General features: G+C 70.7%; 48 protein-coding genes, 1 tRNA gene and 1 pseudogene. 31 read left to right on the forward strand and 19 right to left on the reverse strand.

Going from position 1 to position 52,828, the window contains the following annotated elements:
- Positions 1-30: 30 nt before the first annotated feature.
- Entirely contained in the window at positions 31-564 is a 534-nt protein-coding gene (locus tag ACWGDX_RS17885) for a MarR family winged helix-turn-helix transcriptional regulator (protein ID WP_453626673.1), read from the reverse strand.
- A gap of 171 nt (positions 565-735) precedes the next feature.
- Here ACWGDX_RS17885 and ACWGDX_RS17890 point away from each other — a divergent pair, with 171 nt between their 5' ends.
- Entirely contained in the window at positions 736-1,518 is a 783-nt protein-coding gene (locus ACWGDX_RS17890) for a dioxygenase family protein (protein ID WP_453626585.1), read from the forward strand.
- 504 nt (positions 1,519-2,022) lie between these two features.
- Entirely contained in the window at positions 2,023-3,021 is a 999-nt protein-coding gene (locus ACWGDX_RS17895) for a sigma-70 family RNA polymerase sigma factor (RefSeq protein WP_453626587.1), read from the forward strand.
- 142 nt (positions 3,022-3,163) lie between these two features.
- Here the strand turns inward: ACWGDX_RS17895 and ACWGDX_RS17900 are convergent, their stop codons facing one another.
- The gene (locus tag ACWGDX_RS17900) at positions 3,164-4,234 is read right to left on the reverse strand and encodes a helix-turn-helix transcriptional regulator (protein ID WP_453626589.1); all 1,071 of its coding nucleotides are present in this window, start codon (positions 4,232-4,234) and stop codon (positions 3,164-3,166) included.
- 63 nt (positions 4,235-4,297) lie between these two features.
- Here ACWGDX_RS17900 and ACWGDX_RS17905 point away from each other — a divergent pair, with 63 nt between their 5' ends.
- From ACWGDX_RS17905 to ACWGDX_RS17920, 4 genes and pseudogenes are all read left to right on the forward strand, one after another.
- Positions 4,298-5,923, forward strand: coding sequence for an MFS transporter (locus tag ACWGDX_RS17905; RefSeq protein WP_453626591.1), 1,626 nt, complete (start codon positions 4,298-4,300; stop codon positions 5,921-5,923).
- Positions 5,924-6,138: 215 nt separating this feature from the next.
- Positions 6,139-6,903 (forward strand): DeoR/GlpR family DNA-binding transcription regulator, encoded by a 765-nt coding sequence (locus ACWGDX_RS17910; RefSeq protein WP_453626593.1) that lies wholly within the window; start codon positions 6,139-6,141, stop codon positions 6,901-6,903.
- An 88-nt stretch (positions 6,904-6,991) separates the two neighbouring features.
- Positions 6,992-7,132, forward strand: a pseudogene (locus ACWGDX_RS17915) (PTS sugar transporter subunit IIA); the annotation flags it as partial.
- The gene (locus ACWGDX_RS17920; RefSeq protein ID WP_453626595.1) at positions 7,104-7,403 is read left to right on the forward strand and encodes a hypothetical protein; all 300 of its coding nucleotides are present in this window, start codon (positions 7,104-7,106) and stop codon (positions 7,401-7,403) included. The pseudogene ACWGDX_RS17915 and the gene ACWGDX_RS17920, both read left to right, overlap by 29 nt.
- A gap of 98 nt (positions 7,404-7,501) precedes the next feature.
- On the opposite strand, the gene ACWGDX_RS17925 is transcribed toward ACWGDX_RS17920, so the two are convergent.
- The gene (locus tag ACWGDX_RS17925) at positions 7,502-8,356 is read right to left on the reverse strand and encodes a DUF6227 family protein (RefSeq protein ID WP_453626597.1); all 855 of its coding nucleotides are present in this window, start codon (positions 8,354-8,356) and stop codon (positions 7,502-7,504) included.
- Positions 8,357-8,501: 145 nt separating this feature from the next.
- Positions 8,502-9,533 (reverse strand): P1 family peptidase, encoded by a 1,032-nt coding sequence (locus tag ACWGDX_RS17930; protein WP_453626599.1) that lies wholly within the window; start codon positions 9,531-9,533, stop codon positions 8,502-8,504.
- A 396-nt stretch (positions 9,534-9,929) separates the two neighbouring features.
- Here ACWGDX_RS17930 and ACWGDX_RS17935 point away from each other — a divergent pair, with 396 nt between their 5' ends.
- Positions 9,930-10,154, forward strand: coding sequence for a hypothetical protein (locus ACWGDX_RS17935; RefSeq protein ID WP_453626601.1), 225 nt, complete (start codon positions 9,930-9,932; stop codon positions 10,152-10,154).
- Positions 10,155-10,221: 67 nt separating this feature from the next.
- Here ACWGDX_RS17935 and mscL read toward each other — a convergent pair whose 3' ends face one another.
- The 6 genes from mscL to ACWGDX_RS17965 all read right to left on the reverse strand — a co-directional run bounded on the left by mscL (position 10,222) and on the right by ACWGDX_RS17965 (position 16,485).
- Positions 10,222-10,698 (reverse strand): large conductance mechanosensitive channel protein MscL, encoded by a 477-nt coding sequence (mscL, locus tag ACWGDX_RS17940; RefSeq protein ID WP_363081029.1) that lies wholly within the window; start codon positions 10,696-10,698, stop codon positions 10,222-10,224.
- A gap of 168 nt (positions 10,699-10,866) precedes the next feature.
- Entirely contained in the window at positions 10,867-11,157 is a 291-nt protein-coding gene (locus ACWGDX_RS17945; RefSeq protein ID WP_453626603.1) for a hypothetical protein, read from the reverse strand.
- Positions 11,158-11,817: 660 nt separating this feature from the next.
- The gene (locus tag ACWGDX_RS17950; RefSeq protein WP_453626605.1) at positions 11,818-12,651 is read right to left on the reverse strand and encodes an S-methyl-5'-thioadenosine phosphorylase; all 834 of its coding nucleotides are present in this window, start codon (positions 12,649-12,651) and stop codon (positions 11,818-11,820) included.
- Between the two features lie 109 nt (positions 12,652-12,760).
- Positions 12,761-13,150 carry an FmdB family zinc ribbon protein gene (locus ACWGDX_RS17955; RefSeq protein ID WP_453626606.1) on the reverse strand — a complete coding sequence of 130 codons (390 nt, stop codon included), beginning with the start codon at positions 13,148-13,150 and terminating at the stop codon, positions 12,761-12,763.
- A gap of 66 nt (positions 13,151-13,216) precedes the next feature.
- Entirely contained in the window at positions 13,217-14,599 is a 1,383-nt protein-coding gene (locus ACWGDX_RS17960; protein WP_453626608.1) for an MFS transporter, read from the reverse strand.
- Positions 14,600-14,934: 335 nt separating this feature from the next.
- Positions 14,935-16,485 carry a potassium/proton antiporter gene (locus ACWGDX_RS17965; RefSeq protein ID WP_453626675.1) on the reverse strand — a complete coding sequence of 517 codons (1,551 nt, stop codon included), beginning with the start codon at positions 16,483-16,485 and terminating at the stop codon, positions 14,935-14,937.
- Between the two features lie 360 nt (positions 16,486-16,845).
- On the opposite strand from ACWGDX_RS17965, the gene ACWGDX_RS17970 reads away from it, so the two are divergent.
- Positions 16,846-19,713, forward strand: a complete 2,868-nt coding sequence (locus tag ACWGDX_RS17970) for a penicillin acylase family protein (protein WP_453626610.1) — start codon at positions 16,846-16,848, stop codon at positions 19,711-19,713.
- A gap of 118 nt (positions 19,714-19,831) precedes the next feature.
- On the opposite strand, the gene ACWGDX_RS17975 is transcribed toward ACWGDX_RS17970, so the two are convergent.
- Complete coding sequence (locus tag ACWGDX_RS17975; RefSeq protein WP_453626612.1) at positions 19,832-20,476, reverse strand: 5-formyltetrahydrofolate cyclo-ligase; 645 nt, start codon at positions 20,474-20,476, stop codon at positions 19,832-19,834.
- A gap of 93 nt (positions 20,477-20,569) precedes the next feature.
- Between ACWGDX_RS17975 and galU the strand changes: the two genes are divergently transcribed.
- The 7 genes from galU to ACWGDX_RS18010 all read left to right on the forward strand — a co-directional run bounded on the left by galU (position 20,570) and on the right by ACWGDX_RS18010 (position 26,204).
- Positions 20,570-21,487 (forward strand): UTP--glucose-1-phosphate uridylyltransferase GalU, encoded by a 918-nt coding sequence (galU, locus tag ACWGDX_RS17980; protein WP_365901391.1) that lies wholly within the window; start codon positions 20,570-20,572, stop codon positions 21,485-21,487.
- A gap of 41 nt (positions 21,488-21,528) precedes the next feature.
- Positions 21,529-22,869 carry a molybdotransferase-like divisome protein Glp gene (gene glp / locus ACWGDX_RS17985; protein WP_453626614.1) on the forward strand — a complete coding sequence of 447 codons (1,341 nt, stop codon included), beginning with the start codon at positions 21,529-21,531 and terminating at the stop codon, positions 22,867-22,869.
- A gap of 68 nt (positions 22,870-22,937) precedes the next feature.
- Positions 22,938-23,501 (forward strand): cyclic pyranopterin monophosphate synthase MoaC, encoded by a 564-nt coding sequence (moaC, locus tag ACWGDX_RS17990; protein WP_453626615.1) that lies wholly within the window; start codon positions 22,938-22,940, stop codon positions 23,499-23,501.
- Entirely contained in the window at positions 23,498-24,163 is a 666-nt protein-coding gene (locus tag ACWGDX_RS17995) for a MogA/MoaB family molybdenum cofactor biosynthesis protein (protein ID WP_453626617.1), read from the forward strand. Before moaC ends, ACWGDX_RS17995 begins: the two co-directional genes overlap by 4 nt.
- On the forward strand, positions 24,160-24,783 hold the full coding sequence (locus tag ACWGDX_RS18000; protein ID WP_453626619.1) for a GNAT family N-acetyltransferase: 624 nt from the start codon (positions 24,160-24,162) through the stop codon (positions 24,781-24,783). Before ACWGDX_RS17995 ends, ACWGDX_RS18000 begins: the two co-directional genes overlap by 4 nt.
- Before the next feature lie 142 nt (positions 24,784-24,925).
- Positions 24,926-26,047, forward strand: a complete 1,122-nt coding sequence (gene sepX / locus ACWGDX_RS18005) for a divisome protein SepX/GlpR (protein ID WP_453626621.1) — start codon at positions 24,926-24,928, stop codon at positions 26,045-26,047.
- A gap of 83 nt (positions 26,048-26,130) precedes the next feature.
- Positions 26,131-26,204: transfer RNA gene (locus ACWGDX_RS18010), tRNA-Ala, on the forward strand.
- Here ACWGDX_RS18010 and ACWGDX_RS18015 read toward each other — a convergent pair.
- Complete coding sequence (locus ACWGDX_RS18015; RefSeq protein WP_453626623.1) at positions 26,186-27,076, reverse strand: Fic family protein; 891 nt, start codon at positions 27,074-27,076, stop codon at positions 26,186-26,188. The genes ACWGDX_RS18010 and ACWGDX_RS18015 overlap by 19 nt on opposite strands.
- The gene (locus ACWGDX_RS18020; RefSeq protein ID WP_453626625.1) at positions 27,073-27,744 is read right to left on the reverse strand and encodes a hypothetical protein; all 672 of its coding nucleotides are present in this window, start codon (positions 27,742-27,744) and stop codon (positions 27,073-27,075) included. The genes ACWGDX_RS18015 and ACWGDX_RS18020 overlap by 4 nt, the downstream gene beginning before the upstream one ends.
- 226 nt (positions 27,745-27,970) lie before the next feature.
- On the opposite strand from ACWGDX_RS18020, the gene ACWGDX_RS18025 reads away from it, so the two are divergent.
- The gene (locus ACWGDX_RS18025; protein WP_453626627.1) at positions 27,971-29,260 is read left to right on the forward strand and encodes a HEAT repeat domain-containing protein; all 1,290 of its coding nucleotides are present in this window, start codon (positions 27,971-27,973) and stop codon (positions 29,258-29,260) included.
- Between the two features lie 271 nt (positions 29,261-29,531).
- On the opposite strand, the gene ACWGDX_RS18030 is transcribed toward ACWGDX_RS18025, so the two are convergent.
- Complete coding sequence (locus ACWGDX_RS18030) at positions 29,532-30,137, reverse strand: DUF6461 domain-containing protein (RefSeq protein WP_453626628.1); 606 nt, start codon at positions 30,135-30,137, stop codon at positions 29,532-29,534.
- A gap of 195 nt (positions 30,138-30,332) precedes the next feature.
- On the opposite strand from ACWGDX_RS18030, the gene ACWGDX_RS18035 reads away from it, so the two are divergent.
- The 4 genes from ACWGDX_RS18035 to ACWGDX_RS18050 all read left to right on the forward strand — a co-directional run bounded on the left by ACWGDX_RS18035 (position 30,333) and on the right by ACWGDX_RS18050 (position 34,011).
- Positions 30,333-32,123 (forward strand): hypothetical protein, encoded by a 1,791-nt coding sequence (locus tag ACWGDX_RS18035; protein WP_453626630.1) that lies wholly within the window; start codon positions 30,333-30,335, stop codon positions 32,121-32,123.
- Positions 32,124-32,199: 76 nt separating this feature from the next.
- Positions 32,200-32,643, forward strand: a complete 444-nt coding sequence (locus tag ACWGDX_RS18040; protein ID WP_453626632.1) for a hypothetical protein — start codon at positions 32,200-32,202, stop codon at positions 32,641-32,643.
- A 204-nt stretch (positions 32,644-32,847) separates the two neighbouring features.
- Entirely contained in the window at positions 32,848-33,354 is a 507-nt protein-coding gene (locus ACWGDX_RS18045) for a DUF5949 family protein (RefSeq protein ID WP_453626634.1), read from the forward strand.
- A gap of 15 nt (positions 33,355-33,369) precedes the next feature.
- Positions 33,370-34,011, forward strand: a complete 642-nt coding sequence (locus ACWGDX_RS18050; protein WP_453626636.1) for a vitamin K epoxide reductase family protein — start codon at positions 33,370-33,372, stop codon at positions 34,009-34,011.
- A gap of 163 nt (positions 34,012-34,174) precedes the next feature.
- On the opposite strand, the gene ACWGDX_RS18055 is transcribed toward ACWGDX_RS18050, so the two are convergent.
- Both ACWGDX_RS18055 and ACWGDX_RS18060 read right to left on the reverse strand, forming a co-directional pair.
- The gene (locus ACWGDX_RS18055) at positions 34,175-34,522 is read right to left on the reverse strand and encodes a hypothetical protein (protein WP_453626638.1); all 348 of its coding nucleotides are present in this window, start codon (positions 34,520-34,522) and stop codon (positions 34,175-34,177) included.
- Between the two features lie 331 nt (positions 34,523-34,853).
- The gene (locus tag ACWGDX_RS18060) at positions 34,854-35,093 is read right to left on the reverse strand and encodes a chaplin (RefSeq protein ID WP_453626639.1); all 240 of its coding nucleotides are present in this window, start codon (positions 35,091-35,093) and stop codon (positions 34,854-34,856) included.
- Positions 35,094-35,663: 570 nt separating this feature from the next.
- Here ACWGDX_RS18060 and ACWGDX_RS18065 point away from each other — a divergent pair.
- The 9 genes from ACWGDX_RS18065 to ACWGDX_RS18105 all read left to right on the forward strand — a co-directional run bounded on the left by ACWGDX_RS18065 (position 35,664) and on the right by ACWGDX_RS18105 (position 46,769).
- Entirely contained in the window at positions 35,664-36,488 is an 825-nt protein-coding gene (locus tag ACWGDX_RS18065; RefSeq protein WP_453626641.1) for a DUF3344 domain-containing protein, read from the forward strand.
- A 65-nt stretch (positions 36,489-36,553) separates the two neighbouring features.
- The gene (locus ACWGDX_RS18070) at positions 36,554-37,834 is read left to right on the forward strand and encodes a glycosyltransferase (protein ID WP_453626643.1); all 1,281 of its coding nucleotides are present in this window, start codon (positions 36,554-36,556) and stop codon (positions 37,832-37,834) included.
- A complete protein-coding gene (locus ACWGDX_RS18075; protein WP_453626645.1) occupies positions 37,831-39,483 on the forward strand; it encodes a sugar transferase in 1,653 nt (550 codons plus the stop codon). Before ACWGDX_RS18070 ends, ACWGDX_RS18075 begins: the two co-directional genes overlap by 4 nt.
- A complete protein-coding gene (locus ACWGDX_RS18080) occupies positions 39,483-41,042 on the forward strand; it encodes an O-antigen ligase family protein (RefSeq protein ID WP_453626647.1) in 1,560 nt (519 codons plus the stop codon). The genes ACWGDX_RS18075 and ACWGDX_RS18080 overlap by 1 nt, the downstream gene beginning before the upstream one ends.
- Positions 41,039-42,808: a lipid II flippase MurJ gene (locus ACWGDX_RS18085; RefSeq protein ID WP_453626649.1), complete on the forward strand. Its 1,770-nt coding sequence runs from the start codon at positions 41,039-41,041 to the stop codon at positions 42,806-42,808. Before ACWGDX_RS18080 ends, ACWGDX_RS18085 begins: the two co-directional genes overlap by 4 nt.
- Entirely contained in the window at positions 42,798-43,583 is a 786-nt protein-coding gene (locus ACWGDX_RS18090) for a polysaccharide deacetylase family protein (RefSeq protein WP_453626651.1), read from the forward strand. Before ACWGDX_RS18085 ends, ACWGDX_RS18090 begins: the two co-directional genes overlap by 11 nt.
- Positions 43,580-44,848, forward strand: a complete 1,269-nt coding sequence (locus tag ACWGDX_RS18095; protein ID WP_453626653.1) for a glycosyltransferase — start codon at positions 43,580-43,582, stop codon at positions 44,846-44,848. Before ACWGDX_RS18090 ends, ACWGDX_RS18095 begins: the two co-directional genes overlap by 4 nt.
- 2 nt (positions 44,849-44,850) lie before the next feature.
- Positions 44,851-45,513, forward strand: coding sequence for a lipopolysaccharide biosynthesis protein (locus ACWGDX_RS18100; RefSeq protein ID WP_453626655.1), 663 nt, complete (start codon positions 44,851-44,853; stop codon positions 45,511-45,513).
- 176 nt (positions 45,514-45,689) lie between these two features.
- Positions 45,690-46,769, forward strand: a complete 1,080-nt coding sequence (locus ACWGDX_RS18105) for a GNAT family N-acetyltransferase (RefSeq protein WP_453626657.1) — start codon at positions 45,690-45,692, stop codon at positions 46,767-46,769.
- A 3-nt stretch (positions 46,770-46,772) separates the two neighbouring features.
- Here the strand turns inward: ACWGDX_RS18105 and ACWGDX_RS18110 are convergent, their stop codons facing one another.
- Positions 46,773-48,101, reverse strand: a complete 1,329-nt coding sequence (locus ACWGDX_RS18110; protein WP_453626659.1) for a glycoside hydrolase family 26 protein — start codon at positions 48,099-48,101, stop codon at positions 46,773-46,775.
- A 164-nt stretch (positions 48,102-48,265) separates the two neighbouring features.
- On the opposite strand from ACWGDX_RS18110, the gene ACWGDX_RS18115 reads away from it, so the two are divergent.
- Together ACWGDX_RS18115 and ACWGDX_RS18120 are read left to right on the forward strand one after the other, a co-directional pair.
- On the forward strand, positions 48,266-49,672 hold the full coding sequence (locus ACWGDX_RS18115; protein WP_453626661.1) for a carboxylate--amine ligase: 1,407 nt from the start codon (positions 48,266-48,268) through the stop codon (positions 49,670-49,672).
- Between the two features lie 144 nt (positions 49,673-49,816).
- Complete coding sequence (locus tag ACWGDX_RS18120; RefSeq protein ID WP_453626663.1) at positions 49,817-51,106, forward strand: NAD(P)-binding domain-containing protein; 1,290 nt, start codon at positions 49,817-49,819, stop codon at positions 51,104-51,106.
- Positions 51,107-51,222: 116 nt separating this feature from the next.
- Here the strand turns inward: ACWGDX_RS18120 and ACWGDX_RS18125 are convergent, their stop codons facing one another.
- A complete protein-coding gene (locus ACWGDX_RS18125) occupies positions 51,223-52,257 on the reverse strand; it encodes a chaplin family protein (RefSeq protein WP_453626665.1) in 1,035 nt (344 codons plus the stop codon).
- 91 nt (positions 52,258-52,348) lie between these two features.
- The gene (locus tag ACWGDX_RS18130) at positions 52,349-52,582 is read right to left on the reverse strand and encodes a chaplin (protein ID WP_453626667.1); all 234 of its coding nucleotides are present in this window, start codon (positions 52,580-52,582) and stop codon (positions 52,349-52,351) included.
- Positions 52,583-52,828 lie beyond the last annotated feature (246 nt).

Here is a 52,828-nt window from a genome sequence, read left to right on the forward strand (position 1 = left end):
AAGAACGGATCTGCCCTGGTGTCCCGCGCTTCAGCGGCGCCAGGGCAGATCCGCGCCCGTACCCTCCGGCTGAAGACCCGCGGCCATCACCCGCATGATCTCGCCGAGCTGCTTCACCTGCTCGGGGCTGAGCCGGTCGAAGATCGCCTGGCGTACGGCGGCGACATGACCCGGCGCGGACCGCTTCAGCACGTCGTTGCCCTGGTCCGTGAGAAAGGCGTTCTGGCCGCGCTTGTCGGAGGGGCAGTCCTCGCGCTGGACCCAGCCGTGCTGCTCCAGCCTCGACACCGCGTGGGAGAGCCGTGATCTGGTGATCTTGGCGTCCTTGGCGAGCTGGGTCATCCGCATACGGCGCCGCGGGGCCCGCGCGAGATGGACGAGCAGCGCGTAGTAGATGTGCGGCATCCCGGCGTCGCGCTGCAACTGACGGTCGAGATGGTCCTCCAGCAATGTCGTGGCCTGGAGGTATGCCTGCCAGACGCGCTGTTCCTCATCGCTGAGCCAGCGCGGCTCCTCGCCCGTACCGGCGTCTTTGCCGGTGGATGCCGTGGTCATGTAATCCACTCTACTCATTCTTGAAAGTTAAACTAGACGCGGATAGGCTTGTATGAGTTGAATGCTTGAGGTTTCAAGCGGATTGCCCCAGGTGAATCGCCCTGAACCCAGGCGAATCGCCCCTGAACGGGACGACCGAGCCCCAGCCGACACAGTCGCCGACAGAGTCCTGGAGTCGCCATGAACGCCGTCGCGGAGCGTATGCCCGCCCTCTACCTTTCCCATGGGGCCCCGCCGCTCGCCGACGATCCCGTCTGGCCGGCCGAGCTGGCCGCCTGGTCCGCCGCACTGCCGCGTCCCACGGCGGTCCTGGTGGTCTCCGCGCACTGGGAAGAGGCGCCGCTCGCGCTGGGCGCGACCGAGACCGTACCCCTCGTCTACGATTTCTGGGGCTTCCCCGAGCACTACTACGCGGTACGGTACGCGGCCCCGGGCGCCCCTGGACTCGCCGACTCCGTGAGGAAGTTGCTGCGCGGCGCGGGCAGGCCCGTGGTGGACGTGCCGGACCGCGGGCTCGACCACGGGGCGTATGTGCCGCTGGTGGAGATGTTCCCCGCGGCCGACATCCCCGTACTCCAGATCTCCATGCCCACGCTCGACCCGCGCGAGCTGCTGGAGATCGGACGCAGGCTGGCGCCGCTGCGCGACGAGGGCGTGCTGATCGTCGGCAGCGGTTTCTTCACCCACAATCTGGCGGCGCTGCGGCACCTGGGCGAAGGGGTGCCGGGCTGGTCGGCGGAGTTCGACGACTGGGGGACGCGGGCGCTGCTGGCGCAGGACGTCGACGCCCTGCTCGACTTCGAGAACAAGGCGCCGGCGGGCCGGCTGGCCCATCCCCGTACGGAGCACTTCGCGCCGTTGTTCGTGACGCTGGGTGCGGCGGAGGGTGAGCTGGACAGCGGCAGGAGCGTCATCGACGGCTTCTGGATGGGTCTTGCGAAGAGGTCGGTGCAATTCGGCTGAGGCCGTGCGTTGTCACTACTGCGGTGCGTTGTCACTGCCGAGGGGCGACTGAACTGCCGAGGGGCGACTGAGGGGGTACCTCGGCGAGGCGCTCCCGAGCAACCTGTGGAGGGCTCCGGCCGTCTTCTGGGTAGGAGCGCGGTAGAGGCGGCCCGCTCGTGGGCGGTCGCTCCTCGGGGGAGGGGGAAGCGCGATGAGGATGACGGCGGGGGTGCTGGAGGCGGCGCCTGTGAAGGTGTCACCGAAATGTGACAGCCGTCTCATGGAGGCGCTGGGCGCGGAAGCCGGCGGGAGTGCCGGGGATGTCCGCCGGCCGGGCCCTGACCTGGGTTTCTGTCCCTCTCTGGGGCATCTGTCCACCCCGGTCTGCGGCACAGGGTACTGCATGATCAGAAAATGTATGTACGCCATGGGAATTCTGTCCGGATTCCAGTCGTTGTTTCCTTCGGATGCAGGGCACCCGGAAGGGTGTCGCGACCTACTCAGTCCAGTAAGGGAGCTCGCATGGCAACCCGTGCCGTCGCCCGTCGTACCGCCGCCTCCGGTGGGACGAAAGCGGCAAGCAGTGTTCGCGCCGTAGGCGGGGAGATCGCCGACCGCGACCTGGTCGGCATGTACCTCGACGAGATCGCGCGTACGCCGCTGCTCGACGCCGCAAAGGAAGTCGAGCTGTCCCAGACCATCGAGGCCGGGGTCTACGCCCGGCAGATCCTCGACGGAGAGGTGCAGAGCGAGGCCGGTGGCGCTTCGCGTGAGGAGCTGGAGGCGCTGGTCGCCGCCGGCGAGCGCGCGAAGGACGTCTTCATACGCTCGAATCTCCGTCTGGTGGTGGCCGTGGCGCGCCGCTATCCGCGCAGCGGTCTGCCGCTGCTGGATCTGATCCAGGAGGGCAATGCCGGTCTGGTACGCGCGGTGGAGAAGTTCGACTACGCCAAGGGCTTCAAGTTCTCGACGTACGCGACATGGTGGATCCGCCAGGCCATCACCCGCTCCATAGCGGACCAGTCCCGTACGATCCGGCTGCCGGTCCATCTGGTGGAGGAGTTGGGCAGGATCCGCCGTGTGCAGCGGGAGTTCAACCGCGAGAACGGACGGGATCCCGAGCCCGAGGAGGTCGCCGCCGAGCTGGGCACGAACCCGGCGCGGATCAACGATGTGCTGGACTGGGCGCGTGACCCGGTCAGTCTGAACATGTCGGTGGACGACGACGGCGACACACAGTTCGGTGATCTGCTGGAGGACACCTCCGCGGTCTCGCCCGAGCAGTCCGTGCTGACGCTGCTGCGCAGCGAGGAGCTGGAGGACCTGATAGGCAAGCTCGACCAGCGGACGGCCTCGATCATCAAGATGCGGTACGGCATCGAGGACGGCCGTGAGCGGACGCTGACCGAGGTCGGCAAGCAGCATGGGCTGACCCGTGAGCGGATCCGTCAGATAGAGAAGCACGCTCTGCTGGAGCTGAAGAAGATGGCACGGGATACAGGGTTCGACGCGGCGGCGTGAGGACTTTTCGACGCGGCGGCGTGACGTCGCCGTCCAGTAGCCGTAGTGTCCCCCTTACTCGTACTGTCTCTTCGTACGCACCGGTCGATTCGTCGGCCCCCATAGACGAGCCCCGGCACCAACCCCCCCCAGGTGCCGGGGCTCACCCTTCTCCTCCGTCAGGTCCGTCCGCGGGTCTGTCCGCGGGTCTGTCCGCGGGTCTGTCCGCGGGTCCGTCCGTGACTCCCTTTCCGTCGGCGGTCGCGGTCCCGGTCGCGGTCGCCGCGCGGATCAGTCTGGCTCCCAGCGCACGCAGGCACTCCGTCAGCTCGGCCGGCTGACGCACCGTGAATTCGCAGTTGACCAGTGCCAGCCGCAGCGCCAGCCACTCCAGGGAGTCGGTCGTCGTGGTGCGCAGCCGGCAGGAGCCGGGGCCGGTTGCTTCGGGTGCGCCGAGATAGCCGGGGAGCCGCGCCCTCACGAATTCCACGGGCGCCGCGAAGCTCACCTCCACCTCGGTCCGCGGCTGCCTGCGTGACATCGACCGCCGCAGGAACTGCGCCGCGTCCCCGGTCGGCAGCTCGCGCGGGGTGAACCGGGCGCCGGTGGCGAAGGGCTCGCTGATCCGGTCGACCCGGAACGTACGCCAGTCCTCGCGTGCGAGGTCGTAGGCCACCAGATACCAGCGCCAGCCGGTGGAGACCAGACGGTACGGCTCGACCTGCCGCTTCGTCTCCGTACCGTCCCCCGAGCGATAGCCGAAGCGCAGCCGTTCGCCGCCCGTGACGGCGCCCGCCATCACCGTCAGGGTGCGGGGGTCGATGGTCGCGCCGTCGCCCCGGGTGACCGGGATCGTGGCGGCCTGGAGGGTGGAGACACGGTGCCGCAGGCGGGACGGAAGCACCTGCTCCAGCTTGGCGAGGGCGCGTACGGAGGCCTCGTCGACGCCTTCGATCGCATGGCCCGCCCCGGCCCGTAGCCCGACCGCGATGGCGACGGCCTCCTCGTCGTCGAGGAGCAGCGGAGGCATGGCCGTACCGGCGACGAGCCGGTAGCCGCCGATGGCGCCCTTGGTGGCCTCCACGGGGTAGCCGAGGTCGCGCAGCCGGTCGATGTCGCGGCGGATGGTGCGGGGGCTGACGCGGAGACGCTCCGCCAGCTCACTGCCCGGCCATTCGCGCGGGGTCTGGAGGAGGGAGAGCAGACTGAGGAGCCGCGCCGGGGTATCGGTCATACGAACCATGGTGCGCTTCATCTAGGACAAGGACTGGCCTAGATGGTCCCTAACGTGCGGCGCATGAGTTCTTCGCACGCCGTACTGGATACGGCTTCCGAGTCCGCCCCCGGCGCGTCCGCCGTATCCGCCGTAACCGGTGCTTCCACTGCTCCCGGAGCAGATTCCGGAGCAGGGTCCGCCGACCGCCGCCGCTGGCTGGCCCTGGCCGTCGTCATGACCGCCGCCTTCATGGACCTGGTCGATGTCACCATCGTCAATATCGCCATTCCGAGCATCGAGCGGGACCTCGGGGCCTCGTTCGGGGCGATCCAGTGGGTCACCGCCGGATACGCGCTGGCATTCGCCGCCGGACTGATCACGGGTGGCCGGCTCGGTGACATCTACGGTCGCAAGCGGCTCTTCCTGATCGGTATCACCGGCTTCACGGTCGCCTCCGCGCTCTGCGGCTTCGCCGCGAACCCGGAGATGCTGGTCGGATCCCGGCTGCTTCAAGGCGCGATGGCCGCGCTGATGGTGCCACAGGTGCTGGCGATCATCCATGTCACCTTCCCGGCGCATGAACGCGGCAAGGTCTTCGGGATGTTCGGCGCGATCGTCGGTCTCGGCGCGGTCTCGGGACCGCTGCTCGGCGCGCTGCTCACCCAGTGGAATCTCCTCGGCCTCGAATGGCGCCCGATCTTTCTGATCAATCTCCCGGTCGGCATAGCGGGTGTGGTGCTGGGCCGGAAGTTCATCACCGAGTCCAGGGCCCCCAAGGCGCTCAGGCTCGATCTGGTCGGGGTGGTGCTGGTGACCGCGGCCCTGCTGATGCTGATCTATCCGCTCACGCGCGGGCGTGAGCTGGGGTGGCCGCTGTGGGGGCACCTCTGCATGGCCGGCAGTCTGGTCGTCCTCGCCGGGTTCGTGGTGTACGAGAGGCGCAAGACGCGCAAGGACGGGTCGCCGCTGGTCGAGCTGTCGCTGTTCCGGGTGAAGAGCTTCGCCGCAGGTATCGCCGTACAGCTCACCTTCGGTGTCGCGCTGGGCATCTTCTTCCTGGTCTGGACGCTCTATATGCAGATCGGCCTCGGCTGGAGCCCGCTGCGCGCCGGGCTGACCGGTGTCCCGTTCTCGATCGCGGTGTCGGTGGCGGCCGGACTCTCCGTACAGAAACTGGTCCCGCGCTTCGGGCGCAAGGTCCTTCAGACCGGGGCGCTCACGATGGTGGCGGGGCTTCTGCTCTACATCTGGGAGGCCGGACGGTACGGACTGGAGATCCACTCCTGGCAGATGGCCCTGCCGCTGGTCGTGATGGGCCTCGGTATGGGGCTGATCGTGGCGCCGCTGACGGACGCGGTGCTGTCGGGGGTGCCGCGCGAGCACTCGGGCTCGGCGTCCGGTCTGATCAACACCACTCAGCAGATGGGCAACGCGCTGGGGCTGGGACTGGTGTCGGTGGTCTTCTTCGGGGTGGTCGACGACCGGCTCGCGACCGGGGGAGCGGAAGCGGCGGGGGCCGTGGGCGCGGCGGCGGGCGCGGCATCCGCGACGGGCGCGGCCTTCGCGGACGGGTTCCAGCACGCGCTGTGGTGGGTGGTGGCGGTGCTCGCGCTCATCTTCGCGGTGATGTTCGCCCTGCCGGCCCGGCCGGGGCAGCACTCGGAGGAGGAGACAGAGATGGACGAGGCCGTCGTCGCGGACCGCTAGCGGCGGCCTGGCGCTCTCGTACCGCCGCCGCTGCCCGATCCCGCACCCGTTCGCCCGTTCGCCTGTCCGTCTGATCGTCTGACCGTCTGTTCATGTCCGCTCCTGCTCTGTCCGTTCCTGTCTGTACCGTGCCCGAATCTGTTTACTCTCTTAAAACCTCGGCGTAGCGTGTTGCCGAAACCGCAGGTTCGGGCACGGAACGGACGTAAACCCACATGTACGCACCGGAGCGTCAGCAGGAGATCCTGCGTCTGGCCCGCGAGGGCGGTCGCGTCGATGTCCTCTCGCTCGCCAAGGAGTTCCAGGTCACCGCCGAGACCGTACGGCGTGATCTCAAGGCCCTCGACCGCGCCGGGCTCGTACGGCGTGTGCACGGCGGTGCCATCCCCGCCGGACGGCTCGACTTCGAGCCCGATCTCGCGGAGGGCGAATCCACGGCGGCCGACGAGAAGGACCGCATCGCGCACGCGGCGCTCGCCGAGCTGCCGGCGGACGGCAGCGTGATCCTCGACGCGGGCTCGATCGCGGCCCGGCTCGCGGCGGCCCTTCCGCTGGACTGCGCCCTTACCGTTGTCACCCACGCGCTCCCCGTCGCCGCCCGTCTCGCCGACCATCCCGGGATCGATCTGCATCTCGTCGGCGGCCGGGTACGGCACCGTACGCGCGCGGCCGTCGACGCCTGGGCGCTACGGGCCTACGGGGAGATCCGCGCCGATGTCGTCTTCCTCGGCACCAACGGCTTCTCGCCCGACGGCGGTCTCACCACCCCCGATCTCGCGGAGGCGGCTGTCAAGCGCGCGCTCGTCGGCGCCGCCCGGCGGGTGGTGCTGCTCGCCGATTCGGCCAAACACGGCCAGGAGCACTTCGCGCGCTTCGGCACCCTCGCCGATGTCGATCTGCTCATCACCGACAGCGGGCTGAGCGCCTCGGACACCGCGGCGGTCGAGGCCGCGGGCACCGAAGTGCTGAGCGTCCGGTGAGTGCTGAGCGTCCTGTGCCGGGAGAGGCACCAGGATCAGGACCAGGACCCGGGCGCATGATCCTCACCGTCACCCCGAACCCGAGCCCGCGCGCGAGGCGCGGATGCCCACCGGTCCGGACGGCGGGATCGGCATCGCGCACTGCCGGAGCGCCCAAGTGACCGAAGCCACCCTGGCCTTCGGCCGCTCGGCGCGAGGCGTTGACTTCGGCGCCCCGGAGGGTCCGGCGCACGGCTGCGGACGCGACCGCCGTAGCGGCCCTGATCCAGGGCCCCGCCGAGCCCGGTGACGCCGGTCCGAACGCACCGGCCGACGAACGGGGCACCCAGGCCGACGAGCCGGGTACGACCGCCACGGAACCGGACACCCCCGCCGCCGACCGCGTCTTCAAGGCGGCCCGGAAGACGGGCCGTCCGGACCAGGGCGAGGACGTCACCCGGACCGAGGACGGGGCGGCCGGTGGAGCCGGGGCGGCGGCCAAGGTCCCGGAGGCTGTCTGAGCCCGCTCCGCGCCCCGTACGCCCCGCCCTCAGCTCACCCGGCGGCTACCACGGCTCCCACCGCACCGCACTCCGCCCCGCGCTCGATCCACGCCGTCTCACAGCACCCGCGCGCGGAGCTCCATGGCCTCGCGCGCGGCGCTTTCCGTCCCGTACACCTCGCACATGTGCCGGCCGTCCGGCGTCGCGGTGTGCTCCACCTCCCAGAGACTCATCTCGCTGCCGTCGATCAGCAGGAAGGCGTGCTCGTAGAGCATGAATCCCGCGTCCTTGCCCTCGACCTGGCACTGCCGGCCGAAGACCTGTGTGATGTGGTGCGCCAAGGCCGTCCGAAGCAGTCGCGCGGTCTCCTCGCCGGGCCGGTCGGTGTTCTCCGCCCGGCGCAGCACCCGGCGGGCGTGGTCGGGGGAGTTGTCCGGGAAATATCTCCGGGGCCGAGGCACCGGGGGCAGCGCGCGCAGCCCCCGGAGCAGGGCGAGATGGGCGTCGATCTCGGCCGTACGCTCGGACTCCAGCTCCGCGAGCAGACCGGCCGCGACATCGTCCATGGACGTCCTGTCGCCGGGCGGCACCGCCTCCGGTCCCGCCGGTAAGGCGTCGGATCCGTCGACGGCGAGCCGCTCCGCCTCCGGACTGCTGGGACGGCAGAGCCGGGCAGCGGCGAGCCGCACCTCGGACTCCTCCCCGTACAGCTCGTGCAGCCGCGCGCCGTCCCGGCCGGTGTTGTGCACCAGCTCCCACAGGGTGAGCGAACCGCCGTCGCTGAGCAGATAGGCGTGCCGGTAGGTCTCACGGTGCAGCCCCGCACTGTGGTGCGCGGAACACAGCGAGCTGGCGTGCGCCAGCGCACTGTCGAGCTTTTCGACCAGTGCGTCGGGCAGGTCGAAGGAGTTGAGTGCCCGACCCAGGAGTCGCTCGAGGTGCGTCTCGGTTGTCTCGTAGGGATCGTTCAAGATGGGTCTCCAGGCCGTCGCCACATGTCACTTGGTGATTGCATAACGTAGCGCCTAGGGCTGACATTGCGTCCCAGGTTTGGGAAAACGAAGGGGGCGTACAGGAAGTTCCTTTGCGCCCCCATCAACTCCGCCTCCGCTCCCGTCAGTCGAGCCCGTACAACTCGTCGTACGAGGGGAACGTCCCGCCGGGTCCCCGGACGCCCTTGGCGGCCTGTACGGCCCGCACGATTGCCCTGGTCACCACGTCGGCACCCGCCGCCAGCACCTCGTTGAGGGCGAGCGGATCCCCCTGGGCGAGAGCCCGCCGGCCCGTCGAGAGGGCGAAGACGGTGTCCCCGTCGTTGAGGAGGTGCACAGGACGAACGGCGCGCGCGATACCGTCGTGCGCCGTCCCCGCGAGCTTCTGCGCCTGGGCACGGGAGAGTTCGGCGTCGGTGGCGACGACGGCGAGCGTGGTGTTGAGCGGCGCCGGGCCGTTCTGCTCGCGCAACTCGGCCAGTCGCAGCTGGGCCGCCACATGGACCTCGGGTCTCGGATACTCCGCACGACCGCTGAAGTAGCGTCCGTACAGCACGCCCGTCAGCGGATCCACCGCCGAGCCCGCCGCGTTGGCCACCACCAGCGCCGCGACGGTCACGCCGGAATCCAGGACTGTGCTCGCCGTACCGATCCCGCCCTTGAGCGGGCCGACGACGGCGCCCGTCCCCGCGCCCACGCTGCCCTCCGTGACCGGTGCCCCGCTCGCCGTGAAGGCCGCCGCCTCCACCGCCGCACGGCCCGTCGCCGCGTCCGGGCGTATCCGCCAGTCACCCCCGCGCCCCAGGTCGAAGACCCCGGCGGCCGGGACGACTGGCACCACCTGCGCGGGATCGGGACCGACCCGCACGCCGCGCTTGCGCTCCTCCAGCCAGGCCACCACTCCGGACGCCGCGTCGAGTCCGTACGCGCTGCCGCCCGTCAGCACGACGGCATCGACGCGCTCGACGATATTGCGCGGGTCGAGAGCATCCGTCTCCCGCGTGGCCGGGCCCCCGCCCCGCACATCCACGGCGGCCACCACCCCGCCCTGCGGGGCGAGGACGACCGTGGTGCCGGTGAGCGCACGGCCCCCCGCGACACGGGCGTGTCCGACCCGCAGGCCCGCCACATCGGTCAGTGCGTCATTGATTGCCATGAACCCCATCCGTACCACGCGTCCCTCGGGAGGCCGCGAGTGTCACCCCGACCGCCACCATCACCGTCGCCACCAGCCCCGGGACGAAAAATCGTCCAGGACCCGACGAACGTACATGCGATGGACGCCACCACCGATACCGGCCGCGCCAGTTGCCGTCGCTTTCCGGTCCCGAGGTGGCTCACGGGCGGCAACCGGACCGGGCGGGCAGCCGGAGCGGGAGCGGGGGGCGCCCTGCCCCGGCGGCCGACATCGCAGACCGGCATCAGGGACCCGGCGGACCGGAGGGGCGGGCGCGGCGGGCCGGAGAGGCGTACGCCCCACCTCCGGGGACCGCCTGCCCGGCCCGCCCCCGCAGGCCCCTCGGTGCGGACCGCGCCCCCGTACTCTGGGGGTATGAGCGTCGTCCCCACCCCCGAGTCGCAGGCCGCGGAGCAGTCCTCGCCACCCCGTCCGCCCGCCCCGCCCCGGCCCCGTCCGGCATTGATCTTCGACGATCCGCTGGACCAGCAGTCCTCGGACGACACGGACGGCGGCTGGGGAGAGCGGCCCGCCGGGAGCGGTGACAGCGCCGCCGATCTGGCCCGTTTCCTGGACGAGAAGCCGCCCCACCACCTCTGAGCGCCGCCCGCGGCCCCGGCCGCTGGATCCTGGGCCGCCAGGCCTTCTCCGGTCGCTCCACGCGGTCCTATGAAGTGCTCTGCCCCGACCCGCTCCGCTGGGCCACCAGGGCGTCCCTGATCTCCTTCAGCACCTCCAGCTCGCTGACCTCCATGACCTCCTGGACATCTTCCTTGGCGGCCTGCTGCCTGGCCCGCCTGGCGAGGTACTTGGCCATCGGCAGGACCATCAGGAAGTACACGACGGCCGCCGTGATCACAAAGGTGAGGACCGCGCTCAGCACCGTTCCCCACATGATCGGGATGCCGGAGACCACCTCGCCCGCGGCGTTCGTCTCGCAGGGCGACTTGAGGCACGAGCTGTACTTGTTCAGATCCTTGGTGCCGAACGCGCCGACCACCGGGTTGATGAGGCCTTTGACGACCGAGTTCACGACATTGGTGAACGCGGCGCCGATGACAACGGCGACCGCGAGGTCGATCACGTTGCCGCGCATCAGGAAGGCCTTGAAGCCCTCCAGCACGCTCTCCTTCTCCTTGCTCACGAGTGAGCCTTTCTTCACATGTGCGGGTCGAGTGACAATCTGCTCCGCCACCTAAGGGGGCGCGTGCCCGCGCTGTCCAATCCGCACACGCGATCAGGCGACGCCACAGCTCGCCAGTGCGACTCGACAGGCTCCGGCCCGGCGCCGGACGGCTCCGCACACTCCAGCTCAGCACACCGCCACCGCCAGCCGTGAGGTGGCGCTCGCCGCCGCCAGCACCGCGGCGGTGGCACGCGGCACGGACAGCACGACCAGTGCTCCACCGTCCGGAGAGAAGTCCCGTGTCTTCGGGATCGCGGCCACCCGTACCCCCGCCGCCACCACCCGTGCCTCGGGCTCCGCGTCCACCACTCCCGCCGGCGGTGGCGCGATCGCGGCGGCCGCGATCACATCGACCCGGTCGCCCCGCCGCAGCAGCCTGACCGTCTCCGCATCGGCGATGCGTACCGCCGCGGACACCAACTCCCCTGATCGCCCGGCGAATGGTCGCCCGGCAGACGAAGGCGGCGACGAAGACCACGAAGACGACGAAGAAGGCGGCGGAGGTGACAGCGGTGGCGGCGAAGCGGTCACGGTGTCGCCCCCGGGCCGCGCCCGCCCGTCCGTACCCGCCGAGGCACCCACCGCGCCGCTCGCTCCGGCGGCCGCCAGCGCGGCGGCCGTCATCGCCAGACCGGCCGCGGTCGTGCGCCGCCGCCTCAGCAGCGCCCGGCGCAGCCGCTGTTGGGAGCCGCGCACCCGCAGCGGACCGAACGGCGGCACTCCTCGCGGCTCCGGCGTGGAGGACGGAGGAAGGGGAAGCGGCCGGGAAAGGGCGGGGCGGGAGTGCGGGGCGGCCGCGGGGACGGGAGTGGGGACGGCCGGGACAGCGGGTGGAAGGGACGGATCACACGAGTCGTGCGAGTCGGGGGAGAAGGAACGGGACATGGGACCACCGCCTGACGTGAGGAGTTTCGCGATCGCTCCTCACGATCCACGGCCCGCCACGATCCCGCCGGGCCCTGTGGATGGCCTGCCGGTTGTGGACAACTCCGCCACCCGCCAGGGTGGTTACCGCCTTCGCCCACCCGAATCCGGTTCCTCCGCGCATGGTGCGCGGAGGAACGGGGCAACTCGTGATCAGGGCAGCTTGAGCCCGGTGTCGATCCCGTCCAGCGCATGCGAGCAGAGGCAGTCCCGTGTCTCACTCGGCTGAAGTCCGCCCACCGCGTCGAAGAGCACGGTGCGCAGTCGGTCGACATTCGCGGCGAAGACCTGGAGGACCTCCTCGTGGGAGACCCCCTCGCCGGTCTCCGCCCCCGCGTCCAGATCCGTCACGAGCGTCACGGAGGTGTAGCACAGGCCCAGTTCACGAGCGAGCACGGCCTCGGGATGTCCGGTCATCCCGACGACCGACCAGCCCATCGCCGCATGCCACCGGGACTCCGCCCGAGTCGAGAACCGCGGCCCCTCGATGACCACGAGGGTCCCGCCGTCCACCGGTTCCCAGTCGTGCGCCCGCGCCGCCGCGAGCGCCGCCCGGCGGCCCTCGGGACAGTAGGGGTCGGCGAGCGAGATATGGACGACCTTGGACGCGCTGCCGTCCGGCAGCGGCACCCCGTCGTAGTAGGTCTGTGTCCGTGCCTTCGTACGGTCCACGAGCTGATCGGGTACGAGCAGTGTGCCCGGCCCGTACTCCGTGCGCAGCCCGCCCACCGCGCACGGTCCCAGTACCTGCTTCACACCGACGGAGCGCAGCGCCCAGAGGTTGGCGCGGTAGTTGATGCGGTGCGGGGCGAGGCCGTGCGAGCGGCCATGACGGGGCAGGAACGCCACCTGCCGTCCGGCGATCTCGCCGAGGAAGAGGGAGTCACTGGGCGGTCCGTACGGAGTGTCCACCGGGATCTCGGTCACATTCTCCAGAAAGGAGTAGAAACCTGAGCCACCGATCACGCCGATCTCTGCGTTCGCCATCCGATCACAGTAGCGGCCCCGTCACAGGCATACGCGAAGGACCCCGGCCGTAGGAAACGGCGGGGTCCCGGCGAAGAGAACGCGCGATGAAGCGGGCGCGCGACGCGGATCAGGCGGCGGAGGAGCCGCTGGAGCTGCCGCTGCTCGATGTCGAGGAGCTGGAGCCCGAACTCGATCCGGAGCCGGAGCTCGAACCGGACGCGGACGAACCGGAGGCCGAGGAGGAGGCAGGCGCCGCGGCCTTGGACTCCGACTTCGTACCCGAGGAGGCCGAGCCCGACGAGTTCGAGTTCGCCGAAGCGGGCGCGCTGCTCGACGACGAACCACGGCTGTCGTTGCGGTAGAACCCGGAGCCCTTGAAGACAATGCCGACCGCGGAGAACACCTTCTTCAGGCGTCCCTCGCAATTCGGGCATACGGTCAGGGCGTCATCGGTGAACTTCTGCACCGCTTCAAGGCCCTGGCCGCACGCGGTGCACTGGTACTGATAGGTCGGCACTTGCTCCTCCTGGCACTCTCACTCAATGAGTGCTAACGACGCTCCATAGTGACGTATTCCGCGCGATCAGTCCACTGCCACCGGCACGCGGTGACTCATCCCACCCGCGGCGACCGGCCCCGAGGCCTTCGGGGTCAGCCGGGAGCGCAGTGCCACCAGGGTGGTGAGCGCCAGCACCGTACCAACGAGCGGGACCACGAATCCGGCGCTCGCGCCACGCGCGTCCGCGAGCTGTCCCGCGACGGTCACGGCCGCGGCCTGGCCCAGCGCGACCGCGCCGGTCAGCCAGGTGAACGCCTCCGTACGGGCGGAGGCGGCCACCAGTGGCTCGACCAGTGTGTAGCCCGTGATCAGAGCGGGTGCGATACAGAGCCCGACCAGCAGTCCGAGCCCGGCGAGCAGCGGCGCCGAGTTCACGGCCCACAGAGTGGAGGCGACCAGGGTCAGCCCCATGTATCCGAACAGCAGCCTGCGTCGCGGCCCGGTCTTCCAGGCCCTGGCGCCGTAGACGATCCCGGCGAGCATATTGCCGGCGGCGAAGATCCCGTACAGGACACCGTTCACCCCGGGGGCGCCGATCTCCTCGGCGAAGGCCGTGAGGGAGACCTGCATTCCGCCGAAGACCGAACCGATACCCAGGAAGGCCACGGCCAGGACCCGTACGCCGGGCACGGACAGCGCGGATGTACGTGGCTCCCCCGGGCCACCGGTGCCCCGGGGGCCGGTGCGGGGCTGCGTGCCGCGCTGAGCGGCGAAGAGCAGCCCGCCGACCAGGGTGAGCGCGGCCTCGGCGATCAGTCCGGCCGCCGGGTGCACGCCGGTGCACAGTGCGGTCGCGAGTACGGGCCCGATGACAAAGGTGAACTCGTCCGTCACGGATTCGAAGGCGGCGGCGGTCGGCAGCAGGGAGGAGGTCCTCGCCGAGGTCGTCGAAGAGACGGTCGGGGAACCCGTCCCCGGTCCGGCTTCCGAGCCGTTCTGCCCGGATGTGCCGCTCAGCAGGGCGGCCCAGCGCGAGCGCACCATGGGGCCGATCTGCGGGACGGAAGCGCCGGTGGGGACGGCCGCGACGAACAGCGCCCACAGGGGAGCGTCCGCCAGCGCGAGCACGGTCAGTACGGCGGCGGAGGCGGTGTGCGTCAGCACGCCAGGTATCAGCACCGCGCGCTGTCCGAACCGGTCCGCGAGCCTGCCGCTCCGCGGGGCGAAGACGGCCATGGAGACACCGGTGACAGCGGCTACGGCCCCAGCGCTGCCGTACGAACCGGTGGTGTGCTGGACGAGCAGGACGATGCCGATCGTCAGCATCGCGAAGGGCTGCCGAGCGGCGAAGCCGGGCAGCAGGAATGTCCAGGCACCGGGTGTACGCAGGAGCTGCCCGTAGCCGGGGCGGCGCGGAGCGTTCCGCGTGGTGGGGGGCGCGTCGGTGCCGACCGTGTTGCGGGACACGGTCCTTGCCTTTCTGCCGCCTGGTAGCGCGCCCCCGCGGTCACGGGGGCAGCCGAGAGCTGTCCTCTTGCGCGGATCTGCGGTAGATACCAGGGCCCACTACGGGAAGCGCCACGGCCGCCATACGGTCGCGCCAGCACTGCGTCAGGCAGAGGTGGTCGATCAGTCAGGTGCGCCTTTATCGTACAGGTACGTACATCACGTTTCCTAGGAATCCCCGAGCACCGCTGACCCCCGCCTGCGATTGCACGAGCTCCGACTCCCGCGCCCGCAGACGCCACGCCCGCCACGCCGTCGCCGGTCGCCCCCGTGGCACCCCGCCACGCCCCCGCCGGTCACCCCGACCTTCCGCCGACCCCCGCGCCGGTGCCCGCGCCCGTGCCCGTACCGGAGCCACTCCCGGCGCCTGTGCCCGTGCCGGAGCCGGTACCCGAGCCGGAGGCCGTCCCCGTCCCCAGCCAGCCGGCCAGCTTGCCGCCCTGGGCCACCGCGCGCAGCCGCCGTTCCGCCGCGTCCCGTACCGGATCCGTCGCCACCACCAGCAGTTCGTCGCCCCGGCGCAGCACGGTCGCGGGCGAGGGCACGAAGCTCTTGTTCTCCCGTACGACCAGCGTCACCGCCGACCCCGAGGGCAGCCGCAGCTCGCCGACCTCCACACCGTGCATCTTCGACCGCTCCGGGATCGCCACGGAGAGTAGATGGCCGCGCAGCCGCTCCAGCGGCGCCGACTCGATGCCCAGATCGGAGGCCGTGGCGGTGCTGCCGAGCCGTAGCGCCTTCGCCAGCCAGGGCAGCGTAGGACCCTGCACCAGCGTGTAGACCACGACCAGGATGAAGACGATATTGAAGATCCGCAGGCTGCCCTCGATCTCCGACACCATGGGGATCGTCGCGAGAATGATGGGAACCGCGCCGCGCAGTCCCGCCCAGGACATGAGCGCCTGTTCCTGCCAGGGGATACGGAACGGCAGCAGGCTGACCAGCACGGACAGCGGCCGTGCCACCACGGTCAGCACCAGTCCGACGATCACCGCGGGCAGGAAGTCGTCGCCCAGTTCGTGCGGGGTCACCAGCAGCCCGAGCAGGACGAACATACCGATCTGAGCGATCCAGCCGAGCCCCTCCGCGAAGCCGCGGTTGGCCGGGGCGTGCGGCAGTTTGGAGTTCCCGAGGATCATCGAGGCGACATAGACGGCGAGGAATCCGCTGCCGTGCGCCGTGGCGCCGAGCGCGTACGCCGAGACGGCGATGGCCATCACCGCGATCGGATAGAGCCCGGAGGCCGGCAGGGCCACGTGCCGCAGCCCGAAGGCGCCCGCGAAGCCCACGGCCAGCCCGATGCACGCGCCGATGGCTAGTTCGAGCGCGATCACGCCGACGAGTACGTACCAGTGCTCGACCGGACCGGACGCGGAGAGCGCGACCACGATGATCACCACAGGAGCGTCGTTGAAGCCCGACTCCGCCTCCAGCGCGCCGGTCACCCGGGACGGCAGGGGCACCTTGCGCAGTACGGAGAAGACCGCGGCGGCGTCGGTCGAGGAGACGACCGCGCCGACGATCAGGGCCTGCCGCCAGTCCAGACCGACCAGATAGTGCGCGGCGGTGGCCGTCACCCCGACGCTCACGCCGACGCCCACGGTCGACAGCGCGGCGGCGGCGGGCAGCGCCGGCCGCACTTCTTTCCACTTGGTGCCGAGACCGCCCTCGGCGAGGATCACCACGAGCGCGGCGTAGCCGATGACCTGGGTCAGTCCCGCGTTGTCGAATTTGACATGGAAGATGCCGTCCTGCCCTATGACGACCCCGATGCCGAGGTACAGGAGCAGGCTGGGGAGGCCGCTCCGGGACGAGATCCGTACGGCCGCGACCGCGATCAGCAGCACGAGTGAGCTGACGAGCAGGAGTTCATTGAGCTGGTGGACAGTCAGCGGCCGATCCTTCCCCTCGCGCACGCCGGATCGTTCCTCCGGCGGCCAGTACTTCGTTACCTTACCTAATCTTTAACGTTTTCTTGACGCGTTCGATCGCTTGTACGACCACGAATGTGATCTGCGTCGCCATAGCGCGCGAATTCCGGCAAGATCCCGGCAAGATCCCGGCCGGAAACCCCCAGGAATCCCGCTTGTATCCCTGTGTGGTCGTCCGATGAGTCGCACTACATGACACCGCGTCGGGGGCGGGGAACGGCTGCGCCTATGGTTGCTCCAGCATTCCAGGACCACCCTGCCCCTCGAAGGACAGCGATGCCCGCCAACACAGCCCCCCCTTCCGTCAAAAAGAAGGGGCGACGCGCCCGTCTGATCTTGATCGTCCTGGTGCTGGCGCTTGTCGCGGGTGTCGGCTACGGGGCGTACTGGGGGGTCGGCACGGTCCGCGCCTCCTTCCCCCAGACCACGGGGTCGATCCAGCTCAAGGGCCTCTCCGGACCCGTGGACGTACGGCGGGACAGCTACGGCGTCCCGCAGATCTACGCGAACTCCGACGAGGACCTGTTCCGCGCCCAGGGCTTCGTCCAGGCGCAGGACCGCTTCTGGGAGATGGACGTCCGCCGCCATATGACCGCGGGCCGGCTCTCCGAGATGTTCGGCGCGGGGCAGGTCAAGACCGATGCCTTCCTGCGCACCCTCGACTGGCGCGGGGTGGCACAGCGCGAGTACGACACCCAGCTCTCGGACGAGACCAAGAAGAACCTCCAGTCGTACGCGGACGGCGTCAACGCCTATCTCGAAGGCCGCGACGGCAGGGACATCTCGGTCGAGTACGCCGCGCTGAGCTTCACCAACGACTACAAGCCCGCGAAGTGGACCCCCGTCGACTCGGTGGCCTGGCTCAAGGCGATGGCCTGGGACCTGCGCGGCAACATGCAGGACGAGATAGACCGCTCGCTGCTGACCAGCCGGCTGAGTGAGAAGCAGATCGACGAGCTGTACCCGTCGTACCCGTACGACCGGAACGCGCCCATCGTCAGCGAGGGCGGGATCGATCCGATCACCGGAAAGTACGACCCGGAGGCGGAGCCCAGCGCCACGCCGCCGGGCGACACGACCGACGGCACAGGCACGGGCACGGGCACGGGCTTCGAAACCGGCACAGGCACGGAAACCGGCACCGGCACCGGCACCGGCACAGGGACCGGCACGGACGCCGGCACCGTCCTGAACAGCGCCGACGGCACCGGCACGACCGGCACCAGCGCCGCGGACGCCACCGAGAACTTCAACACCCAGCTCGCGGCCCTCTCCGGCACCCTCGACGAGATCCCCGCCCTGCTCGGCCCGAACGGCGACGGCATCGGCTCCAACTCCTGGGTCGTCTCCGGTCAGTACACGACCACCGGGAAGCCGCTGCTCGCCAACGACCCGCACCTGGCCCCGCAGCTGCCCTCCCTCTGGTACCAGATGGGCCTGCACTGCCGCAGCGTCTCGGAGACCTGCCAGTACGACGTCGCGGGCTACACCTTCTCCGGAATGCCCGGCGTCATAATCGGCCACAACCAGGACATCGCCTGGGGCTTCACCAACCTCGGCGCCGATGTGACCGACCTCTATCTGGAGAAGGTCGACGGGGACTCGTACCAGTCCGGCGACAGCGAGAAGCCGTTCAAGCTCCGCGAGGAGACCATCAAGGTCGCGGGCGGCAAGAGCAAGAAGATCACCGTCCGCTCCACCGACCGCGGTCCCGTGGTCTCCGACCGCGACACCGAGCTGACGAAGGTCGGCGAGAGGGCCCCGGTCGGCGATGTCGCCCCCGACCGCGGCGCCGGATACGCCGTCTCGCTCCAGTGGACCGCCCTCCAGCCGGGCAAGTCCATGGACGCGGTCTTCGAACTGAACAAGGCCAAGGACTTCACCCAGTTCCGCAAGGCGGCCGAGCACTTCGAGGTCCCCTCGCAGAACCTGATCTACGCGGACACCAAGGGCAACATCGGTTACCAGGCGCCCGGACGCATCCCGGTCCGCGCCGAGGGCGACGGCCGGATGCCCGCCCCCGGCTGGGACCCGAAGTACCGGTGGGAGGGGTACATCCCCTTCGACGAGCTGCCGTACGAGTACAACCCGAAGCGCGGCTACATCGTCACCGCCAACCAGGCCGTCGTCGACGCGAAGAAGTACCCCTACCCGCTGACCGAGGACTGGGGCTACGGCGCCCGCAGCCAGCGGATCAACGACCTGATCGAGTCGAAGATCAAGGACGGCGGGAAGATCTCGACCGACGACATGCAGACCATGCAGATGGACAACAGCAGCCAGATCGCCAAGCTGCTGGCCCCGATACTGGTCAAGCTCGACGTCAAGGACCCGGCCGTACGCGAGGCGCAGAAGCTCCTCGAAGGCTGGGACTACACCCAGGAACCCGACTCGGGGGCCGCCGCCTACTTCAACGCCGTCTGGCGCAATGTCCTCAAGCTCGCCTTCGGCAACAAGCTGCCCAAGGAGCTGCGGGTCAAGGGCCAGTGCCTCACCGTCCGGCCCGCCGACAGCACGGGTCCGCTGGACGACCTCGACCAGCGGGTACGGGAGTGCGGCCAGCGCGATCCGGACGCGGCGCAGCCGGACGGCGGGGACCGCTGGTACGAGGTGGTGCGGCGGATCATCGACGACGAGGACAACCCCTGGTGGAGCATCCCCCTCAGCCGCAAGGACTCGGCCGGCAAGACCCGTGACGAACTGCTCCAGCGCGCGATGGCGGATGCCCGCTGGGAGCTGACCGCCAAGCTCGGCAAGGACGTGTCGAGCTGGACCTGGGGCCGGCTGCACCAGCTCACGCTGGACAACCAGACCCTCGGCACCAGCGGCCCCGGCTTCCTCAAGCTGATGCTCAACCGGGGTCCGTGGAATCTCGGCGGCGGCGAGGCGGCGGTCAACGCCACGGGGTGGAACGCGGCCGGCGGCTACGAGGTCATATGGGTTCCGTCGATGCGGATGGTCGTCAATGTCGGTGACTGGGACAAGTCCCGCTGGATCAATCTGACGGGCGCCTCGGGGCACGCGTACAGCGCGCACTACACCGACCAGACGAGCAAGTGGGCCAGGGGCGAGCTGCTCGACTGGTCCTACGGGGTCAACGCGGTGGAACGCACCACGACCGACACCCTCACGCTCACGCCGTAGCGGTGAGCGTGAGCCCCGGCGTCGGCGCGCGCCCTGGCGTCAGCACGGGCCCCGGCCTCACCGCGCGCCCTGGCGTGAGTGCGCGCCCCGGCGCCGGGCGGTGCCGGCCCCAGTGCCGTCACCGCCCGTCTCGCCCGCCCTGCCCGCTCCGCCCGTCCCGTACACGCGCGGTCTCGTCGAAGCGCAGTACGCCCCCCGGCGTCACCACCGCCTGTACGGGACGGTCGTGCGGCTCCTCCGGGACCCGCGCGACCACCTCGTTGTCGTACAGCAGGACGGCCAGGGCGGGTTCGGCCCCCGCCCCGGCCAGCCGCCCGAGGACCCGGTCGTACGAGCCGCCGCCCCGCCCCAGCCGCATACCGCGCCCGTCCACCGCGAGGCCGGGCAGCAGGACGACCTCCGCGTCCAGCACGGCGTCGGGGCCGAGCCGTGCGCCGTCCGGCTCCAGCAGTCCCCGCCCCGCGCGCACCAGACGGGCGGCGCCCTCGTACGGTGCCCAGTCCAGGTCGTTGTCCGCCATCAGCACCGGCAGCAGGACCCGTACCCCTCGCCCGCGCAGCGCGTCGAGCAGCGCGCGCGTCCCGGGCTCGCTCCCCACCGAGACATACGCGGCGACGGTACGGGCGCGGGCCAGCTCCGGCAGATCCAGGGCGCGCTCCGCGAGAACCGCCGCCGCCTGCCGCGCGTCTTCACCGGACAGCAGGCTTCTCGCGGCCAGGAGTTCACTCCGCAGCGCGTCCTTTCCGGGCGTGTCGGCACTCATCGGGCATCACAAACCTCTCGTATGAGCACGGATAAGGCGAAAGTTAACCAGAGCATCATCTTCCGCCCATACACAACAGATAGTGTGTTCGGCATGACTCAGTCGCCCCCCCGGGCCAGCTCCGCCAGGATCAGCAAGGCTGTCATCCCTGCCGCCGGCCTAGGCACCCGGTTCCTGCCCGCCACCAAGGCAACTCCTAAGGAGATGCTGCCGGTCGTCGACAAGCCGGCGATCCAGTACGTGGTCGAGGAGGCCGTGGCAGCCGGTCTCTCCGACGTGCTCATGGTGACCGGCCGCAACAAGCGTCCCCTTGAGGACCACTTCGACCGGAACTACGAGCTGGAAGAGGCGCTCACCCGCAAGGGAGACCTCGAACGCCTCGCCAAGGTCCAGGAGTCCAGCGACCTCGCCACCATGCACTATGTGCGTCAGGGCGACCCCAGGGGCCTGGGCCACGCTGTCCTGTGCGCGGCCCCGCACGTCGGCGACCAGCCCTTCGCGGTCCTGCTGGGTGACGACCTGATCGACCCGCGCGACCCGCTGCTGGCCCGGATGGTCGAGATCCAGGAGCGCGAGGGCGGCAGTGTCATCGCTCTGATGGAGGTCGAGCCTTCGCAGATCCATCTCTACGGATGCGCCGCGGTCGAGCCCACGCGCGACGCCGATGTGGTCAAGGTGCACGATCTGGTCGAGAAGCCCGACGCCGCCGACGCGCCCAGCAACTACGCGATCATCGGCCGCTATGTCCTCGACCCCGCCGTCTTCGGCATACTGCGCAAGACCGAGCCGGGCCGCGGCGGCGAGATCCAGCTCACCGACGCGCTTCAGCAGCTCTCCGCGGACGAGAAGGTCGGCGGACCGGTCCACGGCGTGGTCTTCAAGGGCCGCCGCTATGACACCGGTGACCGCGGCGACTATCTCCGTGCCATTGTCAGACTCGCATGCGAACGTGAGGACCTGGGCCCGGACTTCCGGACCTGGCTCCGCGGTTATGTCGCGGAGGAGATGTAGTCCGGCGAGGAGACACAGCACGTGACGAGGAGAGACACCACTTGACCAGCAGTGCGGAATCGGCACCGGCGTCCTACGGCCACGAGCGGCTCTGGTCGGTGGACGACCATCTCGCGGACATTCTCGCCGCGGTGCACCCGCTCGATCCCATCGAGCTGCAACTGCTCGACGCGCAGGGCTGTGTGCTCGTGGAGGACATCACGGTGCCGGTCGCCCTGCCGCCGTTCGACAACAGCTCCATGGACGGCTACGCGGTCCGTACGGTCGATGTCGCGGGCGCCACCGAGGAGTTCCCCGCGGTGCTGACCGTCGTCGGCGATGTCGCGGCGGGCAGCGGTGTCCTGCCCGAGGTCGGCCCCGGGGAGACCGCCCGGATCATGACCGGCGCCGTGCTGCCGCCCGGCGCCGAGGCCGTCGTCCCGGTGGAGTGGACCGACGGCGGTACGGGCGGCGGGGCGGCCACCTCGATGCGCCCGGCCGGGGAGGCGCCGGGCGGCGCGAGCGGCGAGGTGCGGGTCTACCGCCCGGTCGAGGCCGGGGGGCATGTCCGCTCGCGCGGCAGCGATGTGCAGGCGGGCGATCTGGCCCTGGAGGCGGGTACGGTCCTGGGCCCGCCGCAGATCGGGCTGCTGGCCGCCATCGGCCGCGGTTCGGTACGGGTCCACCCCCGCCCGCGCGTGGTCGTGCTCTCCACCGGCAGTGAGCTGGTCCAGCCCGACGAGCGGCTCGGCGACGGCCAGATCTACGACTCCAACAGCTTCGCGCTCACCGCGGCGGCCAGGGACGCGGGCGCCATCGCCTACCGGGTCGGCGCCGTCACCGATGACGCGGACACCCTGCGCGCCACCATCGAGGACCAGCTCATCCGCGCCGACATGGTGGTCACCACGGGCGGCGTCAGCGTCGGCGCGTACGACGTCGTCAAGGAAGCGCTCTCCTCCGTGGGGGACGAGGACGAGGACGGCGGCGGGGTCGACTTCCGCAAGCTCGCGATGCAGCCGGGCAAGCCGCAGGGCTTCGGCTCGATCGGCCGGGAGCACACTCCGCTGCTCGCCCTCCCGGGGAACCCGGTCTCGTCGTACGTCTCCTTCGAGCTGTTCGTCCGTCCCGCGATCCGCAGGCTGATGGGTCTGGAGGACGTGCACCGTCCGAAGCTCCACGCCACCCTCGCGGCGGACAAGCCGATCTCGTCCCCGGCCGGCCGCCGTCAGTTCCTGCGCGGTGCGTACGACGCCGAGGCGGGCTCGATCACCCCGGTCGGCGGCGCCGGATCCCACCTTGTCGCCGCACTCGCCCATGCCGACGCGCTGATCGTCGTCCCGGAGGACTCGGTCTCGGTCGAGTCCGGTACGGACGTCGAAGTGGTCCTGATCGGCCGATGAGCCCGTGTGGCGGTACCGTGTCTGCCCACACAGGCCCGGACGGGCCCAAACCGGGAGCGCCACAGCTAATGACTGTGTTTTCCCGGGGGGAGACCCCCGGACCCTCTCAGCAGGGCGGCTTGACCCATGTCGACGAGTCGGGCGCGGCCCGTATGGTCGATGTCTCGGCGAAGGAGATCACCGCGCGCACCGCACGGGCCAGCGGCCGGGTGCTGGTGTCACCGCGCGTCGTCGAACTGCTCAGGGGCGGGGGCGTGCCCAAGGGGGACGCGCTCGCCACCGCCCGTATCGCGGGCATCATGGGCGCGAAGCGGACCCCCGAGCTGATCCCGCTCTGTCATCCGCTGGCCGTCTCGGGTGTCACGCTCGACCTCGCGGTCGTGGACGACGCCGTCGAGATCCTCGCGACGGTCAGGACCACCGACCGTACGGGCGTCGAGATGGAGGCGCTGACCGCCGTGTCGGTGGCCGCGCTCACCCTCGTGGACATGGTGAAGGCGGTCGACAAGGGCGCGGTCATCACGGACGTACGGGTCGAGGAGAAGACCGGCGGCAAGTCGGGCCCCTGGACCCGCAGCCCGGAGCCGCCCGGCACCGCGGCGCGCGGCGAGGCGGACGGAGCCGGGTCATGACCGCGCGGGCGGGCGGGGACCCGCGGCACACGCCCCCGAGACGTACGGCCGACGCCGGGGAGCCGGCGGGATCGCCGGTCGCGGGACCGGGGGGTTCGCGGGTCCGGCGCGCGCTCGTCGTCACCGCGTCGAATCGCGCCGCCGCCGGTGTCTACGCCGATACGGGCGGCCCGATCCTCGCCGCGGGCCTCGCCACGCTCGGCTTCTCGGTCGACGGACCGAAGGTCGTCCCCGACGGGGACCCCGTCGGAGAGGCCCTGCGCGAGGGCGTCGCCGCCGCGTACGACGTCATCCTGACCACCGGCGGTACGGGTATCTCACCCACGGACCGCACCCCCGATGTCACCCGGCGCGTACTCGACTACGAGATCCCGGGCATCCCCGAGGCGATCCGCGCCGAGGGCGCCGTGAAGGTCCCCACCGCCGCGCTCTCCCGTGGTCTGGCGGGTGTGGCCGGGCGGACCCTGATCGTGAACCTGCCGGGCTCGGCCGGCGGCGTACGCGACGGTCTCGCCGTGCTCGACCGGCTGCTCGTCCACGCCGTGGACCAGATCCACGGCGGCGATCACCCCCGTACCGATCAGCCCAGTACCGATCAGCCCAGTACTGGTCAGTCCCGTACCGATCAGCTCAGTACCGATCACCCCCGTACCTCCGGATGAACCCGTCCTGGCCCGTGACGCTGGTGGACGGCGATATCGCCCTCCGCCCGATAAGGCTGCGCGACCAGCGCGCGTGGCGTGAGGTGAACCGGCGCAACCGCGACTGGCTGCGCCCCTGGGAGGCGACGATTCCGCCGCCGCCCCCCGGCGGCCCGGTCGCCCAGCGCCCCACCTACCGTCAGATGGTCCGCCATCTGCGCGCCGAGGCCGCCGCGGGCCGGATGCTCCCGTTCGTGGTCGAGTACCAGGGACGGCTCGTCGGCCAGCTCACCGTCGCCGGGATCACCTGGGGATCGATGTGCTCGGGTCATGTCGGCTACTGGGTGGACCGCGAGGTCGCCGGCCGTGGGGTGATGCCGACCGCCGTCGCGCTCGCGGTCGACCACTGTTTCCGTATGGTCGGGCTGCACCGCGTGGAGATCTGCATTCGCCCGGAGAACGGGCCGAGCCGTCGGGTGGTCGAGAAACTCGGATTCCGCGAGGAGGGGCTGCGTCCGCGCTATCTGCATATCGACGGGGCGTGGCGGGACCATCTCGTGTTCGTGCTGACGGCCGAGGAGGTGCCCGACGGGCTGGTGCGCCGATGGCGGCAGGCGCGACCGGGAACGCACAGAAAATGAAATACTTGTTCGATAATGATCGGCATATGACTATAAACTGATCTGAACAGTCACAAAAAAAGTCCGTGATATCAGCCAGATCGTGCGACACACCGGCTCAATTGGCCGATGCCCTCGTGCGAACCCCTCTACGGTGTGAACCGTGAGCAGCAGCGGCCTCATCTACGCAGTCATCGTCGGGGCCTGGGCCGCCTACTTGGTGCCGATGTGGCTCCGCAGGCAGGACGAACTCAACGAGGCACGTCCGACGGAACGCTTCAGTACCGCCATCCGGTTGCTGTCCGGACGGGCGGCCATGGAGCGCCGTTATGCCAAGGAGCTTCAGGGGCGCGTCGCCGAGGAGGCGGGGTCCGGCGGGAAAGCGGACGCCGGCACGGAGTCGATGAGCTCCGTCGACGTCCGGTCCTTCGCCGCGCCCCCGGCCCGTACGGAAGCCCGGATGGAGATCCGCGCGGACGTCCCCGCACCGGCCAGGTCCGCACCGTCGCGCCAGGCACCCCGGCCCGCACCGGCCCGTTCGGCGCGGGCGTCCGTGCCCGCCCGGCGCGCGCGCCCCTCGGGAGCCGCGGCCGAACGCGCCCGGCGCGCGCAGCGCTTGCAGGTCCTCGCGCGCCGGCGGCGTACCACCGTGGTCCTCTTCCTCGCCTTCACGCTCGGCGCGATCGTCGCGGCGGTCGGCGGTCTCGGCTTCCTCTGGGCCCCGGCGGCCCCCGCCGTACTCCTGAGCACGTACATCGTGCATCTGCGCGCCCAGGAGCGGAGGCGCTTCGCGTTCACGATGGACCGGCGCAGGGCCGAGGCCGCGGCGCAGCGGCTCCGCGAGAACCGTCCGCGCCGCCATCAGCCCCAGACGGCCGCCGTGCGCGAGCCCGACGAGGAGCCCGAACCCCGCCCCGAACCGGAACCGGCTCCCACGGTCTCGCCGCAGGAGGCGGGCCGCCGCGCCCTGGTCGAGCAGACCGACCACGCGGAGTGGGTGGACCAGCAGCGCGAACGCGGTCCGGCGAGCGGCGAGAGCTGGGAACCGGTCCCGGTCCCGCTCCCCACCTATGTCACGGCCCCGGTCGCCCCCCGCGCCACCGGCGGTGTCGAGGTGGGGGACCCGGAGACCTGGAGCGCGGCCCGTTCGTCCACCGCCGAACCCGCCCCGGACGCCGCCGCCACACCCCGCACCCCTCCGCCCCGCCGCTCCCGCGACCGAGGCAGAACCCCTCTCTTCGACCAGTACGACGAAGAAGCCCGCCCCCGCGCCGCCAACGAGTAACCCCACCCCGCCCCACCCGTGACCAGCCCCCCAACGGATTTCCGGGCACGGTGGCGATGGTGCTAAGGTTTCACTCGTTGCAAGGGCCTGTGGCGCAGACTGGTAGCGCACCTCGTTCGCATCGAGGGGGTCAGGGGTTCAAATCCCCTCAGGTCCACCGCACGACTGTTCTTGAGTCAGCTCAAGAGCGGTGACGAGATCCCGTCCGATCGAAAGATCGGGCGGGATCTTCGTCGTTTCAGGGGCCGTTCGACGCGTGAGTGGCCTGGGCCAGGGCGTTGGGGATGTGCGGGCAGGTGAGGGCGCTGTCGATCGGCACGGCTCCCTGCCAGTTGCCCCGGATGCCGCGGTCGACCGCCTTGCAGCCCAGGTCATGGCTGCCTCCCCGCGGGACTGGCGGCGCTCCGCCGCGGTGATCAGGATGCCGAGCAGCGCCGCCAGATCGGCCGCGCCCTCGGCGTCGTCGGCCCAGCGAGTGGTCTGGAGCGGGTGCACCTGGTCGATCACCGCTGCTTCGCGGGCCAGGACGAAGGCCAGCGCCAGCGTCGCCGCGCGGGCGTTGCCGTCTTCGAACGGGTGGAAGAAGAGGATGTCGAGATAGGTCCTCGCGGCGCGTGAGGGGAGGGGCAGGTCCGGTTGAGCGCTCTCGGACAGGCACTGCTCGAACCTCGCCCGCGTGTCCGAAGTGATGCCGTAGCGCTCCCGCCCTCCCTTTGCGAAAGCCTGCATCGTACGGAAGGCGGCCGCGCCCTCGCCCAGCACGGTCCGCTGCCAGTTGGCCATGAGAGCGAACGTCAGCCGGTCGCCTCCCTTCGCGTCTGCCAGGGCCAGGTCGAGGCCTGCCAGGACCCTCGTGGTTCCCTCGGTATCCCGGCCGCCACGGGTTGTGCCGAAGAAGTCCCGGAAGGCGTCCCGGTGCGATCCTTCATGGCGGAGGCGGGCACTGCTCCAACACGGCCATGAGATCTGGGGACGGATGCGCAGCCAGTCGGCGAGGGCGTCCTTCGGTTCGTCAGGGGCGGACATCATCCGGTCTCGCCCAGGGACCGGGCGAACTGTGAACCCACCGCGTCGACCACCGTGACATCCGGTGCGATCCAACTGCCGAACCGGCCGCCGATCGCGCCCTCCACAATCTCGCGGGCTCGCTCATCTCCGACGCCGTTGTAGGCGAGGAACCATCCGAGCACCTGCTCACAGTGTCCGTACCAGCCGCTCTCGGCCTGCGTTCGGTCGGCCACCACGGTGACCAGCCGCGTGCAGGCCCGCTCCCAGTACCAGGGATCCGTCGTGGCCCCCACCGCGTGCGCCGGCGGCGCCAGCGCCGTAAAGCGCTCCGCCAGATCCTCCAGCCAGTCACGCCACTCACACAGGCCGGCGACAACGAAAGGAGCCGTCTCGTCCGCCGTGGTCACGGAATGCGACGCGCAGCACCACACGCCGACGATCCCGCCGTCGGTGTCGCCCTCACCTATCGACCAGTTCCACCCGCAGGCCCACCGGCCGTATCGGTCCACCAGGAACTCGCTGACGGGGACCAGCGAGCGCCAGCGGTGCTCTTCGGCGCCCGCGGAGCTGGGCAGCAAGGGAGCGACAAGGCCGGTCAACGTCTTCGCGGCATCCTCGTCCAGCTCGAACGGATGTCGCGACGGATCCACTTCCGACCAGGTCAGGGTGTGTGCCCACAGCTCAGTCACCACGCCACTCTGCCGTGTGCGGCTGCCTTGCCTCCACTCAGTATCGAGATACCCCTGACACAGAAGCGAAGAGTGCCGCCGACACCCTTCGCCATTGAAGGAGGAGATGTCCTTGTCAGTGCACCTGAATAGGGTGCCTGCCATGGACATGGGATTGCTGACCGAATCACTCTCTGGCTCCTGGGAGCACACCCGGCCAGCACGTGATGCTCTCGTGGAACAGGGAGTGGCTGTCGTCGGGGCAGTGCTGGACGTGCTCTGTGACGAGCAGTCGCCCGTCGAGTGGACGGTCTCGGCGGATGTGCTGTGCAGGATCGGGGAACCCGCTCTCCTGCCCCTGGCACACGCAGCCGCGTCGGCGGACTCGCCTGAGATCGCGAGAAGAGCCGGGTGGGCGCTGGGACGACTGAAAGTGGACGATCCGGGGGCCTACGAGCCACTGCTGAATCATGCGCACCCGCGCGTCAGGAGCGACGCTCTCTTCGCCTTCCAGGTCCGCGGCGAGGCGGCAGCAAAGTTCGTCGACCGGCTGATCCCGTTGCTGGGAGACCCGGAGCCCGAGGTCCGCCGGCGAACGGTTTGGGCATTCCAGGCGATTGGTGCCGCAGCCGTGCCCGACCTGCGGCGCGTGCGTGGCCTGCCGGCGCCCGGCCCCAGGGTGCGGGCAGGTGCGCTGGAGGCTCTCGCCGCCATCGCGGTCCCCGACGGCCTCGGCTCTGAGGACCAGGACGCCTGGCGCCGGCTGACGAAGATCAAGCTTCTGGCCGAGGTCCCGGACGGCATGCACCTGTGCGGGTCCTGGTACGCGGTGCCCACCGAAGACCAGGACGCCGTACTCGAAGCGTTCGATCTCGGCAGCCCAGAGCCGGTCACGCTTCGAACCGGCGCGGCGGCCTGGAACCACGACCACCACATCTGGGACCGGACCCGCCCGCACGCCGCCTGCTCCCGCGTCTTCGTCAGTCCCGCTCTGGACGGCTGGACGCTCGTCTTCGGCCACTCCTCCCAGGACACCCACCGCATCGAGGACGCGGACGACCGGGATGAAGTCCTTTCCCTCGTGGTGAGCCAACGGTGCAGCGACCTCAGCCGCCGTTTCGGATCCGCCCAGTGGTACGGGATGAGCTGCGGTGACGACTGGACCGCCTGGTGCATCGCCGAAGGCGGTGAGATCTTGCGTCACTACGACGCGTACGACGCCGAGGAGGAAGACGGTGACGGGGAACCCCTGCACCCGGCCGAAGCCGGCTACCTCCTGCCGCATCAGGACGGCTTTCCCGAGGACGCTTTCGACGGTGTGAACCCCACAGATTCCGAGGCGTTCGCAGCCCGGTACCGCCAAGTCAAGGAAGACCTCCAGATCCCCGACACCTGCTATGCCAACGACATCGCGGCGCGGGTGTCGGTCGATCCTGGCGTACTGGGAGCGCATACCAGCACCTCAGGCCACGGAGTTGTCGCCCTCACCGCATGCGGCCGAGAACACGGCCACCCTGCCGGGGCGCTGCCCGCGTGACGCCGTCGTCTTCCGGGCGGGGAGCACCTACGCGTATCGGGTTCGGGAAACGATCTTCAGTGACTTGGGAAGCGATCTTCATTCGGTCTTGTGCGGTCCTGGTCAGAGGCACTTGTGAACACCCCACCGCACGACTGTTCTTGAGTCAGCTCAAGAACGGTGACGAGATCCCGTCCGATCGAAAGATCAGGCGGGATCTTCTGTTTCTCGCACGGTTGAGGCGACCTCCGGCAGCAGGTGGCGAGTCCGTACCGGCTCAGGAGGCGGGAGGTCAGCGGATTCGTACGGTGGCGCAGGTGAACGTCGTGTCCTGGAGTAGCGCTGGAGTGATGGCGATACCGGTCAGATGTTCTGCCAGCGCGAACGCCGCCTGCGGGGAGAAGTCCGTTTCCGGATCTTCCGCCTCAAGGTGGAAGCCGATCTGCCGCATGACGTCGAGGAGTTCGTCGGGCTCGGTGCCCCAGCGGTCCTCCGGGAACATGGGGTCGAAGCACAGTCGCAGCACCCGGTCCTCTGCCCAGAGGAACGTGCCGACGGCGTTGATGTTGGTGAAGTGAGAGATCCAGCTTGTTCCGGCGGAGGCCGGCAGCGCTTGTTCTTCGGTGACCCCGAGGTAGCCGTTGGGCTCGATCAGCAGTGTCCAGGTGCCCACGGTCGTCATGGCGACCAGCTGCCGGTCCTCCTTTCCCAGGTCGTACCGCGCGAAGGTGGCGTCGACAGCTGCGGCTATGCCTCGCAGGGGTGCCTCCGGACGTCCTCCGAGCCGGGACATCAGCTCAGCCGGCGACAGACCCCGCACCAGGGTGAAGCAGAACGCCTCGGCGATATCTGGAAAGTCGTCCTCGAACCACGCGTAGTCGGCTCCGGTCTTCGTCATGCCGTCCATCCTCGCCTCTGCGTCTGACAGCGAAGGACGTCCGGCGCCAGCGAGGTGGGAAACGATCTCCGCCGGTCCGTGGCGCGCCCCCTTGTGCGCCTGTGGTGTGTCTGTGCGCCGGGGCGTTGAGGTGAATTCGCCTTTGCGGGGCGCATGAGGCGCGGCACAGTGAGGGGGATCAAAAGGGGGAACAATATGACTACTCCAGCTGCGGACAACGGGAACGGCGTCGGGGACGATGACGTGCCGCATGTGCCGCGTCAGCCCGGTGAGCCGGATGATTCCGCCGGGGTTCCGGCGCCGTCGGCCGAGGAGCAGAACGCCGCCACCCGCTACATGTGCACCGGAGTGCGCCTCTACGAGGGCTTCGCGCGCACCGTGATGAACGAGATGACCAGGGAGCGGGTCAAGGCGCGGGCGCCCTCGTACGGAGTCGATCTCGACCAGGTACGCGAGCACGCCCAGGACTCGCTGCGTGATCTGCGGGAACGGGACCGGTATGTCGCCGCGGCGTTTCTGCTCTCCCTGGTCCTGGCGCCCGCCGCCACCGTCATCTACGTCCTTACGGCGGGAGTCATGGGCGGCGGCCTCCAGCAGCGGCTGCCCCTGAAGGGACGCCTCCCGGCCGGGTCGGCGGGTCACGCGTATCTGACCAAGCCCTCGGACTCGGTGGTCACGACCCTGCTGAGCCCGCTGTTCTTCCAGCTCCTGATGCTGTTCATCGCCTGCCTGATCGGCCAGAACGTGCTGTGGTCGGTGCCGAACACGGTCATCTCGTATCTGCTGAGCCTGGTGCTGCTGGTGGGGTGCCCCTGGTACTTCACCTACCGGCAGCGTGACGCGGCCTGGAAGGTGGTCAGGGAATGGCTGCGGCCCGGTTCCCAGCTCGTCGGCGGCGAGGCCGCCGATGACACCAATCTGATTGTCTATAGCGGTTTCTCGCCATTCGTCGGAGCCGGGGTACAGGCCAGCTCATGGTCGTTCGCCACCCGTCTGGTCCCGAAGGGCGCGACCCCGGGCAGCGCCGTGAAGCCGCCCCCGGTGCCGTTCGGATCGTCCGAGCTGGTGGAGCGGCTCAGCGCCGATCTGCTGGAGCTGCGCGCGCAGTCCCCGGTCTCCTCGGACGGTATCGCGGGCATGCGGGTGCGCGAGAAGGTCTTCGTGCACGGTTCCGAACTGCTGAACACCAAGCTGCTCCGCCGCGCCGAGATCTGGCCCGGCAGAGGGGCGGGAGCGGGCAGGAAGCGCCCCACCGACCAACTGCCCCAGAAGACCGTCGAGTCCGTACGCGGACGCATCGACGGCCCGGTCCGGCACTGTCTGTCCGTGCAGATCCGGAGCTGGGGCACGGATCTGGTCCTCACCGTCTTCGTGCAGGTCGCGGTGAACGGCGGGACGCTCTATCTCCAGACCGACACCAGGGTGCTGCCTCCGGTCAAGGAGGAGTTCCGGGTGGCCGACTCGCTCAGCGCCGTGGAGAGCGACGAGGAGAGATGGCGCAGGATGGGCGACGCGCTGCTCGCCGCCGGCCCGGTGTCGCTGACCTCCGTGCCCCATGTCATCGGGGAACTGGGCGCCGGCCGGAGGCTGGAGCGCTGGGAGGAGGAGCAGCGCTGGGCCATCCGCCACGACGCGCGGTACGACTACGGCGCGCGCCTCAGTCTGCGCGAGGTCGCCGCGTCCCCCAACTACCGCAACTTCTTCCAGTTCGTGGATGTGACCAGGGCGGGCAAGCAGGTCGAGCTCCAGGTGCTCGGCTCCGTCATGAACTTCCTCGCGGACCACGGCCTGGACACCAGCGACCTGGACGCCCGCAGGACGACGATCCTGAACAACGGCGTGATGATGTACGGCGGTTCCGTGACCGGCAGTATCGCCGCCGGAGCCGGGGCGGCGGCCACGAGCACAGGTCTCGCGGGCGGCGGTGGCGGCCGTGGCGCGGGCGGTGGACACGGCGCGGCGGGCCCGGCGGGCGCGGCGGCCTGATGGGACGGCGGAACCGGATCCGGCGGAATCGGATCACGCGTCGTACGGCATGTCGGACGAACGGGAAGGGTTTCCCATGGGCGAGGGCCCGCAGGTGAACGAAGGCATCGTGCTGAGCGGGAACGCGCAGGTGCACGGCAGCGCTCTGGCGGCGGGCCGGGGAGCGACGGCGACCACGCACCACACGGGCGCGGACGCGGCCACCGTGAGCGCCGAGGCCGTACGGGCGGCCCTGGAGACGATCGCCGAACTGAAGCGCCGTCTGGACGAACCCGCTCCGGGCGCGGGCACCGAGGCGGATACGGGCGCCGCGGCGGACGTGGAACTCTCCGTCGACCGGAGGCGGGAGGCCAGGGCGGCGGCGGTCGCGCTGGAGGAGGAGCTCACGGCCGGTGAGGTGGACCAGGAACGGGTCGCGGGGCGCCTGGAGCGGCTGCGTACCGCCGTGGGCAACGCGACGGCGCTGCTCGGCCTGGTGGCCTCCGCACAGGAGAGCATTCGGGCCATCACGGGCGGCTGATCACCGTCGGCTCATCATGGACGGTCCGGACCGGTCGATCCGGTACGGACCGTCCGAGCGGTCGCCGCGGTAGTGGGGAAATAAGTAAGTCTCGTACTGGGGAACGAAATTGAGGAAGTAATGGCCCGAAGAAGCCGTCGTATTCGCCCACTTGGGTGACACGGGCTCACGGAAATTCTCCGGAGGCCGCTACTGTGCCGGAACATGACCTCTACCAACGCCGCGTCGGGCCGCGCCCCATACGCGCCTCTGCTGGGCACCCTCTCGGTGATTCCCTGGACCAGCGATCCCTCCAGCAGCGAGCGCAACGCGCCTTTTCTGCTTGCCTATTCGCTGGGAGACGGCCGGGGCGGTCCTGAGGCGGGGGAAGAGGCGATGCGCGCGGTTCTCCATGAGATCGGACTGGATCCCGGCGGTGATCTGGTCGATGTCGCGAACGCGCCCCATGTCTCGATCAAGCTGTTGGTGGAGGCGGGGCAGGCCGTATTGACGATGCCGTATCTGAACGCCCAATGCCCCGTCCCGCCGGAATGGGAGCAGGACGCGCGGCAGTACGGTCAGGTCTATTTCCTGGTCGCCACCCGGCCCTGGGCGGACGGTACGCCGGGCAGGCCGATGAGCGAGGAGCGGCTGCGCGCCTTTGTCGGCGACGCGGACATGCTCGCGGGCGCCGCGCACTGTCTTGTGCCGGTCAGCAGTCTGCGCGGCTGAGGCGAAGCGGACATCATGACCACTGTATTGGCCCGTGGCCGTGGCTCATCGGCCGAGGAGACGCCCGACAGCGCCGGCGGGGTATGGGGCGGCACCCGGGCGTTCGCGCTGCTGCTGGTGATCACCGGTGGTGCGGGGCTGCTGGCCGCGTGGGTCATCACCCTGGACAAGTTCAAGCTGCTCGAAGACCCCGACTTCACCCCGGGGTGCAGTCTCAACCCCGTGGTCTCCTGCGGCAACATCATGAAGAGCGACCAGGCGTCGGTCTTCGGCTTTCCGAATCCGATGCTGGGACTGGTCACTTACGCCGTGGTGACGGGGATCGGTGCGGGACTGCTGGCCGGGGCGCGTTACCGGCGCTGGTTCTGGCTCGGGCTGAACGCGGGCACGCTCTTCGGCGTCGGGTTCTGCACCTGGCTCCAGTACCAGTCGCTCTACCACATCAACTCGCTCTGCCTCTGGTGCTCCCTGGCCTGGGTCGCCACCATCGTGATGTTCTGCTACGTCACGGTCCACAACGTCGAGCACCGGATCCTGCCCGCCCCAGCCGGTCTGCGCGGGGTGCTGAGCGAGTTCCACTGGGTGCCGCCCGTGCTGTGGACCGGTGTGATCGGGATGCTCATCCTGACCCGCTGGTGGGACTTCTGGACAAGCTGACCGCGGAGGTCCGGGCTGGGCTCATGGGCACGGAAGTCCGGGCCCTCGCGGGCCCGGCGGCTTCCGGCGGAAAAGTTCTGGAACAGATCTGGAACAGCTCCGGAAGAGATCCGGAAAGATCCTGGTCAGAGGCCCTTCAGAGGCCTTTTAGCGGCCCCGGGAGTCACTTGCCGAGCGAGAGCCCGCCGAGCAGCTTGCCGGCGTCCGCGACCGCGCCCGCTCCCTTGGCAACTCCCTTGCCCTTGCCCTTCGCCTTCCCCTTCCCCGCGCCCTTCTTGTTCAGTCCGTCCGTGGTCTTCTTCACCGCGTTGACGACCGAGCCCTCGTTCTCCGTGTCCAGCGCGTTGGTCTTGAGCGGCGAGCCGTCGCGCAGTCCGTGGCTGGCCACGGCGTCCAGAGCGCCGTTCAGGCTGGCGGGGGTGAGGGGGGCATCGGCGGCGAAGGCAGGGGCGGCGGCACCCAGAGCCAGGACGGAACCGGCGACGACCGCGGCGATCTTCATGGGCTTCATAGGGGGAATCCTTCTCTCAGCGGTGGTCGGATGACGGGACAACTCTCGTTTCACACAGGCCTCTTGGGGTTTTCCCGGAGTGGCCTCGTCATGAGTAACGATTCCTCGGCGCGGCGGAAACCCCGTCAGATGCGAATTCTGGACGGGCCACTCGAATGAAGGGGACCCGCGCGTTCCTCGTATCGAATGCGCCTCCGAGTCGTTGAGGGCGAAGATCCTCGGAACTCGGCACTCCTCGGAGTACTCCTCGGAACACAGCAGAAGAGCCGCTCCGCCCCCGAAGGGACGAGCGGCTCTCGCGTGTTTACGTCTCAGGCGATGACGGCTGCGGTCAGTGGTTGACGCAGACGTTCCCGAAGGACGGGTTGAGCAGACCGATGATGTCGATCGTGTTGCCGCAGACGTTCACGGGCACGTGGAGCGGAATCTGGATGACGTTGCCGGACAGGACGCCCGGGGAACCGACAGCCGCGGCCTGCGCGTCGGCGTCGGCGAAGGCGACGCCGGAGGTGCCGGCGACAGCGGCGGCGGCCGCGGTGGAGAGAACAACAGCCTTGGCGATACGCGACATGGAGAAGCGCTCCTCGGTCGTAATGAGATGGCATAAGCGCCGGGCGCGTTTGCCCGACTTATGCATCAACGCCTGACTGGGCCATCGGTTGCGCACCCGAATGAGTGACGCTCCCCCAGGAGCGCGCCCCGGTCTGGTACCGGGGGAGTACCCGGGCGGCCGTACCCCGGAGTGTTCTTGTACGGTCAGCGCTTTTCAGCGCGTCTGACGTGATTTTCACTCCGCCCTCTGTAAAGGTGCCTTCTTGTTTAAAGGTGCCTTCTTGTTTCGGTCTTCGAGACGGAGAGCTGTATGCGGAATTCGGCGGTTCTTTCTGTGAGACGCGGTTGGCTGTGCGGCCTGCTCTCTCTCGCGGTGGCGGCGGTGGCTTTTTCCGCCGCACCGGTGACCGGGGCGGGGTCCGAGGCGGATTCCCGTATTCCCTTCGGCAGGCGCTATCACGTGGTACAGCACGGGGGGATCGCGAGGGCGGCCAATTCGGCGATCTCCTGCCGGACCGTGACAGCGAAAACCCCTTCGAGGTGTGTGTCCGCCCGCGCCGGTGGCGCCGCGGGCAATCAGAGGTTCGAGATGTCCTACACGGATGTCGACAAGGACCCGAACACCTACAACTCCACCCGGGCCCGGCTCCGGCTCCCGGCGGGCTCCCGGGTCAGTTACGCGCGGCTCTACTGGGGCGGGAACCTGCGGGTCGGAGAGCAGAAGCCGCCCAGGGACAACGGCCGGGTGCTCTTCGCCGAACCGGGCGGGCGGTACAGGTGGGTACACGCGGACACGAGGACCGGCCACCGTAAGGGCGGTGGCGCGGACGCCTTCCAGGCGTCGGCGGATGTGACGCCCCTCGTCAGGACCAGCGGTCCAGGGATGTACACCGTGGCGCAGGTCAATGTCGCCATGGGACGTTCCGCGGTCGGCGCCTGGGGCGGCTGGAGCCTGGTCGTCGCCTATCAGAAGCGCGGCGCCCCGCTGCGTCATCTCTCGCTCTGGGACGGATTCGAATCGCTCACCTCGGAGCGGGCGAAGGCGGGTATCGATGTCGGCAAGCTGCGTGTGCGCCGGGGCGCCGCCGGGCGGCTGGGAGTCGTCGCGTACGACGGGGACCGGGGGATCACCGGTGATTCGCTTACCGCGCAGACCAATCGCGGTAAGCGGGTGAGACTCTCCAACAAAGCCAATCCGTCAGATGATGTGATGAATTCCAGTATTACGGAGTTCGGTGCGCCACAGATTGAACGACAACCTTCTTATACGAACACTCTTGGCTATGACGCGGACGTGTTCGACCTGCGTGGTGCTTTTGTCTCTGGCGGTGATCGGCTTAGCGTTCGATTCAGCAGTAAGCGTGACTCCGTCTGGCTGGGTGCGTTTTTCGTAGAGGCGGAAGTACGGAGTTGACGCCGGGCGTGTTCAGCCCGCTCCAGAGATCGCTTTCCTGTAGTGACGAGTGGAAAGAGTTGCGCGTGCAGGCACAACGGCGCCGTTCCGGGACCGGCTTCACAGCACTCCATCTCGTTCAGCCGGTCGACGGCGGAGTGGCCCGCGTGGTCCTTGATCTGGTCGGCGCACAGGTGGGCGCCGGAGTCCGTGTCGCCGTCGCCTGTCCCCCGGAGGGCCCGCTCGCCGAGGCGGCGGCCCGCCGGGGGGCCGAGGTCCATGTCTGGCGGGCGGGCCGCAGCCCAGGACCGGGACTGCTGGACGAGGTACGGCAGGTCGGGCGGCTGGTCGGGCTGATCCGCCCCGATCTGCTCCACGCCCACAGCGCCAAGGCCGGCCTCGCGGGACGGCTGGCCGTCCGGGGCCGGGTGCCCACCGTCTTCCAGCCGCACGCCTGGTCGTTCGAGGCGGTCGGCGGGGTGACCGGCCGGCTGGCCAGACACTGGGAACGGTGGGCGGTCCGGTGGACCGACCGGGTCGTCTGCGTCAGCGAGGCCGAGCGGCGCACCGGTGAGCGCGCCGGGATCCACGCCTCCTGGTCCGTCGTCCACAACGGGGTCGACGTCGGACGGTTCGGGGGCGGTCACGGAAACGGGAACGCCGGTGGAAACGCCCGCGGAGCCGCGCCGGACGGCGCACCACCCGGGCGCGCGGGCAGCACACACCCCGGTGCCACGGACACCGCGCTCTCCGAGAGCGCCGCGGCCCGTGCCTCCCTTCCCCTGCTCGCCGCGCTGGAGCCGACCGCTCCCGTCGTGGTGTGCGTGGGACGGCTGTGCAGGCAGAAGGGGCAGGACATCCTCCTGCGGGCCTGGCAGCCGGTCGTACGGCAGTTGCCGCAGGCACGGCTCGTGCTCGTCGGTGACGGTCCCGACGCCGACACGCTGCGCGCCACCGCCCCGCCGTCGGTGCTCTTCGCGGGAGCCGTACCGGACACCGCGCCCTGGTACCGGGCGGCGGATCTGGTGGTCCTGCCGTCCCGCTGGGAGGGCATGGCGGTGGCCCCGCTGGAGGCCATGGCCAGCGGCAGGACCGTCGTCCTGAGCGATGTGGACGGGGCCCGCGAGAGCCTGCCGCCCGGCCGCGAAACCCTCTGTCTCACCCCGCCCGAGGACCCGCCCGCGCTGGCCGCCGCCGTGAGCACCCTGCTCCGCGACGGATCACTGCGCGAAACCATCGGCCGCCAGGGCCGGCAGCACGTACTCAGCACCTATGACGTGCGGCAGACCGCGCAGGCCATCGCGGACGTGTACCGCGAAGTCGCCGCCGTGCCGCGCCCCGAGCGCAGGGAGCCGATCCCCCAGTGACCACGGAAAGCACCAGCGTGCCGCCGCCGTCCGGGCCCGCCAGGGCGACGGGACAGGCCGCCAGGGCCACGGGACAGCGCCTCGGGCGCGTCTCCGTCGCCCCTCCACGGGAAACCCCCGACCGCGTCGCACTGCCGCCACGGCGGCCCGCGGGCGGACCGCCCCGCCCCGGGCCGGCGCTGCTCGTGGTGGACGCGCTCGCCGCCGTACTGTCCGTCACCCTCCTCGGCGAGGAGCGGCGCGACACCGTCCTCGCCGTCCAGCTCGTCGTCTGGGTGACCGCGCTGAACGCGCTCGGCGGGCTCTACCGGCCCGGCGTCATCCCCTCGGCGCTGGACCGACTGCCCGCGCTGGCCGCCCGGGTCGCCGCCTCGTGGTGCGCCGCCGCGGCCGTACTCGCCGCGCTCCTGCCCACGCGCACCCTGGACATCACGACGCTCCTCGGCGGCGCCGTCGTCCAGCTCGCCCTGGCGTGCGGCGGACGTTCACTCGTCCACGCCCGCCGGCGCGCGACGGCGCGCGACCGGCCGCGGTCCGCGCTGGTCGTCGGTACGGGCATGGCGGCCCGGCGGCTGGCGGCGCTGCTCCTCCAGCATCCCGAGTACGGACTGCGGCCCGTCGGGATCGTCGCCCCCGGCCAGGACGACGGCGCGAACGGCGGGCGCGGCGGTGGCGGTGGTACGGACGTCCCCGCGCTGCCGGTGCTGACCTCCACCGAGGGGATCCACCGGGCCATCATCCAGAACGGTGTCCAGGAGGCGCTGTTCATCGGCACCGGCCACGGCGACCCCGGTCCGGGCTCCGGCTCCGGGCCAGGCGCGCGTCCCGGTGCCGGTCCCGGCGACTACCTCGATTCCGCGTTCGGCGATCCGGCGTTCGCGGGACCCGGGTTCGGCGGCTCCCGCGAGGGTACGGAGCGGTCCCCCCTGGTCGCGCTGTTCCACGAGTACGGCTGTGCCACCTCGTTCATCGGCGCGGGCCCCTGGGACACCACCGCCCCGGCCCCCGGCATGGGACAGCATCTGTGGGGATTCGCCTGGCGCCGGGTGGAGGCGCCGGCCGCGCGCCGCCGCGGCACGGTCGCCAAACGCCTGCTGGACGTGGCGCTCGCGGTGCCCGTCCTGCTGGCGATCTCGCCGGTGCTGCTGATCTGCGCCCTGGTCGTACGGTTCGGCGACGGCCCCGGTGTGCTCTTCCGCCAGGAACGGATCGGCCAGAACGGCCGCCCCTTCACCCTGCTGAAGTTCCGTACCCTGCGTCCGGCCGACGACCACGAGGCCGCCACCCGCTGGAACATCGCCAACGATCTCCGGCTGAGCCCGGTGGGCGGCTTTCTGCGCCGTACGTCGCTGGACGAGCTGCCCCAGCTCTGGAACGTACTGCGCGGTGACATGAGCCTGGTCGGCCCCCGGCCCGAACGCCCCTTCTTCGTCGCCAACTTCAGCAAGACCCACCCCGGCTACGCGGCCCGCCACCGGATGCCCGTCGGTATCACCGGACTGGCACAGGTCCACGGGCTGCGCGGTGACACCTCCATCGAGGACCGGTCCCGGTTCGACAACCACTACATCGACCACTGGTCGCTCTGGCAGGACGTGTGCATCCTGCTGCGGACCGCGGTCTCGCTGGTCCGTCCGGCGGGAAGCTGATGACCGCCGACGCCCTCGGCGTCCCGCTGCCCGCCGCCCGCCGCCCGCGACGGGCGGCCCCGGCGGGTCCGGCGGGCCGGGCCGGCTCCTGGCGGCGGTTCTCACAGCGGTACGCGCCGGTGCTGCCGGCCGTGGCGGTCGTCGCGCTGATCGCCGTACCGACGGCTCCGGCGGGGGACGGCTCCGCCGGGTCGGGAAGCGTCGCGGACGCGGCCTCCGCGCTGCTCGTCGTCTACTGCCTGGTCCGGGTGCTGCGCGAGCGGGCCCGGCCGCTGACCCGGACCGCCGCGCTGGTGCTGGGACTTCCGGTGCTGGGACTGACCGTCGCCGCGCTCACCGCGCACGAACCCGCGGCCACCCTGCCCGGTCTGGCGCGCTATCTCCAGATCTTCGTGCTGGTGCCGGGCGCGCTGCTGCTGCTGATCCGCGACCGCGCCGACTTCCGGCTCGTCGCCGGGGCCGTCGTCGCTCTCGCGCTGGCGCAGGGCTCGATCGGCGTCGCCCAGTATCTGACCGGCACCGGCGCCTCGTACATGGGGGAGAACATCCGCGCGGTCGGCACCTTCGGCGCCACCGACGTCATGGGCATGGCCACGGTCGTCGCGTACGGACTGGTCATCGCGGTCGGCTTCGCGCTGGCTCCGGTGCCCGCCGTACGCGGTCCCGGCGACGGTCCCGGCCCGGGGCGCGTCGACGGTCCCGGCGTGCGGGGTCCCGCTCGTGTCGACGGTCACGGTGTACGGGGGCCCGGCGGGCAGCGGGCCGTCGCGCTGGTCTGCGCCGGGCTGCTGACCGTACCGCTCGCCCTGTCCTTCAGCCGTGGCGCCTGGATCGCCACGGCCGCCGCCGTCGTCGTCCAGCTCACGCTCTCCGGGGCGCGCAGGGCGGCCGTGGTCGCGCTCTCCGCCGGTGCGCTCGGAGTGGTCCTCGTCGGCGGACTCGGCATCGGCTCGCAGATGATCGGCGAGCGCCTCGACAGCATCACCCAGGTCGCCGACGCGCCCGACCAGTCCGTCGCCGACCGCTACATGATGTGGGCCGCCGCCACCGACATGTGGCGGGAGCGGCCGGTCACCGGCGTCGGGCTGAAGGGCTTTCCCGCCCACCGCGACAGCCACGCCTCCCTGGGGCTCTCCTCGGGCAGCGACACGGCGGGGGCGGGCCTCGGCTTCCAGCGTCAGCCGCTGCTCTCCCCGCACAACATGTATCTGCTGGTGCTCAGCGAACAGGGGGTGCTGGGGATCACGGCCCTGGCGGGAAGCTGGGCCGCGCTGCTCGTCCTCGCACTGCGCGGACTGCCCGGTCCGCGCCGTTCGCGCGACGGACACCGGGGCCGCGACGGACACCGGGGCCACGGAGGACACCGCGGCGGCGACTGCGCCCTCGCCGTTGTCGGACTGCTGGTCTGGCAGTTCGTGGACTTCAGCTACGCGGACATCGGCGGGCCGTCCACCGTGCTGACGGCCGTGATGTTCGGACTGGCCGCGTGGTGGGCGCTGGGTCCGGCCCGGGGCCGGGACCGTGATCGTGAGACCAGGAGCGGGGCTGCCTCCGCGTGACCGATACGAGGCAGCCCCTGCCCGCGGTACCCCCGCCCTCGCCCCCGGTGTCCCCGTCGCCCTCCTGCGCGCGGACCCCTTCGGAGGCCCCTCCCGGGACCTCCGCGCCGGAGCCGTCACCCGCGCCGGAGCCGGCACCCTCGTCGCCGGAGCCTTCGCCGTCCTCGCCGCCGGACTCCCGGGAGGGTTCCGGGGCGCGCGGCGCCTTCTCCTCCGGGCGGTTCCTGGCACGGGCCGCGTTCCTCACCGCCCTGCTGACCGCCGCCGGGGCCCTCCTCGGTCTCGTCCGCGACCAGACCATCGCCCATCTCTACGGCGCGGGTCCCGACACCGACGCCTTCCTCGTCGCCTGGACCGTCCCCGAGGTCGCGGCCACGCTCCTCATCGAGGACGCCATGGCCCTGATCCTCGTACCGGCCTTCAGCCTGGCGCTGGCCCGCAGGACCGCCGGGCCGCCGCGCGGGCAGGACCCCGTACTGCTTCTCCTGCGGACGACCCTGCCCAGGCTCTGTCTCGCCCTCAGCGCGGGCGCGGCCCTGCTGATCGCCGCCGCGCCCTGGGTGGTGGCCGTCCTCGCGCCCGGTCTGCCCGAACCGCGGCTGGCCGTCGACTGCACCCGGCTGACCGCGACCTGCGCCTTCACCTTCGGCATGGCCGGGTACTGCAGCGCGGCACTGCGCGCGCACGGCAGTTTTCTCGCACCCGCGATGATCTACGCCGTCTACAACACCGCCATCATCACGACGATGCTGGTGGTCACCGACCGATGGGGGGTACGGGCCGCCGCCGCCGGGGTCGCCCTCGGCGGGGTGCTGATGGTGCTCGTCCAAGTGCCGTTCCTCTGGCGCAGACTGACGGAGCGCCGGCCCGTCGCCGACAGCGCCGCGAAGGGCGAGGGGAGCGGACCGCCCGTCACGCTCGCCCTGCTCGCGCCCGTCGTCGTCTTCGCGCTCAGCAGGCAGTCGCAGGTCCTCATCGAGCGGTTCCTCGCCGCGCCGCTGCCCGCCGGTGCCATCTCGCATCTCAACTACGCGCAGAAGGTCGCGCAGATCCCGATGACGCTCTCCATGATGCTGTGCACCGTCACCTTCCCGGTGATCGCACGCGCCATGGCGGCGGGGGAGACCGACCGGGCGCGGCGGCGGGTCGAACGCGATCTCGCGCTCGCCGGGATGATCGTGCTGGTCGGCGCGGCCACGGTGATCGCCTGTGCGCCGCAGATCATCGAAGTGCTCTTCCAGCGCGGCGCCTTCGACCGGGCCGACACGGCGGCGACCGCCGATGTGATGCGGGTCTACGCGCTCGGTCTGCTCGGCCACACCCTCGTCGGGGCGCTGGTGCGCTGCTACTTCTCCGCCGCGCGCCCGCTCTGGTTCCCCGCGCTCGCCATGCTCACCGGGCTCGCCGTGACCACGGGCGCGGGCGCCCTGCTCGTCGGCGTCTGGGGCGTGCTCGGTATCGCCGCGGCCAACGCCCTCGGCATCACGCTCACCGCCGCCCTGATGCTGCACGGCGTCGGCCGCCACAGCGTGCCCGTCGACATCCGCTCCATGACCGGCGGACTGGTCAAACTCAGCTCCGCCGCCGCGGCGGCCACCGGCTCCGGCTGGCTCTGCGGAAACCTCATCCCCTCACCCGTACTGGGCGCCACGGCGGCCTGCGCGGCCGTCGCCGCCGTGTTCCTCGTCATCGCCCGCGCCCTTCAGGCGCCCGAGATCGACACCCTCCTCCGCCCCCTCACACGAAAGCTCGCACATGCCCGCTGACACGGTGTCCCCAGGCCCCTTGTGGGCAGCCATGTACCACTCCGTCGCCGACACCGCCGACGACCCCTATCAGGTGACCGTCTCACCGGCCAGGCTCGAACGGCAGTTGCGCTGGCTGAGCCGGCGCGGACTGACCGGCGTCGGTATGGAGCGGCTGCTGCGCGCCCGCGCCGAGGGCCGCGGCGCCGGACTCGTCGGACTCACCTTCGACGACGGATACGCGGACTTCCTGGAGCGTGCCGTACCGCTGCTGCACGCGTACGGCTTCACCGCCACGGTCTTCGTCCTGCCCGGCCGTCTCGGCGGTACGAACGAATGGGACAGGCTCGGCCCCCGTAAGCCCCTGCTCACCGCGGACGGCATCCGCGAAGCCGCCGCGTCGGGGATGGAGATCGGCTCCCACGGACTGCGCCACACCGATCTGACCAGGGCCGACGACACACTGCTCGCCGCCGAGACCGGGCGGAGCAGGGAGCTGCTCCGAGCCCTTACCGGCGCCGAGGTGAGCGGCTTCTGCTATCCGTACGGCACGGTCGACGCCCGGGTCGTCGCGGCCGTACGGGACGCCGGTTACACCTACGCCTGTGCCATCAGCCCCGGCGCGCTGACCGGGATGCTCGCCCTGCCCCGGGTCCATGTCGGCGAGCGGGACACCGGAGCGCGGCTGCTTCTCAAACGGCGGCTGCACCGCTGGCGCCGCGAGCCCGTCCCGGCCGCGGAGTACGCCGTGTACGCCGACGCCCTGGTCGGCACGGGCGGGAGGACGGGACCGTGAGAGTGCTGCACATCATCACCGGCCTCGGAATCGGCGGCGCCGAGCAGCAACTGCGGCTCCTGCTGAGCCGGCTGCCGACCGAGAGCGAGGTCATCACCCTCACCAACCCCGGTCCGGTCGCCGAGGGGATCGTCGCCGACGGCGTCCCCGTCACGGATCTCGCCATGACGGGCAACAAGGACCTCGGCGCGCTGCCCAGACTGACCAAGCTGGTCAAGCAGGGGCGGTACGACCTGGTGCACACCCATCTCTACCGGGCCTGTCTGTACGGACGGTTCGCGGCCCGTCTCGCGGGCGTACGGACCATCGTGGCCACCGAACACTCCCTGGGCGCCGTTCAGATCGAGGGCAGACAGCTCTCCACCGGCGCCCGCGCGCTCTATCTCGCGGGCGAGCGACTCGGCACCGCGACGGTCGCCGTCTCCGCCACCGTCGCGCGCCGGCTGGAGCGCTGGGGGGTGCGCCACGACCGGATCCATATCGTGCCCAACGGCATCGACGTCGGACGCTTCGGCTACGACGAGAGCGCGCGCCGCGCCGCCCGGAGCCGTCTCGGGCTGCCGCAGGACGCCTTCGTGGTGGGCGGTGTCGGACGGCTGACCCCCAGCAAACGCTTCGACACGCTCGTACGGGCCGTCACCGAACTGCCGGGCGCCAGACTCCTCCTGGTCGGCGATGGACCCGAGCGGGAGCGGCTGCGGCGGCTGGCACGGCGGCGGGGAGCGGCCCATCGGATCCTGCTGCACGGCGCCTGTGAGGATCCGCCGCGGATCCATCCGGGGGCGCGGGGCGGGGACTTCGGAGGATCATCGGAGAAGTCGTCGACCGCGCCGTCGACCGGGCCTTCGGACGGATTGCCGGACGGATCGCCGGACGGGTCGCCGGACGGGTCGCCGGGAAGGCCGTACCTCGGGGCCGATCTGCCGTCCCTGCTCGCGGCCATGGACGTCTTCGTGTCCACCTCCTACGACGAGGCCTTCGGACTCGCCGTCGTCGAGGCGCTCGCGGCCGGACTGCCGGTGCTCCATGTCACCTGCCCCGCGCTGCACGACCTGCCGGCCACCGACGCCCCTGGAGCACGGCAGATCAGCGGTTCCGTGCCCGAACTGGTCGCCGATCTGCGGCGGTTCGAGGAGACGGGTCCGCGCCGGCTGCCCGTGCCCAGGGCGGCGCGCCATTACGACATCTCCCACAGTGCCGAACAACTGATGACGGTGTACGGGCATGCCGTGCGCGGTACGGCCCCCACCCGAGAGGTGAGTTGATCATGAACCAGTCGAGTCCTCCGCGGCGCCGGGCCGCGCGGCGCATTCCGGCGTCGGCGAGGCTGAAGGCGCTGCCCGTCTGGGGGATCGTGCCGGCGGCGGCGCTGGCCGGGGCGCTGGCCGGGGGCGCGTACGGACTGCTCCGTACCCCCGAGTACATGGCCACCAGCTATGTCCTGGTCGTACCGACGGAGAAGTCCGACCCGGCCGCGGCCCTCGGATTCGCGACGGCGTACGGACGGATCGCCTCCCAGGTGGCGCTGCTCGGTGACGCGCCGGTCTGGTCCGGGGTGTCGGTGGAGACCCTCAAGAAGAATGTGCGGACGGCCACTTCGCCGGACGCTCCGATGATCTCCGTGACGGCGACCTCGTCCGAGGCGGCCACGGCCGTGAACATGGCGGACGGCGTCGCGCGCTCCCTGGTCGTCAACGGCACCCACTTGCAGGGCAGTACGAACGTACGGGTGCTCCAGTTCTCCCGGGCGGTCGAGCCGACCGGTCCGGTCTCGGCGTCCCCGCCCCTGGCGGCCCTGGTCGGCGCGAGCGCGGGCGGGCTGCTCGGCGGGCTCGGTCTGCTGGTCAGGCCGAGGCGGCGGGCCGAGCAGGTCCATGTGACCGTCCCGGGCCCGGCGACGGCATCCCAACCACAGCCGGAGACAGTCTGATGCACACAGAATCGAGACGGGCGACCGGAATGCCCTCGGCGGCGGCCCGCACGCGCTCCGCCGCCGCGCCCTCCGCGTCTTCCGCGTCCCCCCTGCCCTCCGCCCCCCTCCCCTCTTCTTCCTCCCTCCCCTCTTCCTCCCCGTCGGCACCGTCCGCCTCGTCCGTCTCCGGGTCGGTGTTCACCACGGAGGTGTGCCGGGACATCGGCCGCTTCGCCGCGCTCGGGCCCGACTGGCACACGCTGCACCGCCGCTCCCGTAACGCCACCCCGTTCCAGAACCACGCCTGGCTGCACTCCTGGTGGGTGTCGTACGGCACGCCCGGCCGGCTGCGGGTCGTGCTCGTACGGCGGGCCGGACAACTGGTCGCGGCGGCGCCGCTGATGCTGGTCCACCGCCCCGTCCCCGTCCTCGTACCGCTCGGCGGGACCATCTCCGACTTCTCCGACGTCCTGCTGGACGACCGCTGCCCCGAGGCCGCGGCGGCCGCGCTGGCCAGGGCTCTGCGGGAGGTGGCCCGTACGGCGGTGATCGATCTGCGGGAGGTACGGCCGGGCGCCGCGGCGGAACGTGTCGTCGCCTGCTGGAGCGGACCGCGCCGGCAGCTGGCCGACTCGGTCTGTCTGGAGCTGCCCGCCGTTCCCATGGACGAGCTGCTCGGCAGGCTCGCCTCCTCGCGTGCCCAGCGCTTCCGCGCGAAGCTGCGCAAGCTGGACTCGCTCGGTATCGACGAGCGGGTGGTGCCCGAGGAGGAGATCCCGCTCGCGGTCGCACGGCTGCTGGAACTGCACCGGCTCCAGTGGCAGGGCCGCGGGGTCACCGCCGAGCATCTCAGCACGCGCTTCCACAACCATCTCAGCCGTTCGGTACGGGCGATGGCCGGGTACGGCGACGCGCGCGTGACCGAGTTCCTGCTGGCCGGGGAGGTGCTGGCGGCGGATCTCACCCTGATGTCGGGGACGCTGGCGGGCGGCTATCTGTACGGGGCCGATCCCGGGCTGCGCGCCAGGAAGGTGGATGTGGCCACCATGCTGCTGCGGAGCGGGGCGCGGCAGATCGGCGGGAGCGGACGCACCACGCTGAGCATGCTGCGCGGCAACGAGCCGTACAAGCACCACTGGCGCCCGGAGACCGTCCGCAATCAGCGCTATCTGCTCTCCCGGCCCTGTCTGGAGCCTTCGCTGCGGCTGCTGATCGGGCACGCGGCGGCCCGGGGGCGGGCCGCCGCGCTGGTCAAGCGGATGCGCCGGGACTGAGCCTCAGGAGCCGAGCCTGCGCCACCAGGTGAGAGGGAGGCAGACCTTGCCGCCGAGCCATCCCTCGATCCAGGGACCGAGGTCCATCGGCGTACAGACCGGCGGACGGGCGGGCAGCCCGGCCGGCACGGGCGTGGGGCCCGACACGGGTCCGACGGCCGGTGCCGGGGTGGGCGTCGGGACGGGCGTCGGGACGGGAGCGGGCTCCGGCGCGGCCGGCTCCGGCGCGGGCGTCCCGGAGGTCCCGGGGGACGCCGGGGTCGGCGTCGGAGTGGGTGTGGGTGCCGGAGTGGGTGTCGCTGTGGGTGTCGGCGCCGGTTCCGGCACCCGGCCGTAGAGCATGGACCGGTACACCTTCGACGACTCGGGATTCTCCTCGCACTGCCACACGCCGTGCGGACAGTAGTCGGTGACGGTGTTGTAGAGCGGTTTGTACGTGTCGATCCACTGGAGCATGCGTCGCATGTATTCGGGGTTGTCACCGTTACGGAAGAGGCCCCACTCCGGATAGGAGATCACCTTTCCATGCGCGGCGGCGAAGTTCACATGGTGCCGGAGTCCGAAGGGCTCGTCGACCTGTTCGTCGAAGGTCCGGCCCGGCGGCTGGTCGTACGAGTCCATGCCCATGATGTCCACGTAGTCGTCGCCCGGATAACACGCCGTCCAGGGAATGTCGTCCAGCCCCCGGTTGGGCGCGAAGTCGAAACGGAATTTCTGTCCGGGCACCGCGCGCATGGCGGTGACGATGCGCTGCCAGTATCTCCGCCACGCCATCGGGGCGGGTCCGCAGCGATGGGTGTACGTGTCTCCGTTCATCTCCCAGCCGAGCACGATCACCGTGTCCGGGACACCGAGGCGGACGAGGCGCCGGGCCAGGGTGGTGAAGTGTCCGTCGTACAGACCCGCCGCGCCCTTGAACAGCTCACGGCGGACATGCGAGTCACGTACCCGGTCCTCGGTGTGCTCCAGCATGGGGACGTTGAGCACGAACATGCGGTTGTCCCTGGCCTTTCGCCATGCGGCCCAGTCCGCCAGGAATTCCGGGGCGCCCTCGATGTTGGACCACACGTCCCCCGGCAGATAGCTGTGCCCGACCCGCAGTTCCGTACCGCCGAGCCATTTCTGCATGGCGGCGATGCGCTCGACGCCTTTCGGGCCGAAGTCGAGATACGCGCCTGTCGCGGGGGCGGATGCCTGTGGAGGCCTGTGGCCGGACACCGTGTCCGGATCGTTCGCGTCACCCGGAGCGGACAGCGCCGTGCCCGAGGAAAGGAGACCGGCCATGACCACACCCAGACACGTGGCGGTCAGCCGTCGACGTCGATGGGACATATACAAGCTCCTTGCGAGTTGAGCTCTCTTCCGTGGCCGCGAGCCGTGGTCACGCTCCTTCAAAAGTATTTCTAATGAGCCGAACGAGAACCCGGCCTGGCGTTCTAGTAGTCCGTTCGTGAATTTCATCCCCCGCTTGGGCCATCGAATTGAAGGACACCACTGTGCCGAGCTTTGACACCCGTGTTCCCGCCGTACTCATGAGGCTCGACCAGAACCCCTTCCACCACGGGACGCTGGGCGCCGTCCGGTCTCTCGGCCGGGCCGGGATCGAGGTGCACACGGTGGTCGAGGCCGCGCGCGGCCCCGTCGGGCACTCCCGCTATCTGCGCCGCACACACCCAAGACCCGACGGCTGCCGGGATCTGGCGGAGATTCAGCGACTGCTGGTCCAGGTCTCCGACCGGCTCGGGAGGCCGGCCGTGCTGATCCCCATGGACGATCTGAGCGCCATCACCGTCGGACAGCTCCAGTCCTGTCTGACCGGCCGTTACCTGCTGCCTGAACAGCCGTCAGGACTGCCGGAGCGGGTCGCGGACAAGGCGGAGCTGGTGGGTATCTGCCGGGACCTCGGCATCCCCCATCCGAGGACGGTGATCCCCGGCTGCGCGGCGGAGGCGGCGGACGCCGTCCGCTCGCTCGGACTGCCGGTCATCGCGAAGTGGAGCAGGCCCTGGCTCCTTCCCGAGGCGGCCGGGCTGCGCAGCACCGTGCTCGTACGCTCCGCCGACGAGGCCCGTGAGCTGTACGGACGCAGCGCCGAGGCGGGCAGCGGACTGCTCCTCCAGGAGTTCCTGCCGTACGGCCGGGGACTGGACTGGTTCTTCCACGGATACAGCGGCTCCGGAGGCGAGTGCCTGGTCGGGGCGGCCGGGCGCAAGGAGAGATCCTGGCCGGTGGGGGCCGGGCTGACCGCGGTGGGCACCTGGCTGCCCAATCCGGCCGTGGAGCGGACGGCCCGTCAGATGGTCTCCGCGCTCGGCTACCGCGGGATCCTCGATCTCGACTTCCGCCGTGACACCGCGACAGGCGCCTACCATCTCCTCGACTTCAACCCCCGGCCCGGCGCGCAGTTCCGGCTCTTCACCGACCGCTCGGGCACGGACGTCGTACGGGCGCTCCATCTCGATCTCACCGGCCGGGCCGTCCCCGTACAGGCCGCGGCGCACGGCAGGACCTTCGTGGTGGAGAACTACGCGCTGCTGTCGGCCCTCTCCGTGCTGCCCTCCGGCCGCGCGCGGGGCGCCGGACGCCTCGGGCACGACGGCGCGCACACCGTGGGCGCGGACGGGCGCGGCGGGGCGGCGGACCGGTCCATGACCATGGAGGCCGCGTGGTTCGCGCTGGACGATCCGCGGCCCGCGTACGCCATGGCCGTCGCCTTCGGGCTGCACGCGGTACGCAGGGGCCGGAACGGGCTGGGCCGGGTGCTCGGGGGTATCGCGACCGACCGGCGCAGGGGTGACTCCGGGCGTCACGATCCCGCGCTGCCGAGGACGACTCCCGTGCTCAGGCGCGGACGCAGCCCGGCCGGTTCCGTCCGGGGCGTCCCCGTGTCGCAGCGGCCCTGATTCCGGCATGACCGGCATGGCCGGTCCGACCGGCCCGGCCTCGGAGCGCGTCCCCGACGGACCGTCACCTACCGCACAGATCCAACCGATCACCACGACAGACACCACGACTGACCATCCCGGCACAGAGAGCGGAACACATTGATGTACGACCTGGTAGTGGTGGGCGCAGGCCCCTATGGACTCTCCATCGCCGCGCACGCCGCGGCGGCCGGACTCGATCTGCGGGTCTTCGGCAGGCCGATGGCCTCATGGCGGGACCACATGCCCCCCGGGATGTATCTGAAATCCGAACCGTGGGCGTCGAATCTCTGCGATCCGGCGGGCGCGTTCGGTCTGGCCGACTACGCGGCCACGCAGGGGGTGGAGGTACGGCACGGCGTTCCGCTGCCGGTCGGCTTCTTCGCCTCGTACGGACTCTGGTTCGCGGAGCGCGCGGTCCCGCCCGTCGACGAACGCATGGTCACGGCCGTCCAGCCCGTCCTGGGCGGATTCCGGCTCTCCACCGAGGACGGCGAGAGTGTGCTCGCCCGTACGGTGGCGCTCGCGGTCGGGGTGATGCCCTTCATCGACATCCCCGCGCCTCTGCACGCGCTCACCCGCGAGCAGGTGACGCACAGCAGTCACCACGCGGATCTGACGCGCTTCGTGGGGCGGGACGTGACCGTCATCGGCGCGGGCCAGGCGGCTCTGGAGACCGCGGCCCTCCTCGCCGAACAGGGCACCACCGTCAGGGTGGTGGCCCGCTCCGGCCGGCTGAACTGGAACACCCTGCCGCCGCCCCTGGACCGCCCCGTCAGGGAGACGGTCCGTATGCCGCACACCGGACTGGGCTGCGGATGGAAGAACTGGCTCTACGCGGAGACCCCGGGCCTCTTCCGGCGGCTGCCCGCCCCGACCCGGGCGCGTGTCTTCACCTCGGCGCTGGGACCGGCGGGCGCGTGGTGGCTGCGGGAGCGGTTCGAGCCGGCGGTGGATGTCAGGCTGGGTGAGAGTCTGGCGAGCGCGGACCTGATGGACAACGGCGGGGTACGGCTCGAACTGGTCGCCACCACCGGCCGGGTGCAGACCGTGGAGACCGACCATGTCATCGCCGCCACCGGATTCACCCCGGGGCTGGAACGGCTCGGTCTGCTCGGCGGCGAACTGCGGGCCGCGCTGGCGACGGTCTCCCCCAGCACCGCGCCCGAGGCGAGCCCGCTCTTCGAGTCCTCGCACCCGGGGCTCTTCGTGGCCGGGCTGCTGAGCGCGCCGTCGTTCGGCCCCTCGATGCGCTTCGTGTACGGCGCCGCGTATACCGCCGAGCGGCTGGTACGGGGGGTGCGGCGGCGGCTCGGATCGCGCGGCGGGTCGCTCGGTACGGTCCGGCAGCGGCAGGCGTCGCCCGCGGCGGAGCCGATGTCGGCGACGGCCGGGAAGTCCCTGCTGACCTGAAGCGATCAGCGACCTGACGCGGCGTCAGGGCCTGCTCGTCCAGGTCCGCCGGCCGGGAGGATCCGCCGCGATTCTCCCGGCCGGCCGGATACGTCGGCGTCCGCGGTCAGTCGATGTCAGACACGGGCGGGCGCGGTGCTGCGCCGGTACAGGATCCCGCCGCCGAGCAGCAGACCCATGCTCATCGCCGCCATGCCGAGCAGACCGGCGTCACTGCCGGTGGAGGCGAGTTCCGTGACGTTCGCGGGGGACCCGGGCCGGGAGGGCGTGGCCGGAGGGACCGTGTCGGGAATGACCCTGTTCCCCGGGGGTGCGTGCGGAGCGGGCGGTGTGATCCCCGTGCCGCCGGGCGGCTCCTCACCTCCGGGGGTCCCGGGCGGCTCCTCGCCTCCGGGAGTCCCGGGGGTCTCCTCACCTCCGGGGGTCCCGGGGGTCTCCGGGCCAGTGGGCGTTCCGGGGGGCTCCGGCAGCGGGTGCGCGGGGATCCCGGGGGCCGTCATCGGCGCGCCGTTCTCACACCGGTTGGCGAACGCCGGGTTGAGGACGCCGATCAGATCGGCGGAGTTGCCGCAGAGGTTCAGCGGAATGTGGAGCGGTGCCTGGACGACATTGCCCGAGCCCACACCCGGCGATCCCTTGGCGATGGCACTGGCGGCGGCGCCGGTGCCCACGGCCTCCTGCCGGGGGTGCCCTTCCGTGCGGGGGTGCGTCTCGTGCCGCCGCGGTGCGTGGGCGGGCGTGTCCTCCGGGGCGGCCACCGGGGCGTGGTCCGGCCCCTGAGGGGCGGACGGCGTCCGGTCGTCCTGCCGCTGCGGCGCCAGGGGTGCCTGGTGCGCGGGGTGGGACGGGGGTGCCTGGCGGGACGGGTGCGACGAGGTCCGCTCGTGCGCCGCCGAGTGTCCCGGCCGGCCCGACGCATTGCCACAGCCGTTGCCGAAAGCGGGATTGCCCACTCCGACGACGTCGACGGTGTTCCCGCAGACATTGACCGGGACCTCAATGGGTGCCTGGACATTGTTGCCCGAGAGCACACCCGGTGATCTGGCGGCCACCCCGTCGCTCTCCACCGCGATGGCATAGCCACCGCTCAGGGACAGCACGCTCGACGCCGCCGCGGCGGTGAGCAGCCCTTTGCTGATGAGGTCTCGCATCTATCTCTTCTCCTCCTGCTGTGACATCGGGGCCGACCGAGACCGGTCCCGAAGCAGGGGAACCCCGCGCTTCGGGACCGGACGGACAACGTCAGTTGTTGAAGCAGACGTTGCCGAAAGCGGGGTTCAGTACACCGATGACGTCGATGGTGTTACCGCACAGGTTGATGGGTACGTGAATGGGAATCTGAAGGACATTGCCCGAGAGCACGCCGGGAGAACCGACTGCGACGCCCTCGGCTTCGGCATCGGCCATGGCAGGAGCCGCGGCGCCCATCGTCATGAGCAGACCTGCGACGACTGTTGCGGCCTTCTTGCATTTCATCGTGAGCCCTTTCCGCAGCGGCGTTCCCGTCCGCACGACTGTCGTGGCACGCGAGCATCGAATTCTCCGCTCCTGCGTCCGCTGCTGGAACACCAACGAGTTGGCCCTTGGCGAGGAAACTGTGCTGTTTTACGGCCTTCTCCGGTTCACTCGATTGCCGCGTGAAGGTATTCGGGATTTTCGTTTCTGCATAAAAAGGGGCCGTTCGTGGAATACGGCGACGGGCCGGCCGGGGCGTCGTTGCCC

The sequence above is a fragment of the Streptomyces sp. NPDC055025 genome (genome assembly GCF_053608565.1).

Bases quoted from the DNA above. Each gene is read 5' to 3' on its own strand.
- ACWGDX_RS17890 (WP_453626585.1), top strand. From the start codon at position 736: ATGAACGCCGTCGCGGAGCGTATGCCCGCCCTCTACCTTTCCCATGGG.
- ACWGDX_RS17895 (WP_453626587.1), top strand. From the start codon at position 2,023: ATGGCAACCCGTGCCGTCGCCCGTCGTACCGCCGCCTCCGGTGGGACG.
- ACWGDX_RS17900 (WP_453626589.1), bottom strand. From the start codon at position 4,234: ATGACCGATACCCCGGCGCGGCTCCTCAGTCTGCTCTCCCTCCTCCAG.
- ACWGDX_RS17905 (WP_453626591.1), top strand. From the start codon at position 4,298: ATGAGTTCTTCGCACGCCGTACTGGATACGGCTTCCGAGTCCGCCCCC.
- ACWGDX_RS17910 (WP_453626593.1), top strand. From the start codon at position 6,139: ATGTACGCACCGGAGCGTCAGCAGGAGATCCTGCGTCTGGCCCGCGAG.
- ACWGDX_RS17930 (WP_453626599.1), bottom strand. From the start codon at position 9,533: ATGGCAATCAATGACGCACTGACCGATGTGGCGGGCCTGCGGGTCGGA.
- ACWGDX_RS17935 (WP_453626601.1), top strand. From the start codon at position 9,930: ATGAGCGTCGTCCCCACCCCCGAGTCGCAGGCCGCGGAGCAGTCCTCG.
- ACWGDX_RS17950 (WP_453626605.1), bottom strand. From the start codon at position 12,651: ATGGCGAACGCAGAGATCGGCGTGATCGGTGGCTCAGGTTTCTACTCC.
- ACWGDX_RS17970 (WP_453626610.1), top strand. From the start codon at position 16,846: ATGCCCGCCAACACAGCCCCCCCTTCCGTCAAAAAGAAGGGGCGACGC.
- ACWGDX_RS17975 (WP_453626612.1), bottom strand. From the start codon at position 20,476: ATGAGTGCCGACACGCCCGGAAAGGACGCGCTGCGGAGTGAACTCCTG.
- galU (WP_365901391.1), top strand. From the start codon at position 20,570: ATGACTCAGTCGCCCCCCCGGGCCAGCTCCGCCAGGATCAGCAAGGCT.
- moaC (WP_453626615.1), top strand. From the start codon at position 22,938: ATGACTGTGTTTTCCCGGGGGGAGACCCCCGGACCCTCTCAGCAGGGC.
- ACWGDX_RS17995 (WP_453626617.1), top strand. From the start codon at position 23,498: ATGACCGCGCGGGCGGGCGGGGACCCGCGGCACACGCCCCCGAGACGT.
- ACWGDX_RS18000 (WP_453626619.1), top strand. From the start codon at position 24,160: ATGAACCCGTCCTGGCCCGTGACGCTGGTGGACGGCGATATCGCCCTC.
- ACWGDX_RS18015 (WP_453626623.1), bottom strand. From the start codon at position 27,076: ATGATGTCCGCCCCTGACGAACCGAAGGACGCCCTCGCCGACTGGCTG.
- ACWGDX_RS18030 (WP_453626628.1), bottom strand. From the start codon at position 30,137: ATGACGAAGACCGGAGCCGACTACGCGTGGTTCGAGGACGACTTTCCA.
- ACWGDX_RS18035 (WP_453626630.1), top strand. From the start codon at position 30,333: ATGACTACTCCAGCTGCGGACAACGGGAACGGCGTCGGGGACGATGAC.
- ACWGDX_RS18040 (WP_453626632.1), top strand. From the start codon at position 32,200: ATGGGCGAGGGCCCGCAGGTGAACGAAGGCATCGTGCTGAGCGGGAAC.
- ACWGDX_RS18045 (WP_453626634.1), top strand. From the start codon at position 32,848: ATGACCTCTACCAACGCCGCGTCGGGCCGCGCCCCATACGCGCCTCTG.
- ACWGDX_RS18050 (WP_453626636.1), top strand. From the start codon at position 33,370: ATGACCACTGTATTGGCCCGTGGCCGTGGCTCATCGGCCGAGGAGACG.
- ACWGDX_RS18055 (WP_453626638.1), bottom strand. From the start codon at position 34,522: ATGAAGCCCATGAAGATCGCCGCGGTCGTCGCCGGTTCCGTCCTGGCT.
- ACWGDX_RS18060 (WP_453626639.1), bottom strand. From the start codon at position 35,093: ATGTCGCGTATCGCCAAGGCTGTTGTTCTCTCCACCGCGGCCGCCGCC.
- ACWGDX_RS18065 (WP_453626641.1), top strand. From the start codon at position 35,664: ATGTCCTACACGGATGTCGACAAGGACCCGAACACCTACAACTCCACC.
- ACWGDX_RS18080 (WP_453626647.1), top strand. From the start codon at position 39,483: ATGACCGCCGACGCCCTCGGCGTCCCGCTGCCCGCCGCCCGCCGCCCG.
- ACWGDX_RS18090 (WP_453626651.1), top strand. From the start codon at position 42,798: ATGCCCGCTGACACGGTGTCCCCAGGCCCCTTGTGGGCAGCCATGTAC.
- ACWGDX_RS18100 (WP_453626655.1), top strand. From the start codon at position 44,851: ATGAACCAGTCGAGTCCTCCGCGGCGCCGGGCCGCGCGGCGCATTCCG.
- ACWGDX_RS18110 (WP_453626659.1), bottom strand. From the start codon at position 48,101: ATGTCCCATCGACGTCGACGGCTGACCGCCACGTGTCTGGGTGTGGTC.
- ACWGDX_RS18120 (WP_453626663.1), top strand. From the start codon at position 49,817: ATGTACGACCTGGTAGTGGTGGGCGCAGGCCCCTATGGACTCTCCATC.
- ACWGDX_RS18125 (WP_453626665.1), bottom strand. From the start codon at position 52,257: ATGCGAGACCTCATCAGCAAAGGGCTGCTCACCGCCGCGGCGGCGTCG.
- ACWGDX_RS18130 (WP_453626667.1), bottom strand. From the start codon at position 52,582: ATGAAATGCAAGAAGGCCGCAACAGTCGTCGCAGGTCTGCTCATGACG.